The sequence below is a fragment of the Eikenella sp. genome (assembly GCF_057315495.1).
The window spans coordinates 1-44602 of the sequence record NZ_DBHKXY010000007.1; the positions used below are offsets into that span (position 1 = coordinate 1).

38 protein-coding genes and 1 tRNA gene are annotated in these 44602 nt (G+C 55.5%); 32 read left to right on the forward strand and 7 right to left on the reverse strand.

Annotation, left to right across the window (positions count from 1 at the left end):
• Positions 1-97 precede the first annotated feature (97 nt).
• From ACO6EE_RS00650 to ACO6EE_RS00725, 16 genes are all read left to right on the forward strand, one after another.
• The gene (locus ACO6EE_RS00650) at positions 98-757 is read left to right on the forward strand and encodes a YiaD family glycine zipper/OmpA-like lipoprotein (protein WP_485958610.1); all 660 of its coding nucleotides are present in this window, start codon (positions 98-100) and stop codon (positions 755-757) included.
• Positions 758-1192: 435 nt separating this feature from the next.
• Positions 1193-2581 (forward strand): MATE family efflux transporter, encoded by a 1389-nt coding sequence (locus ACO6EE_RS00655; protein ID WP_485958611.1) that lies wholly within the window; start codon positions 1193-1195, stop codon positions 2579-2581.
• On the forward strand, positions 2574-3599 hold the full coding sequence (murB, locus tag ACO6EE_RS00660; protein WP_485958639.1) for a UDP-N-acetylmuramate dehydrogenase: 1026 nt from the start codon (positions 2574-2576) through the stop codon (positions 3597-3599). The genes ACO6EE_RS00655 and murB overlap by 8 nt, the downstream gene beginning before the upstream one ends.
• Before the next feature lie 170 nt (positions 3600-3769).
• On the forward strand, positions 3770-4414 hold the full coding sequence (locus tag ACO6EE_RS00665; RefSeq protein WP_485958612.1) for a TetR/AcrR family transcriptional regulator: 645 nt from the start codon (positions 3770-3772) through the stop codon (positions 4412-4414).
• 305 nt (positions 4415-4719) lie between these two features.
• On the forward strand, positions 4720-5901 hold the full coding sequence (gene ispC, locus ACO6EE_RS00670) for a 1-deoxy-D-xylulose-5-phosphate reductoisomerase (RefSeq protein ID WP_485958613.1): 1182 nt from the start codon (positions 4720-4722) through the stop codon (positions 5899-5901).
• 264 nt (positions 5902-6165) lie between these two features.
• Positions 6166-7509, forward strand: coding sequence for an RIP metalloprotease RseP (gene rseP / locus ACO6EE_RS00675; protein WP_485958640.1), 1344 nt, complete (start codon positions 6166-6168; stop codon positions 7507-7509).
• A 3-nt stretch (positions 7510-7512) separates the two neighbouring features.
• The gene (bamA, locus tag ACO6EE_RS00680) at positions 7513-9909 is read left to right on the forward strand and encodes an outer membrane protein assembly factor BamA (protein ID WP_485958614.1); all 2397 of its coding nucleotides are present in this window, start codon (positions 7513-7515) and stop codon (positions 9907-9909) included.
• Between the two features lie 32 nt (positions 9910-9941).
• Entirely contained in the window at positions 9942-10421 is a 480-nt protein-coding gene (locus ACO6EE_RS00685; protein ID WP_485958641.1) for an OmpH/Skp family outer membrane protein, read from the forward strand.
• Between the two features lie 72 nt (positions 10422-10493).
• Positions 10494-11525: a UDP-3-O-(3-hydroxymyristoyl)glucosamine N-acyltransferase gene (lpxD, locus tag ACO6EE_RS00690; RefSeq protein WP_485958615.1), complete on the forward strand. Its 1032-nt coding sequence runs from the start codon at positions 10494-10496 to the stop codon at positions 11523-11525.
• 3 nt (positions 11526-11528) lie between these two features.
• Complete coding sequence (gene fabZ, locus ACO6EE_RS00695; RefSeq protein ID WP_023887998.1) at positions 11529-11993, forward strand: 3-hydroxyacyl-ACP dehydratase FabZ; 465 nt, start codon at positions 11529-11531, stop codon at positions 11991-11993.
• 117 nt (positions 11994-12110) lie between these two features.
• Positions 12111-12887 carry an acyl-ACP--UDP-N-acetylglucosamine O-acyltransferase gene (gene lpxA / locus ACO6EE_RS00700; protein ID WP_485958616.1) on the forward strand — a complete coding sequence of 259 codons (777 nt, stop codon included), beginning with the start codon at positions 12111-12113 and terminating at the stop codon, positions 12885-12887.
• A 99-nt stretch (positions 12888-12986) separates the two neighbouring features.
• On the forward strand, positions 12987-13451 hold the full coding sequence (locus tag ACO6EE_RS00705; RefSeq protein WP_064083579.1) for a hypothetical protein: 465 nt from the start codon (positions 12987-12989) through the stop codon (positions 13449-13451).
• Positions 13452-13764: 313 nt separating this feature from the next.
• The gene (locus ACO6EE_RS00710; protein ID WP_485958617.1) at positions 13765-14208 is read left to right on the forward strand and encodes a hypothetical protein; all 444 of its coding nucleotides are present in this window, start codon (positions 13765-13767) and stop codon (positions 14206-14208) included.
• 556 nt (positions 14209-14764) lie between these two features.
• Positions 14765-15229, forward strand: coding sequence for a hypothetical protein (locus tag ACO6EE_RS00715; RefSeq protein ID WP_485958618.1), 465 nt, complete (start codon positions 14765-14767; stop codon positions 15227-15229).
• Positions 15230-15330: 101 nt separating this feature from the next.
• Positions 15331-16314: a tRNA dihydrouridine synthase gene (locus tag ACO6EE_RS00720; protein ID WP_485958619.1), complete on the forward strand. Its 984-nt coding sequence runs from the start codon at positions 15331-15333 to the stop codon at positions 16312-16314.
• Between the two features lie 69 nt (positions 16315-16383).
• Positions 16384-17112, forward strand: a complete 729-nt coding sequence (locus ACO6EE_RS00725; protein WP_485958620.1) for a TIGR02117 family protein — start codon at positions 16384-16386, stop codon at positions 17110-17112.
• Positions 17113-17358: 246 nt separating this feature from the next.
• On the opposite strand, the gene ACO6EE_RS00730 is transcribed toward ACO6EE_RS00725, so the two are convergent.
• From ACO6EE_RS00730 to ACO6EE_RS00755, 6 genes are all read right to left on the reverse strand, one after another.
• Complete coding sequence (locus tag ACO6EE_RS00730; protein ID WP_485958621.1) at positions 17359-17910, reverse strand: DNA-3-methyladenine glycosylase I; 552 nt, start codon at positions 17908-17910, stop codon at positions 17359-17361.
• 4 nt (positions 17911-17914) lie between these two features.
• Positions 17915-19054: a DUF1294 domain-containing protein gene (locus ACO6EE_RS00735; protein WP_485958622.1), complete on the reverse strand. Its 1140-nt coding sequence runs from the start codon at positions 19052-19054 to the stop codon at positions 17915-17917.
• Between the two features lie 227 nt (positions 19055-19281).
• A complete protein-coding gene (locus ACO6EE_RS00740) occupies positions 19282-20097 on the reverse strand; it encodes an HNH endonuclease (protein ID WP_485958623.1) in 816 nt (271 codons plus the stop codon).
• Between the two features lie 318 nt (positions 20098-20415).
• Positions 20416-23862 carry a transcription-repair coupling factor gene (mfd, locus tag ACO6EE_RS00745; RefSeq protein ID WP_485958624.1) on the reverse strand — a complete coding sequence of 1149 codons (3447 nt, stop codon included), beginning with the start codon at positions 23860-23862 and terminating at the stop codon, positions 20416-20418.
• 209 nt (positions 23863-24071) lie between these two features.
• The gene (locus tag ACO6EE_RS00750) at positions 24072-24557 is read right to left on the reverse strand and encodes a YbaK/EbsC family protein (protein ID WP_049258994.1); all 486 of its coding nucleotides are present in this window, start codon (positions 24555-24557) and stop codon (positions 24072-24074) included.
• Between the two features lie 183 nt (positions 24558-24740).
• Entirely contained in the window at positions 24741-25028 is a 288-nt protein-coding gene (locus ACO6EE_RS00755; RefSeq protein ID WP_485958625.1) for a hypothetical protein, read from the reverse strand.
• Positions 25029-25391: 363 nt separating this feature from the next.
• On the opposite strand from ACO6EE_RS00755, the gene ilvC reads away from it, so the two are divergent.
• From ilvC to ACO6EE_RS00820, 13 genes are all read left to right on the forward strand, one after another.
• Positions 25392-26405 (forward strand): ketol-acid reductoisomerase, encoded by a 1014-nt coding sequence (gene ilvC, locus ACO6EE_RS00760; RefSeq protein WP_064087179.1) that lies wholly within the window; start codon positions 25392-25394, stop codon positions 26403-26405.
• 408 nt (positions 26406-26813) lie between these two features.
• Entirely contained in the window at positions 26814-27647 is an 834-nt protein-coding gene (metF, locus tag ACO6EE_RS00765) for a methylenetetrahydrofolate reductase [NAD(P)H] (protein ID WP_485958626.1), read from the forward strand.
• 122 nt (positions 27648-27769) lie between these two features.
• Positions 27770-28108: a CidA/LrgA family protein gene (locus tag ACO6EE_RS00770; RefSeq protein ID WP_485958627.1), complete on the forward strand. Its 339-nt coding sequence runs from the start codon at positions 27770-27772 to the stop codon at positions 28106-28108.
• Positions 28105-28800, forward strand: a complete 696-nt coding sequence (locus tag ACO6EE_RS00775) for an LrgB family protein (RefSeq protein WP_003823884.1) — start codon at positions 28105-28107, stop codon at positions 28798-28800. The genes ACO6EE_RS00770 and ACO6EE_RS00775 overlap by 4 nt, the downstream gene beginning before the upstream one ends.
• An 819-nt stretch (positions 28801-29619) precedes the next feature.
• Positions 29620-31383: an acyl-CoA dehydrogenase family protein gene (locus tag ACO6EE_RS00780; protein WP_485958628.1), complete on the forward strand. Its 1764-nt coding sequence runs from the start codon at positions 29620-29622 to the stop codon at positions 31381-31383.
• Between the two features lie 86 nt (positions 31384-31469).
• The gene (locus ACO6EE_RS00785) at positions 31470-31877 is read left to right on the forward strand and encodes a VOC family protein (RefSeq protein ID WP_485958629.1); all 408 of its coding nucleotides are present in this window, start codon (positions 31470-31472) and stop codon (positions 31875-31877) included.
• Positions 31878-31926: 49 nt separating this feature from the next.
• Positions 31927-32730, forward strand: coding sequence for a DNA ligase (locus tag ACO6EE_RS00790; RefSeq protein ID WP_485958630.1), 804 nt, complete (start codon positions 31927-31929; stop codon positions 32728-32730).
• 181 nt (positions 32731-32911) lie between these two features.
• A complete protein-coding gene (locus ACO6EE_RS00795; RefSeq protein ID WP_485958631.1) occupies positions 32912-34507 on the forward strand; it encodes an ArnT family glycosyltransferase in 1596 nt (531 codons plus the stop codon).
• A 97-nt stretch (positions 34508-34604) separates the two neighbouring features.
• Positions 34605-35003: a hypothetical protein gene (locus ACO6EE_RS00800; protein ID WP_485958632.1), complete on the forward strand. Its 399-nt coding sequence runs from the start codon at positions 34605-34607 to the stop codon at positions 35001-35003.
• Positions 35004-35138: 135 nt separating this feature from the next.
• A complete protein-coding gene (locus tag ACO6EE_RS00805; protein WP_485958633.1) occupies positions 35139-35996 on the forward strand; it encodes a hypothetical protein in 858 nt (285 codons plus the stop codon).
• A 75-nt stretch (positions 35997-36071) separates the two neighbouring features.
• The gene (locus ACO6EE_RS00810; protein ID WP_485958634.1) at positions 36072-36428 is read left to right on the forward strand and encodes a hypothetical protein; all 357 of its coding nucleotides are present in this window, start codon (positions 36072-36074) and stop codon (positions 36426-36428) included.
• Between the two features lie 76 nt (positions 36429-36504).
• Positions 36505-37227, forward strand: coding sequence for a bifunctional 2-polyprenyl-6-hydroxyphenol methylase/3-demethylubiquinol 3-O-methyltransferase UbiG (gene ubiG, locus ACO6EE_RS00815; protein ID WP_485958635.1), 723 nt, complete (start codon positions 36505-36507; stop codon positions 37225-37227).
• A gap of 559 nt (positions 37228-37786) precedes the next feature.
• Positions 37787-41836, forward strand: coding sequence for a pilus assembly protein (locus ACO6EE_RS00820; protein WP_485958636.1), 4050 nt, complete (start codon positions 37787-37789; stop codon positions 41834-41836).
• Positions 41837-42126: 290 nt separating this feature from the next.
• On the opposite strand, the gene ACO6EE_RS00825 is transcribed toward ACO6EE_RS00820, so the two are convergent.
• Positions 42127-42202, reverse strand: a tRNA-Glu gene (locus tag ACO6EE_RS00825).
• Positions 42203-42477: 275 nt separating this feature from the next.
• Between ACO6EE_RS00825 and ACO6EE_RS00830 the strand changes: the two genes are divergently transcribed.
• The 3 genes from ACO6EE_RS00830 to ACO6EE_RS00840 all read left to right on the forward strand — a co-directional run bounded on the left by ACO6EE_RS00830 (position 42478) and on the right by ACO6EE_RS00840 (position 44559).
• Positions 42478-43377, forward strand: a complete 900-nt coding sequence (locus tag ACO6EE_RS00830; protein WP_485958637.1) for a recombination-associated protein RdgC — start codon at positions 42478-42480, stop codon at positions 43375-43377.
• Between the two features lie 132 nt (positions 43378-43509).
• Entirely contained in the window at positions 43510-44076 is a 567-nt protein-coding gene (gene dcd / locus ACO6EE_RS00835) for a dCTP deaminase (protein ID WP_003823864.1), read from the forward strand.
• Positions 44077-44139: 63 nt separating this feature from the next.
• On the forward strand, positions 44140-44559 hold the full coding sequence (locus ACO6EE_RS00840; protein ID WP_485958638.1) for a hypothetical protein: 420 nt from the start codon (positions 44140-44142) through the stop codon (positions 44557-44559).
• Positions 44560-44602: the final 43 nt, after the last annotated feature.

Here is a 44602-nt window from a genome sequence, read left to right on the forward strand (position 1 = left end):
TAAAAATCTTGCGGGATTGGTGTGGAATTTAGGGCTAATCTACGTCAGCCCCTAATTTTTTGTTTTCACCAAACTCTTCCACAAAAGGAAATCAATTATGATGAAACGTCTAACAGTATTAACCCTGGCCGCTACCTTTGCCCTGAACGGCTGCGTTACCGACCCGGTTACCGGCCAGCAAACTATTTCTAAAACTGCGCTGTTCGGCCTCGGCGGCGCGGCAGCCTGCGGCGCGGTCGGCGCACTGACCCACGGCAGCAAAGGCGCGCGCAATGCCGCACTGGGCTGCGGCGTGGTAGGCGCGGGTGTGGGTGCCTATATGGACGTGCAAGAAAACCGTCTGCGCCAAGAGCTGGCCAACACACCGGTGGAAGTGCAGCGCCAAGGCGACCAAATCAAGCTGACCATGCCCAGCGGCGTAACCTTCGCCACCAACAGCGCCAGCCTGAGCCCCGACGCGGTTAACTCGCTCAACACCGTGGCCAATGTGCTGACACAGTATCCAGAAACCACCATTACCGTGGCCGGCCACACCGACAACACCGGCAATGACCGCATCAACAACCCCTTGTCTGAAAACCGCGCCCGTTCGGTAGCCGGCTACCTCACCGGCCGCGGCGTGGCTGCCAGCCGCATCAGCACCGTGGGCTACGGCTCACGCTCGCCGGTGGCCGATAACTCCACCGAAAGCGGCCGCGCACAAAACCGCCGCGTGGAAATCTTAATCAACCCGACCTCGCAGGCAGGCCAACGATAAGCTGTAGTTAAAGCCAAGGCACGGCGGAAACCATTCCGGCGTGCCTTTTATATTGGGCGGCAACTGCCTTCCTCAGAATCAAAAGCAACGTTGCTTTATTTAAATCTTCATCTTTACCGCCGCAAAGGCTACCTGAAAACGAAGCGCAGCACAGTCAAAACCAAATGTGCCGCACCGGCGTTTTCAGGTAGCCTTTATGCCGAAACCCGGCTGCGTTTGTCATGTTTTTCCAACTTTGTCTACTCTAAAAATAGCATCAGGGCAGATTTTGCCAGACAAAATCCGCAACACAGCAGGGAAAAATATTTTCCTCGACAAATCAAGCATACTATTGCGGAATATCTTCACAAACCCCAGGCGCCAAGTGTTGCGTTACTACAACTTATGTTGCATTTCTGCTAAAATCACGCCCGTGTTCCACTCTTATTTTTGATTATGCTGCTCGACCTAAACCGTTATTCCCCCGCCGTTTTCCGCAAAGAAGCCTCCAAATTGGGCGCTTTGGCGGTGCCCATGCTGTTGGCGCAGATTGCGCAAGTGGGGCTGGGGTTCGTGGATACGGTAATGGCCGGTGGCGCAGGCAAAACTGATTTGGCTGCCGTGGCACTGGGCAGCAGCGCATTCGTTACTGTTTACATAACCTTCCTCGGCATCATGACCGCGCTTAATCCGATGATTGCCCAAGAGCACGGCGCAGGCGAAGTCGAGAAGGTGGCCGAACTGGGCCGTCAGGGCATATTGTATGGCCTGATGCTGGGCATTATCGGCATGATTCTGCTGTGGCTGATGATTCAGCCCTTCAATAGCTTTCTCGACTTGGATGCCGAAGTAAAACGGCAATTTGCCTTGTATGTGGGCCTGATTGCCCTTTCCATGCCGGCAGCCATGATCCACCGTGCGTTACATGCTTTCGCTTCCAGCTTGGGCAAACCCAAACCCATTATGTGGATGAGCTGGATCAGCCTGTTTTTAAACATCCCGCTCAACCACATCTTCGTTTACGGCGATTTGGGCATGCCGGCCTTGGGCGGTGCGGGCTGTGGCCTGGCCAGTACCCTAGTGTTCTGGTTTAACGCCGCCGCGCTGTGGGCTTATATTGCCAAACAGAAATATTTCCAACGCTTCGGCCTCTTTGCGCGATTCTCCAAACCCAGTGCCAAGATTTTCCGTCAAATTACCAAGCTGGGTGTGCCGATTGGCTTGTCTTTCTTCCTCGAAGTGAGCCTGTTCACCGTGATGATGATGCTGATTGCCCAACTGCCGGGCAATGCCGAAGACCACGTAGCTGCTCAGCAAGTAGTAAATAGCATCACCAGCCTGATTTATGTGATTCCGCAGGGCATTGGCGCGGCAGTTACCGTGCGCGTAGGCTATGCCATCGGTGCCAACCGCTATTTCCAAGCGCGTTATGCCTCCGGCGTGGCCTTGGCCTGTGGCTCAACCCTAGCTATCGTTACCGCAGTGCTCACCCTGCTGTTCCGCTACCCGATTATGCGCGTTTACACCGACGACCAAGCCGTGATCGGCCTCGGCTCCACCATCCTGCTGTTTGCCGCCGCCTTCCAATTGGCCGACGCCATCCAATGTATCGCTTCCTACGCCTTGCGCGGCTATAAGGTAACCAAACTGCCGATGGTGATTCACGGCATCGCCTTCTGGGTGGTCGGCCTCGGATTGGGCTGCCTGCTGGCCTTCGGCACGAGCATGGGGATTTACGGCTTCTGGGCGGCATTGGTGCTGTCGCTGGGTTGTGCCGCCGTTGCCCTCTTGTGGTGTTTGGCAACAGTAAGCCAAGAAATGCTGGAACATGAAGACGATGAATAAACTGCAATACGATGCCGATTTAACCGCGCTGAACACCTTCGGCCTACCCGCCCGCGCCGCCGCGCTCTACACATTAGACACAGCCGAAAGGCTACCTGAAATTTTCCAACTGCCCGAATACCGCCGCGAACGCACCCTATGGTTGGGTGGCGGCAGCAATATCCTGCTGATGAAGGACTACGACGGGCTGGTGGTGCGCATGGCCAATAAAGGCATTTCCGCGCCCGAGCCGGCCGGCGGCGGCAAAACGCGCATCACCGCGCAGGCCGGCGAAAACTGGCACGATTTCGTGCAGCACACCATCGCGCAGGGCTTGAGCGGGCTGGAAAACCTCAGCCTGATTCCCGGCACGGTGGGCGCTGCGCCGGTGCAAAATATCGGTGCCTACGGAGTGGAAGCCGAAAGCTGTATCGAAACGGTGCAAGCCTGGGATTTAGACAGCGGCAAACCGGTATCGTTCAGCCATGCCGACTGCCGTTTTGCCTATCGCGACAGCGTGTTCAAACAATCCGGCGGCCGTTTCGTGATTACGGCGGTAACGTTCGTACTGGATAGCGAATTCAAGCCCAAGCTGCACTATGGCGACGTACAAGCCGAAGCCGAAACCCTGGCTCAAGGCGCGCCGCTCACCGCTGCCATCGTGGCCGAAGCCGTGTGCCGCATCCGCCGCCGCAAGCTGCCCGACCCCGCCGAAACCGGCAGCTGCGGCAGTTTCTATAAAAATCCCATCGTTTCCGCCGAACAGGCCGCCGCGCTGAAGACGCAGCACCCCGCCCTGCCGGTATACCCCCAGCCGGTCGGCCGGGCCAAACTCGCCGCCGGCTGGCTTATCGACCAATGCGGGCTCAAAGGCCACCGCGAAGGCCAGGTCGCCGTACACCAAAAACAAGCCCTGGTGCTGATTAACCTCGGCGGCGCCAGCGCCCAAGACGTCCGCCGTTTGTCCGAACACGTGCAAAACAGCGTTTACCAACGCTTCGGCGTGCGGCTTGAACCCGAGCCGGTGTGGTTGGAATAAGGTAATGCAGCACTTATTTCCTCCTAGCCGGCAGCGCAGCAAGGCTGCGTGGGGAATAAGTGCGGTAGCCATAAAGCAATATAATCGATAATGTATTAAAATTCCGCTATCTCATTTTCAGGTAGCCTCTCGCATAGGTAGAATTTACGTTGCAGCCAAGGAGACAACCCATGCCCAGGAAGCCCGGCAAACCCAACACCTACAACCGAATCATCGACATCAGCCTCCAACTGTTCAATGAGGAGGGTGAGCGCAACATCAGCACCAACCACATCTCCCAGCGCCTCGGCATCAGCCCCGGCAATCTGTATTACCACTTTCGCAATAAAGACGAAATCATCGTTCAGCTGTTCCAGCGCTACAGCAACAAACTGCTCGACTACATCCGAGAAACCGAACTGCCCGACAGCATGGCCAAAATGGGCGAATATCTGCAGGGCATGTACGACATCCTGTGGGAATACCGTTTCTTATTCAGCGACGTAAACACCCTACTCGTCCGCAGCAAACAGCTTTTGGGCGAACACAACGAATTCACCCACGTGAAGATTTCCCCGCTTCTGGTGAAAATCTTCATCGAACTGCGCGAAAAAGGCATCATCGAAGCCGACGACGAAGCCCTGCGCGAGCTCGGCCTGAACGTGTGGCTGCTCACCAAATACTGGTTCGACTTCGACAACTCCCAGCACATCGGCTGTTGGGACGAAAACGCCAAGCGGCGCGGCATCTACCAAACCATGAGCCTGATCCGTGGCTTTGTGAGCAAAGAACACTACCCAAACTACTGCGAACTGATGACGCAATATCGTTCCTAAAGCAGCAAACCAAACGGCAGCCGGAAACCGCCTTTCCGCTGCCGTTGCATATTGTGGGCGGCTTAACGGCATTTCTCCGCAGCCGCCATGCCTAGCAAACCGAGGCCTTTGCAAACCCGGCTTGTTTCCCCCAACATTTTCAGGTAGCCTGCCGCCGGCATTAAAGGCTACCTGACACATAAATCTGCCCCTGCCCTTCCGCATACCGTGGATTAAGTTTAAGCAGAGTTAGGCAACAAGCCAACGCAACGTTGGTTTAAAATGAATCACTATAAGCACAAAAAGCTACCCGAAACACACCAACCATGACCCAATTCCTCACCATCCTCGGCAGCACCGGCAGCATCGGCACCAGCACGCTCGACGTGGTTGCCCGCCATCCCGAACGCTTCCGCATCTTCGCCCTCAGCGGCCACAGCCAAACCGCCAAGCTGGCCGAACAATGCCTTGCCTTCCGTCCGCAATACGCCGTAACCGCCAATGAAGCGCAAGCCGCCGAACTGTGCACGCACCTGGCTGCGGCCGGCTGCCACACCAAAGTGCTGCACGGCGAACAAGCCTTGTGCGACATTGCCGCCGCGCCGGAAACCGACGGCGTGATGGCCGCCATCGTCGGCGCCGCCGGCCTGCCGCCCACGCTGGCCGCCGCCCGCGCCGGCAAAACCATCTACCTGGCCAACAAAGAAACGCTGGTGGTTTCAGGTAGCCTCTTTATGCAAACCGCCGCCCAGTCCGGCGCCCTCATCCTGCCGGTAGACAGCGAACACAACGCCATCTACCAAGTGTTGCCACCAGAAAAAGGCCTGAAACATAACGGCGTGCAATCCATCATCCTCACCGCTTCCGGCGGCCCCTTCCTACACACCGACTTGGCCGATTTCCCCGCCATCACGCCCGAACAGGCAGTAAAACATCCCAACTGGCAGATGGGGCGCAAAATTTCGGTAGACAGCGCCACCATGATGAATAAAGGCCTGGAGCTGATTGAAGCACACTGGCTGTTTAACTGCCCGCCGGAGAAACTGGAAACTGTTATCCACCCGCAAAGCGTGGTGCACAGCATGGTGCGCTATGCCGACGGCTCGGTGCTGGCGCAAATGGGCACGCCCGATATGCGCACGCCCATCGCCTACTGCCTCGGCCTGCCCGAACGCATCGCCTCCGGCGTGCCGCCGCTGGATTTCGCCGCCCTCTCCGCGCTCACGTTTGAAACGCCCGACTACCGCCGTTTCCCCTGCTTGGAGCTAGCCTATCAGGCCATGCAGGCCTGCGGCGGCGTGCCCTGCGTGCTCAATGCCTCCAACGAAATCGCCGTGGCCGCCTTTTTAGCCGGCCGCATCCGCTTTACCGACATCGCACACACGGTGCAGCATTGCTTGGAGCTGGATTTTTCAGGTAGCCACCACAGCCTGGAAGGCCTGCTGGATTTGGATGCCGCCGCCCGACGCGCTGCAGAAGCGTTTGTGCGGCAGGTGGCGCATCGCTGAACATCTTTTCCATGCCAGGCAGTAAGCCACATGAATAATGCGGCAAATACGGCAAGGCAAGCCAACACGGCAGGCAGAAATGAGGCGCCTTAACCATTGGTGCAGGCTTTGTCGGGAACCTCTGTTTCCATTACAATTACGTTTTTCTTCCTGCAGCCGATTGGCGGCTGAAGCTACCTGAAAATACCGATTGGCCCTTCGCTGCCATTTTTCAGGTAGCCTTCTCCGATTCGCCTGCTTCAAGGAGCTTCTTGTTTGTTTCTTTTGCACACACTCGGCGCGTTTATCGTTGCCATCCTGATTTTGGTCAGCCTGCACGAGCTGGGGCATTTGCTGGTGGCGCGCTGGTGCGGCATCAAAGTGCTGCGCTTTTCCGTGGGCTTCGGCAAGCCTTTTTTCAATAAGCGCTGGCGCAATATCGAATGGTGCTTGGCGCCGATTCCGCTGGGCGGCTATGTGAAAATGGTCGACACCCGTGAGGGCGATGTGGTCGAGGCCGACCTGCCCTACGCCTTCGACAAGCAACACCCATTCAAACGCATGTTGGTGGTAGCCGCCGGCCCGCTCACCAATCTGGCGCTGGCCGTGCTGCTCTACACCTTCTCCTTCGGCTATTTCGGCGTGCAGGAAGTGCGCCCGATGGTGGGCATGGTGATGCCCGACACGCTGGCCGCCAAAGTAGGCTTTCAGCCGGGCGACACCATCACCGCTGTAAACGGCAAGCAGGTGCTCACTTGGGGCGACGCACAATCGGAAATCATCCTGAATTTGGAAGCCGGCAAGGTTCAGGTAGCCGTGCGCGAAGCCAACGGCAGCCAAACCACACGCACCATCGATGCCGCCGGCACGCCGGAAGCGGAAGCCGTGGCCAAACGCGGCGGCTGGTTCGGCATCACCGCCCTGCGCCTGAACACCACTCTCGCCTCTATCCAGCCCGGCTCACCTGCCGAACGCTCCGGTTTGCGCAAAGGCGACCGCGTGGCGGCCGTGAACGGGCAAATCGTACACACTTGGCCGGATTTAACCACCACCATCCGCCAACACCCGCAAGACAAACTGACAATCGATATTTTGCGCGGCGGCAAACCGCTTCAGCTAGCCTTGCGCCCCGACAGTCGTGAAGACCGCAACGGCGAACGCTACGGCTATGCCGGTTTTGAAGCTGAAGTCGACCGGCAATGGATGGATCGCTCCACCTACCGCTACCGGCCCACCTGGCTGGGCGCCGCCGAAATGGGCATGCAGCGCGTGTCTTCCTACACCGCACTCACCGGCCGCCTGTTTGCCCGCCTGCTCACCGGCCAGGCTTCCGTAAGCCACATTTCCGGCCCGATCACCATCGCCAGCTACGCCGGCAAAACCGCCTCCGCCGGGATTCAGGATTATTTAGAATTCCTCGCCGTAGTGAGCATCAGCCTGGGGATTTTGAATTTACTGCCGATTCCTGTTTTAGATGGCGGCCATTTAATGTATTATGCCGCCGAATGGATTCGCGGCAAGCCCGTTAGCACCAATGTGCAAATGTGGGGATTGCGCCTCGGCCTCTCCCTGATGCTGATGCTGATGCTGCTGGCCTTTTTCAACGATATCACCCGTTTATTGGGATAAAGCATGAAACTGAACAAACTTACCTTCTCTTTGTTTGCAGCCGGATTGTCTTCTTGGGCGCTGGCCGCCGCACCGTTTACCATCCAAGATATCCGCATTGAGGGCCTGCAGCGCACCGACCCCTCCACCGTATTTGGCCACCTGCCGGTTAAAGTGGGCAGCACCTTCACTGATGGCGAAGGCGAACAAATCATCAGAAACCTCTATGCCACCGGCCTGTTCGACGACGTGCGCGTGGAAACCATGGGCAACCAAGTGTTGCTAACCGTGGTGGAACGCCCCATCATCAACACGCTCACCGTTACCGGCGGCAAAACCCTGCCCAGCGACGCGATCAAGAAAAATCTCGACAGCTTCGGCCTGGGTCAATCGCAGCCATTCAACCAAGCGATCCTAAACCAAGCCGTAGCCGGCCTGCAGCAGGAATATGCCAACCAAGGCAAACTTTCTGCCACCATCACCCCAGAGATTTCCCGCCTCTCGCGCAACCGTGTGGACATCACACTGAAAATCGACGAAGGCCCTACCACCCACATCAAAGAAATCGACTTTGAAGGCAACCAGCACTTCTCCAACCGTACTCTGCGCCGCCAAATGCAGATGGATCGCCACGGTATGTTGAGCTGGCTCTCCAAAGACGACCGTTTCTCCGACGAAAAATTCCGTCAAGACCTGCAATCCATCACCGATTTCTATCAAAACGAAGGCTTCTTTGAAGGCCGGGTACAGGACGCCGATGTGCGCTACAACGCCGACCGTACCGAACAGACGCTGTGGATTAAAGTACACGAAGGCGAACGTTACCGCTGGGGCAAAGTGCGCATCGAAGGCGACACCCGCGAAGTGCCGCGCGAAGAGTTGGAAGCCCTGCTGAAAATGCGCGAAGGCCGCCGCTACAACCGTTCGCAGATGGTAGAAAGCCTGCAGGCCATCCAAGACCGTATGGGTCAGGCCGGCTATGCGCTGGCTCAAGTGGGCGTGCAGCCGCAGCCCGACCAGGCCAATCACACCGTGGATTTCGTGCTAACGGTAAATCCCGGCCGCAAATACTATGTGAACCAAATCCATATTTCCGGCAACAACAAAACCCGTGATGCCGTTATCCGCCGCGAAATGCGCCAAACCGAAGCAGCCCCCTACGATTCGGCCAAGCTCAACCGTTCTAAAGACCGTATCCAGCTCTTGGGTTATTTCGACGATGTGAAAGTGGAAACCCGCCCGCTGCCCGATACGCCCGACCAAGTGGATGTGGATGTATCCGTGAAAGAACGCTCTACCGGCTCGGTAGAAGTGGCTGCCGGTTGGGTACAAGACACCGGTTTGGTACTCTCTGCCGGCGTGGCACAAGACAATCTGTTTGGCACCGGCAAATCCGCCAACTTCCGCATTGCACGCGGCAAAACCCAAAATACTGCCTCGTTGTCGTTTACCGATCCCTACTTCACTCCTGACGGCGTGAGCTTGGGCTACGATATCTACTATCGCGGCTTCATGCCCTATAAATCCGGCTCCAGCACCAGTTCCAACAACTACGAAACCACTCGTATTGGCCTGGGTGCGCGCATGGGTGTACCGGTTACTGAATATGACCGCGTAAACTTCGGCCTCGCCGTGGAACACCTGAATGTGAAGCTGCATGGCGACGTAAATTATCAACCCTACCGCTACCGCCAGTTCCTCCAAGAGCATGGTGAGAAAAACTGGATTCTCAAAGGCAATATCGGCTGGGGACGCAACAAAACTGACGACGCCCTGTGGCCGACCCGCGGCTACACCACCAGCGTCAATGCCGACCTCGGCTTGCCCGGCGGCGATTTGAAATACTACATCCTTACCCACGACCAACGCTGGTTCTTCCCCTTAAGCAAGAGCTTCACCCTGATGCTGGGCGGCGAAGTGGGCTATGCCGGCTCCTACGGTGGCACCTCCTCCGTTCCCTTCTTCAACAACTTCTACGGTGGCGGCTTGGGCTCCGTGCGTGGCTACGAAAGCGGCTCTTTAGGCCCGAAGGTGTACGAGATTTACGGCAACTCTCGCAATATCGTCAATTACGGCGGCACCTATAAAGCCTATGCCTCCGCTGAGCTGCTCTTCCCCTTCCCTGGCGTGAAAGACCAGCGCTCCGTGCGCCTGAGCGTGTTTGCCGATGCCGGCAGCGTGTGGGATGGCAAAACCTACAACACCGGGGCATACAGCGCTAGCAACCCCTACGGCACCAACGGCTACTACAGCAAAGACCACCGTTCTTCTTTCAGCAACGAGCTGCGCTATTCCGTAGGTGCGGCGCTGACTTGGATTTCCCCGTTGGGCCCGATGAAATTCAGTTTTGCCCACCCGATGCGGCAGCGGGATAACGACCAAATCCAACGTTTCCAATTCCAATTGGGTACGACTTTCTAAGAAAGCAGATAATGAAGCTTAATCTTCCCCGTATGGTAGCGACAGCCGCTGCGGTGCTGCTCGCATCGCACGCTGCTGCCGACAGCGTACAGAAGCTGGGGTTTATCGATACGGAGCGCGTGTATCAGCAGTCTATCCAGGCGCAGCGTATCCAAACCACCCTGCAAAACGAATTCGGTGCCCGCCAACAGGCTTTGCAACGGCTGCGTGATCAGGGCATTGCCCTGAAAACCCGGCTCGACCAAAGCCGCCTGAGCGCCACCGAACGCCGCAACATCGAGCAACAGCTGATTGCTCTGGATAGAGACTTGCGCCGCCAGGCCGCGCAGCTCACCGAAGAATACAACCTGCGCCGCAACGAAGAGTTCGCTGCCCTGCAGCAAAATGCCAACCGCGTGATTACCGAGCTGGCACAGCGCGACGGCTATGACTTGATTATCCAAGACGTTATCTACGTAAACAGTAAATTCGATATCACCGACCAAGTTATTCGCGCTCTCAACAACCAATAAAGGCTACCTGAAAATTCCGGCCTCCCTGCCGCAAAACAGGCTACCTGAAAGCGAAACTTCACCGAAGTTAAAATGCAGAAACAGCTTTCCCACATTATCGCCGCCTTGGGCGGCACGCTTGCCGGGCAAGATATCGCCATCAGCCGCATTGCCCCGCTGCATGCCGCACAACAAGGCGACATCAGCTTTATTTCCCATCCCAAGCACCTGAACGAAGCCCTGGCCAGCCAAGCCGGCGCGCTGATTGTGCACCACAAGTTGGCCGACAAACTGCCCGGCCGCAATCTGATTGTGTGCGACAACCCGCAACTCTATTTCGCCCAAACTGCCCGCCTGTTCCACCCCGCTCCCGCCGCCAATCCCGGCATTCATCCCAGCGCCGTGGTGGAAGCAAGCGCCATCGTGCCCGACAGCTGCGAAATCGGTGCCAACGTTTACATCGGCGAATGTGTTGTACTGGGCGAAGGCTGCCGCATTTTGGCCAACTGTGTGGTGGAAGCCAACTGCGTGTTTGGCGAGCATACCGTACTGCATCCCAATGTCACTGTTTATGCCGGCTGCCGCCTCGGCGATCGCGTGGAAATCCACTCCGGCACCGTGATCGGCGCAGACGGCTTCGGCAACGCCTGGGCGCAAGACCATTGGTACAAAATCCCGCAAGTGGGCGGCGTGGAAATCGGCAACGACGTGGAAATCGGCGCCAACACCACCATCGACCGCGGTGCAATCGAAGACACCGTCATCGCCGAGGGCGCGAAAATCGACAACCTCGTGCAAATCGCCCACAACGTACACATCGGCGCCCACACCGCCATCGCCGCCTGCGTGGGCATTGCCGGCAGCACCCACATCGGTGCCTACTGCCAAATCGGCGGCGCCGCTATGTTTGTCGGCCACATCCACGTAGCCGACCGCACCTTCATCGGCGGCGGCACCCTCGTGGCCGCCTCCATCAATCAGCCCGACTACTACGCCAGCTCCTATCCGCTGCAAACCCACCGCGACTGGGTGAAAAATGCCGTGCACCTGCGCCGGCTCAACGAACTGCACCGCCGCGTAAAAACGCTGGAAAACACAATCAACCATCCCGAAAACAAGGAATAACCCATGCAAATCGAAAATATCGAACTTCCGCTGGACGTGCGCACCCTGCAACGCCTGCTGCCGCACCGCTATCCCTTCCTGCTGCTGGATCGCGTGATCGGTTTTGAAAAAGAAAAAAGCCTCACTGCCATTAAAAACGTTTCCGTAAACGAGCCATTTTTCCAAGGCCACTTCCCCGATTTCCCCGTGATGCCGGGCGTGTTGATTATCGAAGCCATGGCACAGGCCGCCGGCGTGCTTGCCATCCTCAGCCGAGGCGAGCGCAAAGAAAACGAAATCTACTTTTTCGTTGGCATCGACGAAGCCCGCTTCAAACGCCAAGTCGTGCCCGGCGACCAAGTGCAAATTCATCTGGACGTGATCACCCACAAGCGCGACATCGGCAAATTCAAAGCCACTGCCACCGTAGACGGCCAAATCGCCGCCGAAGCCGTCATTATGTGTGCCAAACGCGCGGTAGATAAATAAACCGGCAAGCTAGCCAACACCTTTTCAGGTAGCCTCTGCCAAACCTCCGCCGCATTTAGCACCGAACCATTTTCAGGTAGCCTCACCCGACAAAGCCCGCTGCCATAAGGAAACACCATGTCCCTAATCCACCCCACCGCGATTATCGACCCCAAAGCCGAGCTCGATAGCAGCGTTAAAGTCGGCGCCTACACCATCATCGGCCCGAACGTGCAAATCGGTGCCGGCAGCGAAATCGGCCCGCACGCCGTTATCGAAGGGCACACCACCATCGGCGAAAACAACCGCATTTTCCAATTCGCCAGCCTGGGCGCCATTCCGCAAGATAAAAAATACCGCGGCGAGCCCACCCGCCTAATTATCGGCAACGGCAACACTATCCGCGAATTCACCACCTTCAACCTCGGCACCGTAACCGGCATCGGCGAAACCCGCATCGGCGACGACAACTGGATTATGGCATACTGCCACCTCGCCCACGACTGCGTAATCGGCAGCCACACCATCTTCGCCAACAACGCCTCCCTAGCCGGCCACGTTACCATCGGCGACTACGTCATCCTCGGCGGCTACACCCTCGTGTTCCAATTCTGCCAAATCGGCAACTACGCCATGACCGCCTTCGCCGCCGGCGTACACAAAGACGTTCCCCCCTACTTCATGGCCGCCGGCTACCGCGCCGAGCCCGCCGGTATCAACAGCGAAGGCATGCGCCGCAACGGCTTCACGCCCGAACAGATCACCAATGTGAAAAACGCCTACAAAGCCCTCTATCGCCAAGGCCTGTCCTACGAAGAGGCCCGCAACCAGATTGCCCAAGCCGCCCAAACCGAGCCCGAGCTGGCCGTGTTGCGCGACTTCCTTGCCGACTCACAACGTAGTATCATTCGCTAATCTTTCCCCCAAGGCTACCTGAAACAGCCAAACCGTTTTCAGGTAGCCTTTGGTGAAACTTCCCCAGTAGCACAACTCATCAACCAATAAGGAGACACCATGCAGAAACTCACCACCCTGGCTCTGATCGCCGCTCTGGCAGCCCCTGCTGCCGCCCTGGCCAACAACTTCGAAAGTGAACACGCTACCAACCGCGAAGTAGTCAGCACAGCCGACCCCGCTGCCCGCGAGCTGTTCTTGCGCCCAGTTACCCTGAAGCAAGGCCGTACCCACACCCTGCCCGTAACCCTGCGTGCCGGTAAGTTCTACACCTTCTTCGGTGACTGCGACGACAGCTGCAACAACATGGACATGAACCTGATGGCTGCCAACGGCGCCCGTGTAGCCGGCGACAACCTACCGGATAACCAACCCCTGTTCACCTTCCAAGCTCCCAGCAGCGGCAACTACCGCATCGTGTTGAGCATGAAAGACTGCGACGATGCCAACGGCTGTAAAGCCACTGTTCATGCTTTCGAAGGTACCCGTCGTGTATACGACACCTTCACCCGCCCCATGCGCTAATCTTGCATAGTTCAACCGCCCGAGCCACATAGCCCGGGCGGTTTATTATGACAGAATGCTCAAAGACACTCTCAGCGTTGGCTTGCCAACAGTCTTGATACGATCCAACACCCTCTCTTCCGAATCAGGCAATTCAATCCAAAATTTGGCATAAAATATAATAAATATACATACTATTGAATTTTTCTACCAATATAATGCACACAAACACCAGTATTTACCAAAGCAACTTTTCCCCATAGCTATTTTCAATCGCACCCTCTGCCACTTTCAGGTAGCCTGCCATTTTCCACTTCAGCAAGTTCCCGCCACCATGCCCACACGCCGCCTTATCCCGCTTCTGTCTATTCTGCTGTTGTCTGCCGCTGCCCAAGCTGCACCCGACAACTGGCTGCCGCAAGCGCAGCGGATGAACCGCGAAATCGTGCGCAAAGAAGACCGCCGTGCCCGGCTGCACGAACATTTCCGCGGCAGCCTGTCCCAAGGCGAATCCAAACCCCAGCAAATCAACCTGCGTGCCGGCAAACACTACACCTTCTTCGCCGATTGCAGCCGCCAATGCAACAACATCGACCTCACCCTGCTGCGTGACGGCCGCACCCTTATCGCCGATACCGATCCCCATGCCTCCCCCATGTTTGGCTGGTATGCCCGCCAAAGCGGCCAATACACCCTCACCCTCACCATGCCCCACTGTATCGCCCGCGTGTGCGATTACAGCATCCAAGTATTCGAAGGCAGTCAGAAAATCCTCTAGCCGCCAAATCAGGTTGCCCATAACTCGTGCAGATTTTGCCGACGCCCAACAAACGGTAATGGCATGGAATACCTTCGCCACAAATTTTTCAGGTAGCCTCTATATATCAGGCTGACTTTTGAACTAGTTGCCATGCCACTTTGGCAACTAGTTTGCTCCTTATCTGCTAATATACTCTCCCACAATACTGGAGTTCGGACAACCGACATATAACGAGAGAGCGTATCAATCCTATATCGCGGAGCGGTAAACAATTCAGCGGTGGGAAACCTACCTTAAACAGCGACTACTATCATCCTTATCCTGCTGAAGCACGCGTACAAACAGCAAGCATACGTAGAAATATACAAATCAGGAAATTACAATGATGCAGTAGCCGTTTTTAATTCCTTGGGTGTACAAATGTTCAAGTAAGAGTCAATGGTACGATTACAGGAAAATTACCTGACGGAAGAGAAGTTAATGTTCGTAATTATAGTTCAGGAAATAGTGCTCCTACATTGAAAATTCAGCACAGCAATAATGAGATTATTAAAATTAGGTATAGGTATAAATAATGTTTAGTGCAATTAAATCTATTAATGCTCCAAAAGGAAGTGGATTTTGGCTAGAAGCAGTATTTATGGATGAAGGGAAAGTTAGTATTTTATTTTCAAGCGATGAAGATAGAAATGATTTAACAGAAATATCTATAGATTGGGCTATTCATTTTCAAAGGACAGATGAATCATATAAAATCAATACATTCCATGAAATGGTTGTACCAATTCATGGAAATTTGCACCCATTATTTGTGCAAGGAGAACGTTTTTTTGAAGTTATTGATAAAAAATATACTGAATGGGTTGTTGAAGACCACTATTTCCCATTAGAAGATTATGAAAAACTATATGTTTTCTTTTTTGCCGAATCATATGTTGAGGTTATTAGTCCAGAGCCACCTGTATTTACCAAAATAAATAGCAAACAGGAGTATTATGCAAATTTAAAAGAAAGAGTATGTTGGACACCTGATGAATAATGATTAAGCATATAATGAATTAAGAAGCTGCATATCAAGATAGCCTGTAAACTACTAACTAAGGTTTTCAGGCTGCTATAAAGTACATTAAAAGCAATTAAATGAATGTTTCAAAAGAAGAAAGTAGTTTGGTTTTAGCCCCCATGCAGGGTCTGCTCGACCCCGTCATGCGCCGCCTGCTCACCGACATCGGCGGCTACAACGAATGCGTCACCGAATTCGTCCGCATCACCCACACCCTGCACTCCCGCGCCACCTGGCGGCGGCACATGCCCGAAATCGATCATGGCTGCCGCACCCACGCCGGCACCCCCTGCACCCTCCAGCTGCTCGGTAGCGACCCCGACAACATGGCCGCCAACGCCCAAGCCGCCGTGGCCGCAGGCGCGCAAAAAATCGACCTCAACTTCGGCTGCCCCGCCCCCACCGTCAACAAACACCAAGGCGGCGCCATCCTCCTGCGCGAGCCCGAACGCATCCGCCAAATCGTCTCCACCGTGCGCCAAAGGCTACCTGAAAACATCCCCCTCACCGCCAAAATGCGCCTCGGCTATGAAGACAGCTCCCGCGCCCTCGAATGCGCCCAAGCCATCGCCCAAGGCGGCGCCTCCGCGCTGGCCGTGCACGCCCGCACCAAAATCGAAGGCTACCGCCCGCCTGCCCATTGGGAGCAAATCGCCCCCATCCGCCAAGCACTCAGCATCCCTGTCATCGCCAATGGCGACGTATTCAGCCTGGCCGACTACCTCGCCATCCGCCAAACCAGCGGCTGCCAACACGTTATGCTCGGGCGCGGCGCCGTCATCACCCCCGACCTCGCCCGCCAAATCCAGCGCCACAACCAAGGCCTCCCGCCCCAGCCCGCCGGTTTTGCCGACTACCTCGTGTGGATACGCCGCTTCTTCCAACTCTGCCGCGAACACGCCGGCGATACGCCCTATCCCGCCGCCCGCCTCAAACAATGGCTCGGCATGATGAAAACCGCCCACCCCCAAGCCGCACACCTCTTCACCCAACTGCGCCCCCTCACCTGCCTCCAGCAAATCGAGCAGCTGCTGGATAACTACCAGCCCCAGCCCGAATAAGCAAAGGCTACCTGAAAGCCAAGCCCCGCGAAGCCCAAACTTTCAGGTAGCCTCAAGCCACACATCACCATGCTCAAACTTTCCCGCCTCATCCGCCGCAGCCTACTCAGCCTGGCCGCTCTCCTCCTGCTCTACGGCGCCGCCGTTTGGCTGCTGCCCCGCATCAAAAGCCCCGGTCGGCCCGAAGGCGAACCCGAAATCACCGTATGGCTGCTCTCCAACGGCGTGCACACCGACATCGTCGTCCCCACCTTCAGCAGCGAAGCCGACTGGCGAGCCGTCTTCCCCGCCGAACACACCCGCAGCCAAGAATACGCCCCCTGGCTCGCCATCGGCCTGGGCGACAAAAACTTCTACCTCACCACCCCCACCTGGGCCGACCTCCGCCCCAGCACCGCCCTCAAAGCCGCCACCGGCCTATCCAGCAACGCCGTCCACGCCACCTACTACCACAGCCTCGAAGGCTGCACCCGCTGCGCCCCCATCCGCATCAGCCGCGTCCAATACCGCCGCCTCATCGCCTATATCCGCCAAAGCCTGCAATGGCAACACGGCCGCACCATCCCCATTCCCACCCACATGGTCTACGGCGAAAACGACGCCTTCTACGAAGCCGTCGGCAGCTACAACCTCTTTTACACCTGCAACACCTGGACCAACAACGCCCTCAAAGCCATGCACGCCGACGCCGCCCTCTGGACGATCACCGAACAAGGCCTCTTCCAGCACCACCCTCCCCAACCGCCATCCGGCGGAAACGAAGGGCTGCCCGAAACAACATCACAACTAGGCGATTGAGGCTACCTGAAAACACAACTTCAACGAAGTTCAAACCATCGGGTACAGCACAACCCTGCCGTTCAAGGCTACCTGAAAATTCGAAAGAACCGGCAAACCAAACAACGGGATAAGCACGCCACCCCACACCGCCACATAAGCTCATATCGCCCACAGCCTAAACAAAAAGGCTACCTGAAAACTTAGCTTCGCAGAAACTCGCCAAGCTAAATTTTCAGGTAGCCTTTCTCTTATACCTACACCGCCTCAGCCAAGCAGCCACGGCGGGTTGGCAGCGGCAGCGCGGGCGGCGGCTGGGCAGTCTTCACTGTGCGCGCCTTTCAGGTAGCCTGCGCTCACCAAAAATTCGCGCACGATTTCGGGACCGGTGAATTTGAAGGTTCGTCGGAACAGCTTCACCCAATCGGCCAGAGGCTGCGGGTGGTGGCCGTCGAGCCAGTTTTTGAACGAACCGAATTCCTGTTGCAACTGCAAGATTTGCTGCGCATTGTGGATAGCGGCATTGATTTTCAGGCGGTTGCGGATCACTTTCGCGTCGGCCAGCAGGCGTTGGCGGTCGGTTTCGCCGAAAGCGGCCACGGCGGCGATGTCGAAGCCGGCGTAGGCAGCGCGCAGGCCGGCGGCACGTTGCAAAATCAGCGTCCAGCTCAAGCCGGCTTGGTTGATTTCGAGCAGCAGGCGGCCGAAGAGTTCGTTGTCGTCTTCGATGGGGAAGCCGTAGAGATGGTCGTGATAATGCTTGTTGGGATCGCGGCTGTCGGCAGGCAGGCCGTTGGCGAAGGCGCAGTAGCTGTTCATGCAGCTAGTTTTTCAGGAAAGCAAACGCGGGCATGCCGATAAAGTACACCAGCAAAGCATAAGTGCCCACGGCATTCAGCGCCACGCTAAACCAAAAAGCGCGCACAAAGCGGATATTGGCGGTATGCTGCTGATAACGCATCTGCGCCAACAGGCCGCCAGGCCAGCCGCCAAGCATGGCCAACAGGTGCAGCACGCCATCGGGCACGCGGGTGCGGCCGCTTTGGGCGCTGCGTTTGTCCGTGCGGTAGAGAATAAGCAGCAAGCAGCTAGTCAACAAATAGGCCGCAGCCAGCGGCAGGGAAATAAAGGACACCGCTGCAAGGAACAGCAAAATAAACGTGCCGCCGAGCAGGCTTTCGCTGAAACCGCCGCCCAAAATCGTGCCGGAAGAAGGGCTTTCACGGTCGGCCCAGCCCAGTTCATAGCCTTGCGGAATCACACGGGTGGCCACCCACTCGCCGCGCCGCCGCCCCAGCACAAAGCTCACCTGCTGGTGGTTGGCCGGGCTTTTATCGCGGAACACGAAGGCCGATTGCGGGAAAAATACCCGCGCTTTAATCGACTTCACCTTGATATAGCCCGATTTTTCCTCTTCGTTCCAGCGCACCACCTTGCCTACATAAGTTTCGCCGTTCACCAATTTATCTTGCCGCTTGGCCTGTTTGCGCTCTTTATGCAGCGCCTCTTCTTCTTCCGGGCTGCGCCGCTGCAGGCTGGACGTGGCAGCGTCTTCCGCGCTGTCGAGCAGCCAATAGCCGCTAACGGGGTGGCTTTGCAACACGCCGCGCAACACATCGCCCGGCTCGGGGGAAAGGTCGGTGGCGGCAAACAGGTCGCCCACCAAAAACACGCTCAAAGGCGGCTCGTCGCCATTGTTCACCACATCGGCCACGCCCGTGCGCTCTGCAGCATCCCACACCCGCACCGCAGCATCCACAATCCGCCCCTCGCGCCACTTACGTCCCGGCTCGGCAACCTCCTCACCGCCATCAGCCGCCGGTTGCGCAGAAATTTCCGCCAACACGGCAGCCTGCGACTCGGCCACCACCGCAGCCAGCGTTTCAATCGCAGCAGGCTCAATCTCAGCCCCATCGGGCAAAGCTTGCGGCGCAATTTCGGGCAATTCGTTTTCGGTGTTCATGGCGGGCGGAGAATAGGATTTGGAAAAAGAGAAAGGCTACCTGAAAAGCGAGCGCCTGCCAAGCAGCAGGCGGGCGTGAGGGGAATTGGCAGGCAATCTGTTGCAGGTATCGGCAAGGGAACGAAGATGCCTCATCAAAAGGCTACCTGAAACGGAGATTTGTGGTTTCAGGTAGCCTTTTTAGACGGTCTTGAAGACGATTATGCTGGCCACGTTTACCACCTATTCTATGGTTTAAATACCTTGTTTCGATGCCATTCAAAATATTTCTCGCTATCAGGGTGGATTTCTAATACCGCATCAAGAGAGATTCCAAGCCGGAACAGGTTTTTTTCAGAAAGCCTTTTGCTAATACGGATTTTGCCATCTGGCTCAAACGTAATCAGCCCACTATCAAACAAGGCATCAATGTTTGGGGCGAGCATCAAGCCGTTGTATGGGTCAAGCCGTTGCCATTCTTCATCATCCTTGCAGTCGCGCCAAGGTTTGATATGGCTGGCAATCAGCAATTCAGGCATATCCACGCCGCTGATGGGGCATTGCGGATACCGTTCCAATACGCCGTTTCTGAATTCGCCTTGACCTCTGCGGGCGTTAATCAGGCGCTGGATTTCGGTTTTGGCTTCTTCGGTTGTGGCGTTTTCTAAGCGTTGGCTAAGTTCATCTAAATCATTTTCCAAAGATTGTTGATAGGCTACCTGAAAAGTGGGTATTTCAATGTATTCGCTGGGGACGTAATCTTCCATACAATGTCCGCATCCGGTTAAATGTTTATTATATTTCTGCCGAGAATAAGCCTCTAATGCAGGAATGGAATTAGAACAAGCTTTATAATAAGGGCTTGATTCAGTAGTGTAGTTACCATTCTCATTGCTGATACATGGTTTCCTCTTTATTCCTTGTACACGATGTATCATAGGATATTTAGAAATGGGTTTGCCTTCTTTGTTTATATTTAATATATAACCATCAGGGTTGTTCTCTCTCCATTTCAAATATTCGGCATCATTAGGCTCATCTTTAAAAATTTTGAGTTCGGGCATAATATTTCCTTTGAAAATAAACATACGCTGGATTATTAGAAATTTCACAGACCTGTAAAAAAATGAATGTTAGATTTTGTTCCAAACTACGTCAGAAATGCCCACAACGGTATTTCATTTGTTGCTTGCTGTTCCAATCGGCATCATAAATCTTTTGCCTACTACATGAAAAGTTTTTCCAAGCAGATGTAGGTCGGATTCTAGAATCCGACAGCTTCATACGGGAGATTTTATCGGATACAAGTATTCGACCTACAAATTTTGGATAATAAAAGGCCGTCTGAAAATCGTTTCAGACGGCCTTTTCTTCACTAGCCTCTACTTTGCTACCACTCTTTCTTTCAAAGTCTTCAACACACTTTTCACCGTCTTAATCCTCATCTCCACATCCTCCATCTGAGCCGTGAACTTCAGCTTATCCGCCCCGGCCAGCCGGTATTTTTTATCCGTCTGAATCAGCAGGATGATTTCTGTCGGGTCGATTTGGTGGTGTTTGCCGAAGGTAACGGTAACGGCTTCGCTGGTCGCGTCGATGGCGTCTATGCCCAATTCTTTTGCGGCGAGTCGCAAGTGGTGGCTTTCGATGAGGGTTTTGACAGGTTGTTCGGGCAGGCCGAAGCGGTCGACGAGTTCTTCGTGTATAGCGTTGATTTGCTGCACGGTTTCGCAGACGGCGAGGCGTTTGTAGAGGACGAGCCGTTCGTGGATGTCGGGGCAGTAGCTTTCGGGCAGCAGGGCGGGGCTGTGCAGTTTGATTTCGGTGGTGATGCCCAATGGTGCGTCGAGGTCGGGCTGGCGGCCTTTTTTGAGGTCGCGCACGGCTTGTTTGAGCATTTCGGTGTAGAGCGTGAAGCCGACCTGTATCATTTCGCCAGACTGCCCTTCGCCAAGGATTTCGCCTGCGCCGCGGATTTCCAAATCCTGCATGGCGAGGGTGAAACCTGCGCCGAGTTCGTCTGCCGCCGCGATGGCATCGAGGCGTTTTTCTGCGTCTTTGGTGATGTATTCGGGCGTGAGCAGGTAGGCGTAGGCTTGGTGGTGGCTGCGGCCGACACGCCCGCGAAGCTGATGCAGTTGCGCCAGCCCGAATTTGTCGGCGCGGTTGATGATGATGGTGTTGGCGTTGGGGATGTCGATGCCGGTTTCGATGATGGTGGAACAGAGCAACACGTTGAATCTTTGCTGCAAAAAGTCGCGCATGACTTGTTCCAGCTCGCGTTCGCGCAGTTGTCCGTGCGCCACGCCGATGCGGGCTTCGGGCAACAGGGTTTCCAGCCGCTCACGCATATTCTCAATCGTATCTACTTCATTGTGCAGGGAAAATACCTGCCCACCGCGTTTGAGTTCGCGCAGCACGGCTTCGCGCACGCTGCCTTCGCTGAAGGGTTTGACAAAGGTTTTGACGGCGAGGCGGCGGCTGGGCGCGGTGGTAATCAGCGAGAAGTCGCGCAGGCCTTCGAGTGCCATGCTGAGGGTGCGCGGAATTGGCGTGGCGGTCATGGTGAGGATATCGACATTGGCGCGCAGGCGTTTGAGCTGCTCTTTCTGGCGCACGCCGAAGCGGTGTTCTTCATCGATGATGACCAGTCCTAAGTTTTTGAATTTTATATCGTCCTGAACCAGTTTGTGCGTGCCGATAACGATGTCGACCGTGCCGTCCGCCATGCCTTCCAGCGCGGCTTTGGTGGCTTTGCTGTTGTTGAAACGCGAAAGGCTGGCGACTTTCACGGGAAAATCGGCGAAACGGTCAGCGAAGTTTTGCGCGTGCTGCTCGACCAGAAGCGTGGTCGGGGCGAGTACGGCGACCTGTTTGCCGCCCATCACCGCCACAAACGCGGCGCGCAGGGCGACTTCGGTTTTGCCGAAACCGACATCGCCGCACACGAGTCGGTCCATCGGCTTCGCCTGCGTCAAGTCTTTAATCACAGCGGCGATGGCAGCGGCTTGGTCTTCGGTTTCTTCATAGCCGAAGCCGTCGGCAAACGCCTGATAGTCCATCTCGTTGATTTCAAACTTGTGTCCCGATTGGGCGGCGCGCTGGGCGTAGAGGTTAAGCAACTCGGCGGCGGTGTCGCGCGCTTTTTCGGCGGCTTTGCGCTTCGCCTTGTTCCACGCGCCGCTGCCGAGCTTGTGCAAAGTAACGTTTTCATGCGCCTGACCAGAGTAGCGGCTAATTAAATGCAGTTGCGAAACAGGCACATAAAGCTGAGCTTCGCCTGCATATTCAAGCAACATCATTTCATTGGTTTCGCCGCCCAAATCCATCGTTACCAAGCCCATATACCGCCCGATGCCGTGTTCTTCGTGCACCACGGGGTCGCCGATATTGATTTCGGCAAGGTCGCGCAACAGGCCGTCTGAAACGGCGGCGTGTTTCTTGCGGCGGTTGTGGACGCGCGAACGGGCAACGTATTGATACAGCTCGGATTCAGTGATGACGGCAAGATGCAGGCTACCTGAAAGGGTATTCTGGCTGTTTTCAGGTAGCCTGCCCAATTGAAAGCCTTCTGCTAACGGCGTAACCGTGATGCACAGCGGCGCGTTGTCATCTAAAAATGCCTGCCAGCCGGCCACGGGTTTGGGTTTTAGGCCGTGCTGGGCGAAGAAGCCGAGCATGGTTTCGCGCCGGCCGGTGCTTTCGGCACACAGCAAAATACGGCCGCCGAAGGCTGCCTGAAAATCTTGCAACGCAGCCAGCGGCTGTTCGGATTGCCGGTTTACCGCCACATCGGGCAAAGCGTGGGGCGAGGCGGCGGAAAGATCGGGCCAGATTTGCGGGTAGGCTTTCAGGCTACCTGAAAATCGGTCGGCAGCAAGATACAAATGCTGCGGATGCAGAGGCGGATAGCTGGGATCGCCCTGCGCCAGTGCGTGGCGCGATTTGATTTCGCCTTCGAAGCGCACGGCCTCGGCGTGCACATCGCCCACGCATACGGCCAGGGCGTTTTCGCCGATGTAGTCGAACAGGCTGGCGCAGCCGTCTTCAAAAAACAGCGGCAGGTAGTATTCCACGCCCGCGCCGAAATGGCCGTTGCTGACGGCTTTGTAAACCGTGGCGGCGTTGCAGTCGGCTTCGATTTCCTCGCGGAAGCGGGTGCGGAAGATTTTTTGCGCGTCGGCATCGGTGGGAAACTCGTGCGCCGGCAGCAGGCGGATTTCGGACACGGGCGCGAGTGTGCGTTGCGTATCCGGGTCGAAGGTTTTGATGCTGTCGATTTCGTCGTCGAACAAATCGATGCGGTAAGGCGTGCCGCTGCCGATGGGGAACAAATCCACAATTCCGCCGCGCACGGCAAATTCGCCGCCGGCCACCACATTGGACACGGCAGAATAGCCGGCTTCCACCAGATTTTCGCGCAGTTTGTCCAAATCCAGCGTCTGCCCCGTTTTCAGCCAAAACGTGCGCCCAAGCAGGAAGGGCGGCGGCGCGAGCTGCTGCATGGCGGTGGCAACGGGCACAAACAGCACATCTACCGCGCCGTTTTTCAGCTGCCACAACACCGACAGCCGCTCCGACACCAAATCCTGATGTGGCGAAAAGCGTTCGTAGGGCAGGGTTTCCCAATCGGGCAGGAACAGCGCGTTGTCTTGCGGACGGAAAAACTGCCACGCGGTTTGCAGGCGCAGCGCGGTTTCGGCATCGGGCGTGAGCACGAGCTTGAGTGCTTTTTCCGGCAGGGCGGAGGCCAGGAAATAAGGCAGGCTGCCGGCAGAAAGCTGCGGCCAGCGGGACTTTTGTGCGGGTTTGGGCAGAGGAAGATTCATAGTGTACCGACAAAGGGGTGCGGCAGCCTGAAGGATATTCGGGCTGCCATGTGTTTATGCTGTCCACAATAAAAACGATGCGGCATTGGTTTGCCGCTTGGCCTCGTTTTCATTTGAGCAACTGTCGTTTAGATGGATGAAAAGCGAATTTTAGCAGATTAAGGCTACCTGAAACTTTCAGGTAGCCTTTCTTACCGCACCAAAGGCGGCTAATCCACCGCCACCTCCACCGGCTGTGCATTCAGCGCGGCGAGCGCGGGGGCGGGGGCAACGGTGACAAACAGGCCGCGGCCGCCGCCGTTGATATACATCAGCGGCAAATCCCAAATGCTGCGTTCGGCATACACCGGCAAGGCGGTGCGGCAGCCGAAGGGGCTGGTGCCGCCCACAAAATAGCCCGTCCATTTGTGCGCCTGATCGTGCGCGGCCAGCTCCACGTGTTTCATGCCGAGCTGGCGGGCGAGGTTGCGGGTGGAGATTTGGCGGTCGCCGTGCATCAACACAATCAGGCCTTTTTTGTGTTCGTTAATCAACACGATGGTTTTGACGATTTGGTGTTCGTCGATGCCGAGGCATTCGGCGGAATGCGCCGTGCCGCCGTGCTCTTCATAGGGATACTGCATGGCGGTGTGCTCGATTTTGTGCGCCCGCAGAAAACGGATGGCGGGGGTAACGGGATGGTGGGATTTGCTCATGAAAGGCTACCTGAAAACGATGTCTTGGCGTAGCCAAGGCTAAGTTTCTGCGAAGCTAAAATACAAGCTTCAACGCATTGATGAATAAATGAAGCGGCAACAAAATTAAGATGGAAAATAGCTATGGCGTATGAATCAAGCGGTTTCAGGTAGCCTGCCGTTTGGCGTGAGGCTACCTGAAAATTATTTGGCAAACGGCAGCCAGCGCCGCGCCAGCACATACATCACCACCCCGCCCACGGCGAACAGGGCAAACACGATGCCTTTTTTGCGCGCATTCGGGCACAGCCAATACACAGCCAGGCTGAAGCTGAAAAACAGCAGCGTCACCACCCACACCAGCTGTTTGTCTTTGAATCGGTTGAGGGTGTAGCTTTCGGTAATCATCACATACAGCTGCCAAAATCCGGCAAAGCAGATGCACAGCACGCCGGCGGGCAGGAAAATCAGGCCGAGGTCTTGATGGGTCATGGTGTGGGTTCTTTGAAAAATTGGCGCAGGCAGCATTATAAGGCTACCTGAAAACGGAGCGAAGCAAAGTTTCTGCGAAGCTAAAACGGGGAGAAGCGAAGTTTTATAGCCTTAAATAAGACAATATGTCTAAAAATATTAGATTTTTGCTTTTCATCTAACCTCTTTCAAAAATTTTGTCTAAAAAAGCTGTCAAATTGTCAAAATTCGGGTAGTATGCGGCATCTAAATATCTGCGACAGCGCCTTTACCCGTCTCCGCTATGCCCGCCCGCCGGCAGCGGCCACAAGCCCGCCAGCCCGCCGTACCGCATACCGGCCACGCCGTCCGCCCCGTTTAACCGAATCCAAAAAAGGAATCCACATGCAAGTTTACTACGATAAAGACGCCGACCTCTCCCTGATCAAAGGCAAAACCGTGGCCATCATCGGCTACGGCTCGCAAGGCCACGCCCACGCCGCCAACCTGAAAGATTCCGGCGTAAACGTGATTGTCGGCCTGCGCCAAGGCGGCTCCTGGAACAAAGCCCAAGCTGCCGGTTTCGATGTGCGCAGCGTGGCCGATGCCACCAAAGCTGCTGATTTGGTGATGATTCTGCTGCCGGATGAAAACCAGCCCGCCGTATACCGCGCCGAAATCGAGCCCAACCTGAAACAGGGCGCCGTATTGGCTTTTGCCCACGGCTTCAACGTGCACTACAACCAAATCGTGCCGCGCGCCGACTTGGACGTGGTGATGATCGCCCCCAAAGGCCCCGGCCACACCGTGCGCAGCGAATTCCTCAAAGGCGGCGGTGTGCCCTCGCTGATTGCCGTGTATCAAGATAAAAGCGGCAAAGCCCGCGACATCGCCCTCTCCTACGCCGCAGCCAACGGCGGCACTAAAGGCGGCGTGATTGAAACCAACTTCCGCGAAGAAACCGAAACCGACCTGTTCGGCGAACAAGCCGTTTTGTGCGGCGGCGCGGTCGAGCTGGTGAAATGCGGCTTTGAAACCTTGGTGGAAGCCGGCTACGCGCCTGAAATGGCCTACTTCGAATGCCTGCACGAGCTGAAACTGATTGTGGACTTGATGTATGAAGGCGGCATCGCCAACATGAACTACTCTATTTCCAACAACGCGGAATATGGCGAATACGTTACCGGCCCCGAAGTCATCACGCCGGCCACCAAAGAAGCGATGAAAAAAGCCCTGTATCGCATTCAAAGCGGCGAATACGCCAAAATGTTCATTCAAGAAGGCGCAACCAACTACGCCAGCATGACCGCACGCCGCCGCTTGAACGCCGACCACCAAATTGAAAAAGTCGGTGCCCAGCTGCGCAGCATGATGCCTTGGATTGCCAAAAACAAATTGGTGGATCAAAGCAAAAACTAATTATCGGCAAGCGATTGCTTAAACAGCAGGCTACCTGAAAACGAAGCTTCAACGCCTCTTAAACGCCGCATAGCGGGGTTTCGGCGAAGCTAAAATTTCAGGTAGCCTGAATTTATCTGCTTCCATGCTGCTCAACTCAACACAGTGCTTATGCCGTGAACCATTTTGGCTGCATCGGCAGAAGGATGGCTAGCCAATCCATCGCTAGCGAATTGTTCTGCATACCCTAAATGCAATACAGGCTACCTGAAAAGCTACCCTGTTTTAGATAATTGGTTTCAGCTAGCCTCCTCCTCAATATGAATCCTATTCATCTACTAGCGCTAATTTTTCAGCCAGCCGCCCTTGCCTAAACCCCCGCCGCCCGCTACCGTATCGCCTTTCTTTCGCATTTAGTTTCCCACCATCATGCTACACAATACCCTCAGCTTCGAATTTTTCCCCACCCGTACGCCCGAAGGCCGCGAAAAACAGAAAATCACCCGCAAGCAACTCTCCCAATACCAGCCGGAGTTTTTCTCCTGCACCTCCGGTGCCGGCGGCACCACCCGCGAAGGCACGATGCAAACCATCCGCGACATCCTTGCCGAAGGCATGGCCGCCGCCCCGCACATCCCCTGCGTGGGCCTGAATGCCGGCGAGCTCACCGAGCTCTTGCAGGAATATAAAGACTTAGGCATCCGCCATGTGCTTGCCCTGCGCGGCGACATCCCCTCCGGCATGGGCTTGGGCACCACCGGCCTGCGCCACGCCAACGAACTGGTGGAACTCATCCGCCACCGATTCGGCGACTGGTTCCACATCGAAGTGGCCGCCTACCCTGAATACCACCCGCAATCGCGCAGCGCCGAAGACGACATTCAAAGCTTCGTGCGCAAAGTGAAAGCCGGTGCCAATTCCGCCATCACCCAGTTTTTCTTCAACGCCGATGCCTACTTCCGCTTCCTCGACGACGTGCGCGGGCGCGGCGTGGAAATCCCCATCGTGCCCGGCATCATGCCGATTGCCAACTTCTCCAAGCTGGCCCGCTTCGCCGATATGTGCGGCGCCGAAATTCCGCGCTGGCTGCGACTGAAGCTGCAATCCTATGCCGACGACACCGCCTCCATCAAAGCGCTGGGGCTGGACGTGGTAACCGAAATGTGCGGCCGCCTCCTGCGCCACGGCGCCCCCGGCCTGCATTTCTACACCCTCAACCAGGCCGGATTGTCTTCCACCATCTGCCAACGTTTGGGCTACTAATCCGCCCTTTTCCAAATAGAGAAGAAGGCTACCTGAAAAGGTTTCAGGTAGCCTTCTTCTCTTCTGAGCGCCCGTCCGGTGCTATAATTCGCCCTTTCCAACATTATCTTAGGTCAGTAACCATGTTACGCGCACTCATTATCGTTTTCGCCTGCCTAGCCGCAGGCGAAGTGCTTTTACACCTCACCCACCTCAAACTGCCCGCCAGCATTGTAGGGCTGCTGATTTTGTTCTGCCTGCTCAAAGCCGGTTGGGTGAAGGAGGCCTGGTTTAAGCCGATGACCGAATTCCTCATGCAACACATGATGCTGCTGATGATTCCCGCCTGCGTGGCGCTGATGGATTATTTCTCCATCGTGGCGCACGATTTCTGGTCGATTACCATCGCCACCGTGGCCAGCAGCGTGCTGGTGCTGCTCTCCAGCGCGAAAACGCATGAAATACTGAGGAGACACAAATGAGGGAAGTCGCCACCAACCCCATTGTGCTGATTCTGATGATGCTCGCCATCTACCGCTTCAGCCTGTTTTTGCGCCTGCGCAGCGGCAGCCCGCTGGCCAACCCGCTGATGGTGAGCACGGCTTTGGTCATCGGCTACCTGAAACTCTTCGGCATCCGCTACGACGATTTCATGCAAACCGGCCGCATGGTCGGCTTTTGGCTGCAGCCGGCCATCGTGTGCCTGGCCATCCCCATGTATCAGCAATGGCCGCGCATCCGCAGCCAATGGCTGCCGATTGCCGCCTCGCAGCTGGTGGGCAGCGTGGTAGGCATTGTGAGCGGCGTGCTGTTTGCCCACTGGCTTGGCGCCAGCCACGATGTGAGCCAGTCGCTCGCCGCTAAATCGGTTACCATGCCGATTGCGCTGGAAATCACCCATGTGCTAGACGGCATCCCAGCCGTTTCCGTGGCCGCCGTGCTGCTGGCCGGCCTCACCGGCCAATTTATCGGCTTTTGGATTCTGCGCCACAGTCATATCCGCAATCCCATCTCGCACTCCATCGCGCAGGGCACGGCCTCGCACGCCATCGGCATTGCCGCCAGCCTGGAAATCAGCGGCCACTTTGCCGCCTACGCCACCCTCGGCCTGATCTTCAACGGCATCCTCACCTCCTTCCTCGCCCCGATTATCGTGCCGCTCTTGGCCGTTTAAGCCTGCCGCGGGAATGGCAAAGGCTACCTGAAAACAGAGCGAAGCGAAGTTTCTACGAAGCTAAAGCACAGCTTCAACAAAGTTGAAAACCGCGTGCGTGCGTTCCGCGCACACCCTGCTCCTGCTTAACGCAATGAATATCATGGAAAACCACTCAATTAACTCCATAACAGTAATATTGCTATCCGGCCTGCTTAGTGCTTGCAGCATGTCTGATTGGTGGAATGGGCATTATGCAACAAGAGCTGCATTGACTGATGCTTATTAATGAGCAGGTAGCTTACTATACCGCCGAATCGCCGGAGCAACGAGAGTTACGCAGGAAAAATCGCTTAATTTGTGATAAAGAAACTGGTTATAACAGGTGTATGCGCCGCTTAGGAACGCCTGTTTGGCACGATGGATTGGATAAATGATTTTAGTGAGTAGGTTGGGTTAGCCACAGGTGTAACCCAACAAACAAGAGTGCAGGTTGGGTTTACCAACCTGCACTCTGCCTTATCAACAGGCTACCTGAAAAATAGATTTCAGGTAGCCTGCTTATTTCCAAGGTGTAGGGTGTGTGCGGAACGCACGCACGCGGCTTGGGAATAACGGGCAACGGCGTGTGTGCCACAGGCACGCACCCTACACACCACCTTAGGCTACCTGAAAACCAATAAGCCGGATTCCCGCACCCGACACCCTATCCAAGGCTACCTGAAAGTTTCAGGTAGCCTTTTTTGCTACGTATCAAGCCAGCCCGACGCCACCATACCCAAGCCCCTGCGGATTTGTTATGCTAGCCCGTATCTTCCCCCTACTACACAGGAGCCTTCCATGTCCTACCGTGCCCCCATCAACGAACTCTTATTCGCCCTGCAAACCCACGGCAACCTGGCCGAAATCGCCCAATGGTATGCCGAAAGCGGCCTGGACGAAGGCACCGCCGCCGCCATCATCGAAGAAGCGGCCAAGTTCAGCGAAGAAGTCTTCCTGCCTACTAGCCGTACCGGCGATTTGCACGGCGCGCGCTTGGAAAACGGCAAAGTCATCACCCATCCCGACCTTGCTGCCGCCTACCAAGCCTTCTGCGAAGCCGGCTGGCCCGGCCTGCGCGCCCCGGCCGAATACGGCGGCCAAGGCCTGCCTGCCGTGATTTCCGCCGCGTGCGAAGAAATGTACTACTGCAGCAACCTCGCCCTCTCGCTGTTGCCCATGCTCACCGTGTGCGCGGTGGAAACCATTGCCAAACACGGCTCCGAAGAGCAGAAACAAACCTTCCTGCCTAAAATGAGCCAAGGCATTTGGAGCGGCACCATGAACCTCTCCGAGCCGCAGGCCGGCACCGACCTCTCCCAAGTGGCCACCAAAGCCGTGCCGCAGGAAGACGGCAGCTACCGCATCAGCGGCCAGAAAACCTTCATCACCTGGGGCGAACACGAGCTGACCGAAAACATCATCCACCTCGTGCTCGCCCGCCTGCCTGGCACCACTTCCGGCATTAAAAGCCTTTCCCTGTTTATCGTGCCCAAATACAAAATCAAGCCCGACGGCAGCATCGGCGAGAGAAACGGCGTGTCTGCCACCGCCATCGAGCACAAAATGGGTATCCACGCCAGCCCCACCTGCGTGATGCAGTTCGACGAAGCCGAAGGCTACCTCATCGGCAAAGCCGGGCGCGGCCTGCTTTATATGTTCACCATGATGAGCCACGCCCGCCTAGGCGTGGGCATCGAAGGCCATGCCGTGGCCGAAGCTGCCTACCAGCAGGCACTGACCTACGCCCACGAGCGCATCCAAGGCAGCGCGCCCGACGGCACCCCGCTCACCATCATCCACCACCCCGACGTTGCCCGTATGCTGCTGGTGCAAAAAGCCACCATCGCCGCCCAGCGCGCCCTGTATCTCCAAGCCGCCGCCGCGCTCGACGCCTCGCACCAACACCCCGAGCCCGCCGCCAAAAAAGCTGCCAAAGGCCGGCTCGACTATCTCATCCCCATTGTTAAAGCCTGGTGCAGCGACAACGGCACCGTGCTCGCCAACCTCGCCATGCAGGTGTTCGGCGGCGCAGGCTATATCGAAGAAACCGGCATCGCCCAGCTCGTACGCGACGTGCGCATCACCGCCATCTACGAAGGCACCAACGGCGTGCAGGCCGCCGACCTCGCCCGCAAAACCGTGTCCGACAAAGGCAGCCTCGTGCGCACCCTGCTCGCCGAAGCCCAGCAAACCGCCAACGAGCTCGCTACCGTTGAGCACGCCACCGCCGAGCCGCTCCAACGCGCCCTCGAATTAGCCGAACGCAGCACCTCCCTCCTCGTGCAGCAGCACGAAACCAACCCCGCCGCCACCGCCCTAAACGCCGCCGCCTATCTGGAGCAAATCTCCCTCACCCTCGGCGCCGACGCCCTGGCGCAAAACTTCCTGGCCGCCCGCAACGCAGAAGCACGCTTCGGCAGCGCATTCTGCCAAGCCCAGCAGCACACCGCCCGCGCCTACCTCGCCTACGTGCTGCCCCAAGCCCACGCCTGCGCCGAACGCATCCGCCAAGGCGCCGAGCCCCTGCTCGCCGTACCGTTTGAAGCCTTCGCCTCGTCTTAAAGCGCGGCATGACAAAGGCTACCTGAAAATGCAGAACCGCTTTTCAGGTAGCCTCTCAACATCTCTTCCAGCCACAAGGACAGCTGATGGAACAACATATCAACTACATTACGCTCGGCGTGGCCGACCTCGCCGAATCGCGCCGTTTTTATCGGGAGGTATTCGGCTGGCAGGAAACAGCCGACAGCAACGAAAATATTGCCTTTTTCCAAGCCGGAAACGCGCTGCTGCTCGCCCTGTTCGGCAAAGCCGCCCTGTCGCACGACGCGCAAATACCGGAACAAAGCAGCGGCTTCCCACGCTTTACCTTGGCGCACAACGTGGGCAGCGAAGCCGAAGTGAACGCACTGTTTGCCGGGTTCGCAGCGAAAAACACCAACATCATCAAAGCCCCGCAGAAAGTATTCTGGGGCGGCTACAGCGGCTACCTCGCCGATCCCGACGGCTTTTTGTGGGAAATCGCGTTTAATCCGTTTTTGCAGAAATTGCGCTGAAACCGCGCTTTCAGGTAGCCTCCACCACCCCACCCAAACAAAATCTGCCATGAAATCACTCCTCCTCATCCTCGCCCTTCTGCTCGCTCCAGCCCTGTACGCCGCGCCCAACCTTATCCTGGCCAAAGAATACAGCGGCCAGAACATTGCCGGCTGGGCGATGAGCGAAAAGCTCGACGGCGTGCGCGCTTATTGGGACGGGCGCAAACTCATCAGCCGCCAAGGCCACCCCTTCTCCCCGCCTGCCGGTTTCACCCGCGATTTCCCGCCCTATCCGCTCGACGGCGAGCTCTACAGCCGGCGCGGCGCATTCGAGCAGATTTCCGCCGCCGTCCGCAGCGCCAACGGCGATTGGAGCGGTATCAAGCTGCACGTTTTTGACGCGCCGCAAGCCCCGGGCAACCTGTATCAGCGCCTCGCCCTCGTGCAGCGCCACCTTGCCGCCCACCCGCAGGCCAAAATCGCTGTTATCCCGCAAACCCCCGTGCGTGATGCCGCCCACGCCCAACAATTCCTGCGCCAAATCGAAGCCCAAGGCGGCGAAGGCGTGATGCTGCGCAACCCCAACACCCCCTACCAAGGTGGCCGCAGCGACAATCTGCTCAAGCTCAAAAGCGCGCACGACGCGGAATGTACTGTTACCGCCCACCACGAAGGCAAAGGCCGCAACGCCGGCCTGCTCGGCGCCGTGTCCTGCCGCAACGAAACCGGCGAATTCCGCATCGGCTCCGGTTTCAAAGACGCCGACCGCCGCAACCCGCCGCCAATCGGCAGCCGCATCACCTACAAATACCGCGGCTTCACCGCCAAAGGCACGCCTCGCTTCGCCACCTACCTGCGCCGCGCCAACTGAACCCGGCAGGCTACCTGAAAGCCGGTAAACAGCCACGCCAAACGGCGGCACAGCACCATCCTGCCTTGCCATATTCCCATTTCGCAGCCGCTCCATTTTCAGGTAGCCTCCCGCCTATCCACCTCCGCCCCGCACTTTGCTATACAATAGCGCCCAATTTGAATTTCCCGCCAAACATCCCATGCTAACCTACGTTCCGCCCGAGCAACGCCCCGCACCGCCCACTTACGAGCGGCCCTGGCTCTTGCTATTGCTGGCTTTTGTCTGGCTGTGGCCGGGCGTGTTTGCGCATGATTTGTGGCAAGACGAACCCTTGGTGTATGCGGTCATCCGGCAGGCCGCGGAGAGCGGGCAATGGTGGCTGCCGCAGGATAGCGGGGCGCTGTTTTGGGATGTGCCGCCGCTGTATATGTGGCTTTCCCTGCTGTTTTTGAAACTGTTCGGCCATTTGCCGCCGTATGAGGCGGTGCGCATGGTGAACGCCTTGCTCGCGGCGGTATCGCTCGCGGCCATGGGCGGCGCGGGGCGGATGCTTTTGGGGCGGCGCAACGGGCGTACGGCGGTGTTGGTGCTGATCGGCTGCCCGGGCCTGCTGATGATGAGCCACTTTATCGGCGGGCAAATCGTTACCCTGTGCGGCCTAAGCCTGAGTTTCTACGCGCTGGCGATGGCGCGGCAGAAAACCGTGAAGGCGATTGTGCTCACGCTTTTGGGTTGGATGGTATTGTCGCTTTCAGGTAGCCTGTTGCCGCTATTGGGCGTGATGCTCACCACGGCGCTGTTGCCGCTGGATTCGCATTGGCACAACAAGCGTTTCTGGCTCACGCTTTTGGCGGCGGCGGGGCTGACGCTGCCTTTGCTGTTTGTGTGGCCGCTGGTGCTCAACGGTTTGTCGCACGAGGCCTTCCTGCAATGGTGGCGGTATCACGCGCTCGCGCCGTTCGGCGGCTTTGCCCGCTTGGATTTTGGTTTTCCCGCCGCTTATTATCTGAAAAACCTGCTGTGGTTTGCCTTCCCGGCCTGGCCGCTGGCCTTGTGGACGCTCTACCGCCAGCGCCGCCTGCCGCGCCACGGCTGGAACAGTCTGTGCCTGATTTGGCTGGCTGTGTTCGGCCTCATGCTGGCCGCCTCGCCGCAACATATGGAAGACAATTTAATGTTGCTGTTGCCGCCTTTGGTGTTGGCGGCAGCGGCGCAGGCCGACCAGCTTCGGCGCGGCGCGGCGGCGTTTTTCAACTGGTTCGGCATCATGACGTTCGGCTCGCTGGCGCTGTTTGTGTGGCTCGGCTTTTTCGCCATGAACTTCGGCTGGCCGGCCAAGCTGGCCGAACGTGCAGCTTATTTCAGCCCGTATTATCAGCGGGATATCGATTATTTCCCGGTTATCGTGGCCGTGTTGTTCACGCCGGTGTGGCTCTTGGCGATTACGCGCAAATACGTGCGCGGCCGGCAGGCGGTAACCAACTGGGCGGCCGGGCTCACGCTGTGCTGGTCGCTCATCCTCACCCTGTTCCTGCCCTGGCTGGACGCAGCCAAAAGCTACCGCCCCGTGGTGCGGCGGCTGGAAGCCGAATTGCCGGCCGATGCCTGCGTTTCCGCGCAACACGCCGTGGTGCGCCATGCCTGGCAGGAATACGGCCGCTACCCCTTAGGCGAAAACTGCCGCTTCGTCGCCACCCTGCGCCATGAAGCCGTGCCCGACGCCGCCGAACTCGCCAGCGCCAACCGCCCGCGCGAGAAGCACGAGGCGTTTGTGTTGTGGCAGCGGCAAAAATAATTTAAAGGCTACCTGAAAATATGGTGTTGGTTTTCAGATAGCCAGTTATGATGCCGATAATTAAGTTCGTTGGTTCACCTATCACTCAAGGATAAATATGCGCTTGGCTACTTTAACTTTGTGCTCCATATTGGCATTGCCCAGTTTAACTTTGGCTGCACCATCGGCACAGTCACATCCTGTAACTAAGCAACAATGTCTAGGCTACTTAAAAGATGGATATGAGATTGTTGCCCAGGCTGTTATGTGCCAACCCGGAGTCAATCGGGATCAATATGGAGCCGCCTTCTCTAATATTATGAATACGTTCTTCTCTAATATTATGAATACGTTTAAAAATAATGGGTGTGAAAATATATTAGCTGAAGCAGAAGCGAACGCTTACGTTAGAAGAGAAACTGCCGGCAGCAATAATATACAACAATATTGCAGAGATATTCGCCCTTCTATCCAACAGATTATGCAGCTATATGGTGGACAGAAGGCCAATCAATAGAATAGAAATGGTAGCGAGCACAAGCAATTCTATACCCGTATAAACAAGAGACATTGAGCATCACCCACTGAAGTAAAACCTAAAGGCTACCTGAAATTTCATGTGCCCATCCCCCTACCACATAAGGAAATCAAAATGAAACCCCGTGCCCTAGCCCTCCTTACTGCCGCCATTCTTCCCGCACTCGCCATCGCCGCCCCCGCCAAACCTTCATCCGGCCGTGCATCCCAATCCAAACCCGCACAGAGCAGGTCTCAAGAGCGTACTTCCTCCGGCAGAAACTCATCTTCCAAACCGCAGGACAACAAACCCCAGCGCGGCCGCAACGGTCAAAGCAGAACCCAAGACAACAACAAACCAGCCAACGGCCGCGCCAACTCGCGCCAGCAGCAGGAAGCCAAACCCGCCCGCGGTCGCAACAGCCAAAGCAGGGAGCACGACAACAACCGGTCCGCCAACGGCCGTGCACACTCACGCCAACAACAGGAAACCAAACCTGCCAACACCCGCACCAACGCCCGCCAGCAGCGCGATACCGGACACAACGCCGCCCAACCCCCAATCCGGCACAGCCGGCCAACCCGCCAGCAAGATAACGAACAACCCGCCCAAGCACACCGCGTACACACCCAAGAGCGCCCGCAGCCTAGCCCCGAGCCACAAGACAACAGCCCGCAAGACAGCGTCCAAGCTGCCGAACACGCCGCCGCAAAAGCCCAATGCCTGCGCTACGTTGTCGATGGCAACAACCTCTCCGCCTTTACCGAAGCCTGCCGTCCCGATTCCGCCACCAGCGAGCGCTACCAAACCGCCTTCAAAAACACCCAGATCCAATTCGAGCACAACAGCTGCCTAGACATCGTCAGCGAAGACGAAGCCCAAGCCGCCATCAATCTTGAACTCCAGCGGCTCGGCCAGACCAGCCGCCTGTTCTGCCCCGCCGTCAAAGACGAACTGCCAGGCATTGCCCACCGCTACCGCAACGTCAAATAACCCACAGGCTACCTGAAAAACCGAAAAGCAATTTTCAGGTAGCCTCTTCCCAGCCACACACAAGGAATTCCTCCAATGAAACTCCGCACCCTGGCCCTCCTTACTGCCGCCATTCTCCCCGCCCTTGCCCAAGCCGCACCTGCCCAAGCCAGCAAACAACAATGCCTGGGCTATCTGAAAGACGGCTTCCAAATCGTCATCCACGTCTCTGCCTGCGAGCCCGCCGCAGCCCAAGACGAACGCTACAAAAACGCCTTTAACGCCGCTCAGCAGCAGTTCGAACAAGCCAACTGCGAAAGCCTACTGAACGAAGCCGAAGTTCGCACCTTTCTTGACAGCCAAACCGCAGGCAAATCCCAGCAACAATACTGCGCCGCCATCAAAACCCCCGTACAGCGCAGCCTGCAACGCTACAACAGCGGCCGCCGCTAAGCCTTTCGCCGCTGCATTTTTCAGGTAGCCTCACGCTTAAATTGAGGCTACCTGAAACCCCTTTTTTGGAGAAAACATGAACACCAGCGCCCCAAATGTCGATGCCGCCGAAATCGACAAATTCAGCCGCCTAGCCGCCCAATGGTGGAATCCCGAGGGCGAATTTAAGTCCCTGCATGAAATCAACCCGCTGCGGCTAGGCTTCATCCGCGAACATAGCGGCGGGCTGTCCGGCAAAAACGTACTCGACGTAGGCTGCGGCGGCGGCATCCTCAGCGAAGCCCTTGCCCGCGAAGCCGCGCAAGCCACCGGCATCGACATGGCCGAAAAATCCCTTCAGGTAGCCCAAGCCCATGCCGAACAACAAGGCCTGGCCAACCTGCACTACCGCTGCATCAGCGTGGAAGCGCTTGCCAACGAGCAGCCGGCCGCCTACGACGTGGTTACCTGCATGGAAATGCTCGAACACGTGCCCGACCCCGCCTCCGTGATTGCCGCCTGCGCCAAACTGGTCAAGCCCGGCGGCAGCCTCTTTTTCTCCACCCTCAGCCGCACCGCCAAATCCTACGCCCAAGCCATCATCGCAGCCGAATACCTACTCGGCCTCGTGGCCAAAGGCACCCACGACTGGCAGCGCTTCATCAACCCTGCCGACCTCGCCCGCCTCTGCCGCCAAGCCGGGCTGAACATCACCGCCACCAGCGGCCTCACCTACAACCCCCTCACCCGCCGCTACCGCCTCTGCCAGCGAACAGACGTCAACTACATGATCGCCTGCCGCCCGATCGGCACAACTTGAGCCCAGCGCCACATAGCAGCCAAAATGTAGGCTACCTGAAACCGGTCAAACCGTTTGAGGTAGCCTTTTTACTGTCTCTCTACCCGCTTTTTCTGACAAACAACGGCAGGCCTTTTCTAAATTATCCAAATACATCTCCTAGCCAGCCATGCATTGCAAGCAATACGGCTCTTACACGTCAGCACACCAAGCACAGATTTTGCCGTTAATTGCCAAAATAATCTGCGGCAAACAACTATCCAATAGCAATAATAGATTGATAAATATCAATAAAATAGGACAATATGAGCGCGATACTAACAATCTTAGCAGATGACGCCTATTAAGCAATAGCGGCCGAGTACCAAAGGAAGAAATTGCCTAATTTTACGCACCCTCATCTAGTAGATGGCAGTAAAATTGCTTGCCATTAAAGGATATACCCTTATTTTTCTTTATATGGAAACGGGTTATAATAGAAACTGCCGAGCAAAGTAAACCTTGTCTATTGCAATGTTTTGATAGGGTTTGTTGATCCAGGAAGGCGCTACTCAGTCTACTTAAACATGGAATGACGAAAATGAAAACCTCTAATATACAAAAACATTTTAGGCCGACGATGCTGGCGGCTGCCATTTTTGGCATCAGCTGTGCCGCGCAAGCGGCAACGGTGAGCATCAGCAACAAACCGCTCACCGGCGTTACCATTGCCCACGGCCCAAACATTACCCTGACGCCATCCGTAGAGCACCCGACAGCCGGTGCGGCTTATTCTGATAATTCATTTATGTTTGAGGGCTACCCAACCTTAAGAATAAGCCAGCAGAACCAATGGAAAACAAGATACTTAGGGTATTTTGACAATACCAAATGCTATAAATTCTATGACTACGATAGCAATGCAGATAACGGCTATTTTGCTGTTTCTTCGGTAGCGACTACTGATAGTTACGGTCGAGTCGGCCTATGTAGCGGGGATGATGAGGAATATAGTGGTAACTTCCTAAACTGGGCCACAATGTCCGCGCTGGATATTTTCCGCTACACCCTAACCGGTGGTAACCGTGCCCGCGGTATCGGCAACAGCCCGACTAACTATCAAGCCGGCGATTCTCCAACGGAAACATTTCTCCGCCGTGCATATGTGAATACAAGCACCAATGGTCACAATCAATACCGTTTGCGCTATAGAGGGATTGAGTTAGGTCACAATCCGTCAGCGCAGGATTTGGCGTTTTTAAAGCGGATTATTCCTTCCAGCATGGTAGATAGCTTTGCTACGACAAACACTACCGCAGGCTTGCCACGTGCATTAGGCTTCCGCTATCACCCTGTCGTACCTGGCAGAAAAACTCCACATCAGTTGGTGGATGCAAATGTACCGCTTGCATATAACAATCGTATTTTCTTCCTAAACGAAGGTTTCTACGTTACGCCCGTTCGTTTTACTAGAGATGAAGTGATTTATCAGGATCGAAACGCAATTAATGTGGGTGCAGCGCCATCGTCTGTGCGTTCTATTGTGCAAAAAGCTGCTGACGCCTCTCGCGGCAAACCTAATGTTACCGGCTATCGATTGCCCGTTGTGGTGCAAGTATGTAATCCGGCTACTGCTGGTGGTACAGCAGGCTTGCCGAGCGCTTGTCACTCATATGGAAGTCATTACAAACCGGAAGGCTTGATGCAGCAATATGGTCGTGGCGATGGGCCGGATAGCCGCCCTGCTCGTTTCTCTGTATTTGGCTATCAGCTGAGCTCTACCAATGCTGTGAGTGGTGGCGTATTGCGTGCCCGTATGAAATACTTGGATCGTACACAGCACGAAAACGGTATCACTTATGGTAAGGAGTGGGACGAAAGAACGGGTGTGTTGGCTGTAAATCCGGACCCGGAAGACGCCCACAAAACTAATGTCTCTAATAGCGGTGCCATCAACTATATCAATAAGTTTGGTGATAGCGGCCACTATAAAAGTCTTGATACTGCAGCGGAGCTGTTCTATACCGCTCAGCGTTATTTGCGCCATAAAGGGATGCCCGCATATTACGAGCGGACTCAGCGCCAATTTGGTATTAACCCGACTTCGGCTGATGGTTTTCCAATGATTTACGATTGGGATGACCCCCTCACTCGCGGCTTGGCTTCTCGGGATGAGGCACAGTGTCGCTCTAACACCATGATTCTGATTGGCGATACCTTCACTCACGATGAGAAAGACTTGCCTAACTTTGGTCCCCAAAGTGGTGTAACAGATGATTCTGAGATTAAAACTAAGGAGATTTTGGAAAGCATCTTAGATCAAGAGAAATTCAAAGGCCTAGGTCGAGAATCATGGTATACATCTCGCGGTTCATATGCAAATCACGCTTCTGGTCGAAATGTAACAGGTTATTCACCGGCCGGTATCGTGGCATTGGCTTATTGGGGTAGAACACAAGATATCCGTCAAGATATTCCGGGCGATCAACATATTAATACCTTTACCATCGACGTATTAGAAGCCGGTTTCGGCCGTTTTGAACAAAATAATCCCGCTTCACTTGGTAACACATATTACTGGGCAGCAAAATACGGCGGTTTCGACTACAAACCCGGTATTACTATGCCCAATGCATCCCGTGGTAGCTGGACCAGCGATGCGCCAGGGGTTAGCAGCTCGCCGGTACTATTCCCCGACGGCATGCCCAAAAACTTCGCCCTGGGCAATAACCCAGAAAATATGGTAGAGGCACTGAAAAGAGCTTTTGAAAAAGCTGGATCATATACCGACCCATCTCAGGCATTCGTAGGTGTTACCGAACACCAAAACTCGGTAGTAGATGTCGGTGCCAATAAAACCTTAGGCCTGCAGTCTTCTTATAACGTAGATAGCCTTTCAGGTGACGTGATTGCCCAACGCATTGGTTCACAGGGCAACGGCTTAACCTTTACTCCGGCATGGCGTGCGTCAACCAAAATGGAAGCTTTCCATACTACATCTGGTTGGTCTGCCCGCAAGCTGTTTACTGAGGCACCAAATGGCACCACTACCGCCTTTACTCCAGGCAACGTAGCGCAACTCAGCACTGCACTGAATGCTGGTGCTTCTGCTGCCAGCCTGGTGCAATACACCTTGGGCGACCCAAGCTTGGAAGGCGTTGCTTGGCGTAAACGTGAAAACGGCCTGCTGGGTACTATTATTAACTCCGGTGTACAGCCTATTCTGCCTCCGAAAAATAAACCTGCGGCTTGTAATTATGCGAACAGCAACATCATGGTTCGTAAAAACTTCTATGTAACCGCCTCAAATGCTGGCGTACTGCATGTTCTGAACCAAGATGGTCAGGAAGTGATGGGCTATATCCCTTCTACAGCTCTACCGAAACTGTATAGCTTATCTTTACCTGTGTCATCACATGCCCAGCCGACTCACCAATATCTGAATGACGGCACCCCGGTTACAGATGAAGTTTGCTTCGGCAACACTGCAAAATCTATTGTGGTGGGTACTGCCGGCCGTGGTGGTGCTTCGGTGTATGCTCTGGATGTAACTGACTTGAGCAATCCCGGCGCTCACAACGTAATGTGGGAATTCTCCAATGCTGATGACCCTGATCTTGGTCTCACTGTTGGCAAACCCTCCATTGCTAAAGATAAAGACGGCAACCCGATCGTTATCTTCAGTAGTGGCGTAAATAGCGGCTCCAGCAATGGCTACTTGTACATTCTGCGCGCAGACAATACTGGCAACTGGCAGTTGAATACCAACTACTGGAAAGTGCCTTTGGGCCAAGATGGTGTGGGTGAGCCGGCCGTATACGACCGCGACGGCGACAAAATGCCTGAAGCCGTATTTGTTGGTGATTTGAGCGGCAAAATGTGGCGCGTGGATTACGACAAATCCAACGGTTCATGGGTTAAAGCCTACAACAATCAGCCTTTGTACACTCCAAGCGGCACTGGTGCGCCAATTACCGCAGCTCCGGTAATCACCCAAACCGGTGGTCATCTGTATGTAGTAGCTGGCACAGGCCAATACTTCTCCCTAACAGATATTTCACCAGGTGTGCAGAACTATGCTCTCGGCCTCTTTGCTGAACAGGGTCCGATCACCGATGCAGATTTGCTAGGGCAGAACTTTATCGGTAATGGGGAAAAAGTGGATGCCATCTACTCCAGCAATAAAACCCTGACACAGAAGATTTATCAAGTGTCGCAGAACGCTATCCAAAGCCATCATAAAGGCTGGCGTCTGAGTCTGCTCCCAGGTCAGGCTATTGTGGCTCAACCGGCAATCCGTCGTAATAAAGTGGCTACCTTTACAGCTGTCCGTACCACTCCGACCGGCAACGTATGCTCGGTAAACGGTGCTACTGCACTGATTGCTGTAAGCTTGCAAAATGGCGGTCAATACAATTTGCCGGCTTTTGACACCAACAAAGATGGTCGTTTTGATGGCAATGATAAACCAGGTGGTATGCTGGAAGTGGGTGGGATAATTGCTCCGATAGGTACCTCTAGGGAAGCCAACATTGGTGGTAACAACAGTATCCGTAATATCTTGGCTGGTGATACCGGAACTATTGACGTACCGATCAACACCTTTGACGAATCCCTCATCCGCCGTATCTCTTGGCGTGAGATTTTCTAAGTCTTATCGTTGTCACAAAGCCGCCTGAATTATTCAGGCGGCTTTTTTTAGTTCAAATACCCAGGTTGCCTACCCATGTAACACCTACTTATCTCTAACTTTATATAGCCACAACAATTATTTGCTCATATAAGGCCGTGAGCTACAGGGGTACAACTCGCAAAGAGATGAGAGCCAAGTCGTTGAAGAACCAAATGCTTTAGCTATAAAAATGTGTCTTTATACCAAACCAACCAAATAAGCGCTCAGCCAAACAAAAAGCCCTGCATTAAGCAGAGCTTTTGAAATAATGGCACGCCCACGGGGATTCGAACCCCGGTTGCCGCCGTGAAAGGGCAGTGTCCTAGGCCTCTAGACGATGGGCGCGTACGGGAAAGAGCGCGCATTATACCGATGCAAAATGTGCTGTCAAGCGTCGGCAGATTACGGGCTGTTTTAAATTTTCATGACAACATGTGCTTAGGCTTCACAGCCATTATGCCTTCAGCTACACAGCCTTCGTTTTAACTTGGTTGAAGCCCATATTTTCAGGTAACCTTTTGCAAAAGTAAGCCTGCGTGGGAAGTTTTAGTAGGAACGGCAAACTGGCCGGATTGGCGGTATAATGCCGCGCTTTGAAACAGATAGAAACAACAAGCAAAATGTGGTTTAAACAAGTCAGCTTTTACCCCCTAAACAAAGACAAACTGCCGGATTTGGAAACCCTGTCCGCCAAGCTGCAAGGGGCCGAATTTGCCCCACCGCAGGGTTTGGACTGGTTTGGCGAAGGCTTTGCCCCGCCGGAAGGATTTTCGCCAGAATTGGTGTTCCCCGCCGATTTCACTTGGAGCGTGGCGCTGAAAAAATCCGAAAAAGTGCTGCCCGCCGGCGTAATCCGCGAGATTTTGGACGACAAAATCACCGAAATCCAAGAAGCCGAGGCACGCACCGTGGGTCGCAAAGAAAAGCAGGAGCTCAAAGAGCAAATCACCGACGACCTGCTGCCCCGAGCCTTCACCCGCAGCAGCAAAACGCAGGCCGTATGCGACACGCGCAGCGGCTTCCTGTTGGTGAACCAGGCCTCGGCCACCCGTGCGGAAAACCTCCTGGCCAAGCTGCGCGAAGCCTTGGGCGGGCTTGAAGCCAAGCTGCCAAACACCAAACAATCGCCCTCCTCCCTGATGACCGAATGGCTGCTGCAAGGTGCTTGCGGAGGCGGCTTCGAGCTGGACGATATGTGCGAACTCAAAGGCACGGGCGATGCCGCGCCCACCGTGCGCGTGTCGAAACAGGATTTGACCGCCGACGAAGTGGTGCAGCACGTGAAAACCGGCAAAACCGTTACCCAACTCGGCCTGGTGTGGCGCGATCAGATCGCCTTCGTGCTCACCCAGGATTTCACGCTCAAGCGCATCCAGTATCTTGATGTATTGCAGGAAGAGGCCGAAAGCCACGGCGATGATGCCGCCAGCCTAGCCTTCGCTTCGCAAATCCTGATGGCCGAATCGCTCTCTACCCTGCTGCAGGAATTGGTATCGCTTCTAGGCGGCTGGCAGGATTAAATACCCATTTTTCAGGTAGCCTACCCAGCCGGCAGGCTACCTGAAAATAAAGATAGAATAAGGCTACCTGAAACCCCTCAGCTACGCTTTCAGGTAGCCTCCCCCAAACCAACTTACCCCAGGACAAACACCATGAGCATCAAATCCGACCGCTGGATCCGCCGCATGGCCGAAGAGCATGGCATGATCGAGCCGTTCGAGCCGAACCAAATCAAAGAGCAAGACGGCCGCCGCATTATTTCCTACGGCACCTCCAGCTACGGCTACGACATCCGCTGCGCCAACGAATTCAAAATCTTCACCAACATCAACAGCACCATCGTCGATCCGAAAAACTTCGACCCGAAAAACTTCGTTACCGTGGAAGACGACTGCTGCATCATCCCGCCCAACTCCTTCGCGCTGGCACGCACGGTGGAATATTTCCGCATCCCGCGCAACGTGCTCACCGTGTGTCTGGGCAAATCCACCTATGCGCGCTGCGGCATCATCGTGAACGTGACCCCGTTCGAGCCGGAATGGGAAGGCTATGTAACGCTGGAATTTTCCAACACTACCCCCTTGCCCGCCAAAATCTACGCTGGCGAAGGCGTGGCGCAAGTGCTCTTCTTCGAGAGCGACGAAGTGTGCGAAACCTCCTACAAAGACCGCAAAGGCAAATACATGGGGCAAACCGGCGTTACCCTGCCCAAGGCGTAGGGCTGCCGGCATGAATAAAGGCTACCTGAAATTTTCAGGTAGCCCATTTCGCACTAGGCATCAATGATGAAACATTTTGAGATTTTAACTGACGCACCTTCTATCGAAGCATTGCGCCATCTACTTGGGCAGCCTGTGGTTGAGATTTATACACATCGAATCATTGAGCACCATACTCCTTTGCTCTATCCCTTCGATGAAACCGAACCTCAAGATGATTTCTACATGTCGGATCAACTGTCTGGCAATTGCTGGCTGTTCCCATGCCGAACTCAATATGTGCTCATTGCAACGGATTGGGGCGATTTGCAAGAGTTATATTGGCGCGATTTTTATACACGTGATTGCAAAATATTAGCAGCAGAGAATATAAAAGGCTCTACTTTGTTTATTAAAGTAGAACCGCCATTTACTCTGAATCGCGTGAGGCAAATTGAGCTTTATGCGTGGCAGGCTTCGGAAGATATATTGGGGCATAAGTAACAAAAAAGGTGCTATTTCAGAGAACCTTGCCAGTAAGTAACAA

Bases quoted from the DNA above. Each gene is read 5' to 3' on its own strand.
- ACO6EE_RS00650 (WP_485958610.1), top strand. From the start codon at position 98: ATGATGAAACGTCTAACAGTATTAACCCTGGCCGCTACCTTTGCCCTG.
- ACO6EE_RS00655 (WP_485958611.1), top strand. From the start codon at position 1,193: ATGCTGCTCGACCTAAACCGTTATTCCCCCGCCGTTTTCCGCAAAGAA.
- murB (WP_485958639.1), top strand. From the start codon at position 2,574: ATGAATAAACTGCAATACGATGCCGATTTAACCGCGCTGAACACCTTC.
- ACO6EE_RS00665 (WP_485958612.1), top strand. From the start codon at position 3,770: ATGCCCAGGAAGCCCGGCAAACCCAACACCTACAACCGAATCATCGAC.
- ispC (WP_485958613.1), top strand. From the start codon at position 4,720: ATGACCCAATTCCTCACCATCCTCGGCAGCACCGGCAGCATCGGCACC.
- bamA (WP_485958614.1), top strand. From the start codon at position 7,513: ATGAAACTGAACAAACTTACCTTCTCTTTGTTTGCAGCCGGATTGTCT.
- ACO6EE_RS00685 (WP_485958641.1), top strand. From the start codon at position 9,942: ATGGTAGCGACAGCCGCTGCGGTGCTGCTCGCATCGCACGCTGCTGCC.
- lpxD (WP_485958615.1), top strand. From the start codon at position 10,494: ATGCAGAAACAGCTTTCCCACATTATCGCCGCCTTGGGCGGCACGCTT.
- fabZ (WP_023887998.1), top strand. From the start codon at position 11,529: ATGCAAATCGAAAATATCGAACTTCCGCTGGACGTGCGCACCCTGCAA.
- lpxA (WP_485958616.1), top strand. From the start codon at position 12,111: ATGTCCCTAATCCACCCCACCGCGATTATCGACCCCAAAGCCGAGCTC.
- ACO6EE_RS00705 (WP_064083579.1), top strand. From the start codon at position 12,987: ATGCAGAAACTCACCACCCTGGCTCTGATCGCCGCTCTGGCAGCCCCT.
- ACO6EE_RS00710 (WP_485958617.1), top strand. From the start codon at position 13,765: ATGCCCACACGCCGCCTTATCCCGCTTCTGTCTATTCTGCTGTTGTCT.
- ACO6EE_RS00715 (WP_485958618.1), top strand. From the start codon at position 14,765: ATGTTTAGTGCAATTAAATCTATTAATGCTCCAAAAGGAAGTGGATTT.
- ACO6EE_RS00720 (WP_485958619.1), top strand. From the start codon at position 15,331: ATGAATGTTTCAAAAGAAGAAAGTAGTTTGGTTTTAGCCCCCATGCAG.
- ACO6EE_RS00725 (WP_485958620.1), top strand. From the start codon at position 16,384: ATGCTCAAACTTTCCCGCCTCATCCGCCGCAGCCTACTCAGCCTGGCC.
- ACO6EE_RS00730 (WP_485958621.1), bottom strand. From the start codon at position 17,910: ATGAACAGCTACTGCGCCTTCGCCAACGGCCTGCCTGCCGACAGCCGC.
- ACO6EE_RS00735 (WP_485958622.1), bottom strand. From the start codon at position 19,054: ATGAACACCGAAAACGAATTGCCCGAAATTGCGCCGCAAGCTTTGCCC.
- ACO6EE_RS00740 (WP_485958623.1), bottom strand. From the start codon at position 20,097: ATGCCCGAACTCAAAATTTTTAAAGATGAGCCTAATGATGCCGAATAT.
- mfd (WP_485958624.1), bottom strand. From the start codon at position 23,862: ATGAATCTTCCTCTGCCCAAACCCGCACAAAAGTCCCGCTGGCCGCAG.
- ACO6EE_RS00750 (WP_049258994.1), bottom strand. From the start codon at position 24,557: ATGAGCAAATCCCACCATCCCGTTACCCCCGCCATCCGTTTTCTGCGG.
- ACO6EE_RS00755 (WP_485958625.1), bottom strand. From the start codon at position 25,028: ATGACCCATCAAGACCTCGGCCTGATTTTCCTGCCCGCCGGCGTGCTG.
- ilvC (WP_064087179.1), top strand. From the start codon at position 25,392: ATGCAAGTTTACTACGATAAAGACGCCGACCTCTCCCTGATCAAAGGC.
- metF (WP_485958626.1), top strand. From the start codon at position 26,814: ATGCTACACAATACCCTCAGCTTCGAATTTTTCCCCACCCGTACGCCC.
- ACO6EE_RS00770 (WP_485958627.1), top strand. From the start codon at position 27,770: ATGTTACGCGCACTCATTATCGTTTTCGCCTGCCTAGCCGCAGGCGAA.
- ACO6EE_RS00775 (WP_003823884.1), top strand. From the start codon at position 28,105: ATGAGGGAAGTCGCCACCAACCCCATTGTGCTGATTCTGATGATGCTC.
- ACO6EE_RS00780 (WP_485958628.1), top strand. From the start codon at position 29,620: ATGTCCTACCGTGCCCCCATCAACGAACTCTTATTCGCCCTGCAAACC.
- ACO6EE_RS00785 (WP_485958629.1), top strand. From the start codon at position 31,470: ATGGAACAACATATCAACTACATTACGCTCGGCGTGGCCGACCTCGCC.
- ACO6EE_RS00790 (WP_485958630.1), top strand. From the start codon at position 31,927: ATGAAATCACTCCTCCTCATCCTCGCCCTTCTGCTCGCTCCAGCCCTG.
- ACO6EE_RS00795 (WP_485958631.1), top strand. From the start codon at position 32,912: ATGCTAACCTACGTTCCGCCCGAGCAACGCCCCGCACCGCCCACTTAC.
- ACO6EE_RS00800 (WP_485958632.1), top strand. From the start codon at position 34,605: ATGCGCTTGGCTACTTTAACTTTGTGCTCCATATTGGCATTGCCCAGT.
- ACO6EE_RS00805 (WP_485958633.1), top strand. From the start codon at position 35,139: ATGAAACCCCGTGCCCTAGCCCTCCTTACTGCCGCCATTCTTCCCGCA.
- ACO6EE_RS00810 (WP_485958634.1), top strand. From the start codon at position 36,072: ATGAAACTCCGCACCCTGGCCCTCCTTACTGCCGCCATTCTCCCCGCC.
- ubiG (WP_485958635.1), top strand. From the start codon at position 36,505: ATGAACACCAGCGCCCCAAATGTCGATGCCGCCGAAATCGACAAATTC.
- ACO6EE_RS00820 (WP_485958636.1), top strand. From the start codon at position 37,787: ATGAAAACCTCTAATATACAAAAACATTTTAGGCCGACGATGCTGGCG.
- ACO6EE_RS00830 (WP_485958637.1), top strand. From the start codon at position 42,478: ATGTGGTTTAAACAAGTCAGCTTTTACCCCCTAAACAAAGACAAACTG.
- dcd (WP_003823864.1), top strand. From the start codon at position 43,510: ATGAGCATCAAATCCGACCGCTGGATCCGCCGCATGGCCGAAGAGCAT.
- ACO6EE_RS00840 (WP_485958638.1), top strand. From the start codon at position 44,140: ATGATGAAACATTTTGAGATTTTAACTGACGCACCTTCTATCGAAGCA.